Annotated in this window: 53 protein-coding genes, 1 tRNA gene and 1 other RNA gene (1 of these 55 cut by a window edge); 24 read left to right on the plus strand and 31 right to left on the minus strand. The window is 63.3% G+C overall.

The genetic code is table 11. The annotated features are described in order from the left end of the window. Positions 1-444, plus strand: partial view of a Bug family tripartite tricarboxylate transporter substrate binding protein gene (locus IC232_RS06615; protein ID WP_190844139.1) — the end only. Its footprint begins 558 nt before the window's first position; 444 of the gene's 1002 nt are visible here — the last part of the coding sequence; its start codon lies off the left edge, out of view; the stop codon is at positions 442-444. 40 nt (positions 445-484) lie between these two features. Here IC232_RS06615 and IC232_RS06620 read toward each other — a convergent pair whose 3' ends face one another. After that, complete coding sequence (locus IC232_RS06620) at positions 485-4786, minus strand: translocation/assembly module TamB domain-containing protein (RefSeq protein ID WP_190844140.1); 4302 nt, start codon at positions 4784-4786, stop codon at positions 485-487. Further along, complete coding sequence (locus IC232_RS06625) at positions 4786-6762, minus strand: autotransporter assembly complex family protein (protein WP_312895119.1); 1977 nt, start codon at positions 6760-6762, stop codon at positions 4786-4788. The genes IC232_RS06620 and IC232_RS06625 overlap by 1 nt, the downstream gene beginning before the upstream one ends. 621 nt (positions 6763-7383) lie before the next feature. On the opposite strand from IC232_RS06625, the gene IC232_RS06630 reads away from it, so the two are divergent. The 5 genes from IC232_RS06630 to IC232_RS06650 are packed head-to-tail and all read left to right on the plus strand — an operon-like array spanning position 7384 to position 11809. Next, positions 7384-8211, plus strand: a complete 828-nt coding sequence (locus IC232_RS06630; protein ID WP_190844141.1) for a cytochrome c oxidase subunit II — start codon at positions 7384-7386, stop codon at positions 8209-8211. A 38-nt stretch (positions 8212-8249) separates the two neighbouring features. Further along, the gene (ctaD, locus tag IC232_RS06635) at positions 8250-10031 is read left to right on the plus strand and encodes a cytochrome c oxidase subunit I (protein ID WP_190844142.1); all 1782 of its coding nucleotides are present in this window, start codon (positions 8250-8252) and stop codon (positions 10029-10031) included. Next, positions 10024-10728 (plus strand): cytochrome c oxidase subunit 3, encoded by a 705-nt coding sequence (locus IC232_RS06640; protein WP_190844143.1) that lies wholly within the window; start codon positions 10024-10026, stop codon positions 10726-10728. Before ctaD ends, IC232_RS06640 begins: the two co-directional genes overlap by 8 nt. 14 nt (positions 10729-10742) lie before the next feature. Beyond that, positions 10743-11465, plus strand: a complete 723-nt coding sequence (locus IC232_RS06645) for a heme-copper oxidase subunit III family protein (RefSeq protein WP_190844144.1) — start codon at positions 10743-10745, stop codon at positions 11463-11465. A gap of 8 nt (positions 11466-11473) precedes the next feature. Next, on the plus strand, positions 11474-11809 hold the full coding sequence (locus tag IC232_RS06650) for a cytochrome C oxidase subunit IV family protein (protein WP_190844145.1): 336 nt from the start codon (positions 11474-11476) through the stop codon (positions 11807-11809). Positions 11810-11865: 56 nt separating this feature from the next. Here the strand turns inward: IC232_RS06650 and IC232_RS06655 are convergent, their stop codons facing one another. Next, a complete protein-coding gene (locus IC232_RS06655; protein WP_190844146.1) occupies positions 11866-12690 on the minus strand; it encodes a DUF2189 domain-containing protein in 825 nt (274 codons plus the stop codon). Positions 12691-13011: 321 nt separating this feature from the next. Between IC232_RS06655 and tam the strand changes: the two genes are divergently transcribed. From tam to IC232_RS06670, 3 genes are all read left to right on the plus strand, one after another. Beyond that, on the plus strand, positions 13012-13785 hold the full coding sequence (tam, locus tag IC232_RS06660) for a trans-aconitate 2-methyltransferase (protein WP_190844147.1): 774 nt from the start codon (positions 13012-13014) through the stop codon (positions 13783-13785). Positions 13786-13960: 175 nt separating this feature from the next. Then, entirely contained in the window at positions 13961-14473 is a 513-nt protein-coding gene (locus IC232_RS06665) for a FecR family protein (protein WP_190844343.1), read from the plus strand. Positions 14474-14479: 6 nt separating this feature from the next. Next, positions 14480-16384, plus strand: coding sequence for a CHASE2 domain-containing protein (locus tag IC232_RS06670; RefSeq protein WP_190844148.1), 1905 nt, complete (start codon positions 14480-14482; stop codon positions 16382-16384). A 19-nt stretch (positions 16385-16403) separates the two neighbouring features. On the opposite strand, the gene IC232_RS06675 is transcribed toward IC232_RS06670, so the two are convergent. The 3 genes from IC232_RS06675 to hmgA all read right to left on the minus strand — a co-directional run bounded on the left by IC232_RS06675 (position 16404) and on the right by hmgA (position 20238). Next, positions 16404-18284 (minus strand): tetratricopeptide repeat protein, encoded by a 1881-nt coding sequence (locus IC232_RS06675; protein WP_246812067.1) that lies wholly within the window; start codon positions 18282-18284, stop codon positions 16404-16406. Between the two features lie 215 nt (positions 18285-18499). Continuing rightward, positions 18500-18664, minus strand: a complete 165-nt coding sequence (locus tag IC232_RS06680; protein WP_190844149.1) for a hypothetical protein — start codon at positions 18662-18664, stop codon at positions 18500-18502. Between the two features lie 218 nt (positions 18665-18882). Next, on the minus strand, positions 18883-20238 hold the full coding sequence (hmgA, locus tag IC232_RS06685; protein ID WP_190844150.1) for a homogentisate 1,2-dioxygenase: 1356 nt from the start codon (positions 20236-20238) through the stop codon (positions 18883-18885). A 59-nt stretch (positions 20239-20297) separates the two neighbouring features. On the opposite strand from hmgA, the gene IC232_RS06690 reads away from it, so the two are divergent. Continuing rightward, entirely contained in the window at positions 20298-20756 is a 459-nt protein-coding gene (locus IC232_RS06690) for a MarR family winged helix-turn-helix transcriptional regulator (protein ID WP_190844151.1), read from the plus strand. A gap of 12 nt (positions 20757-20768) precedes the next feature. On the opposite strand, the gene hemN is transcribed toward IC232_RS06690, so the two are convergent. Next, entirely contained in the window at positions 20769-22121 is a 1353-nt protein-coding gene (gene hemN / locus IC232_RS06695) for an oxygen-independent coproporphyrinogen III oxidase (protein ID WP_190844152.1), read from the minus strand. A 343-nt stretch (positions 22122-22464) separates the two neighbouring features. Here hemN and IC232_RS06700 point away from each other — a divergent pair, with 343 nt between their 5' ends. Next, on the plus strand, positions 22465-22848 hold the full coding sequence (locus IC232_RS06700; protein ID WP_190844153.1) for a hypothetical protein: 384 nt from the start codon (positions 22465-22467) through the stop codon (positions 22846-22848). A gap of 123 nt (positions 22849-22971) precedes the next feature. On the opposite strand, the gene IC232_RS06705 is transcribed toward IC232_RS06700, so the two are convergent. Further along, positions 22972-23047 (minus strand) — tRNA-Lys (locus tag IC232_RS06705). A gap of 246 nt (positions 23048-23293) precedes the next feature. Further along, a complete protein-coding gene (locus IC232_RS06710; RefSeq protein ID WP_190844154.1) occupies positions 23294-24856 on the minus strand; it encodes a 2-isopropylmalate synthase in 1563 nt (520 codons plus the stop codon). A gap of 424 nt (positions 24857-25280) precedes the next feature. Between IC232_RS06710 and IC232_RS06715 the strand changes: the two genes are divergently transcribed. Beyond that, positions 25281-25586, plus strand: a complete 306-nt coding sequence (locus IC232_RS06715; RefSeq protein ID WP_190844155.1) for a hypothetical protein — start codon at positions 25281-25283, stop codon at positions 25584-25586. Here the strand turns inward: IC232_RS06715 and IC232_RS06720 are convergent. From IC232_RS06720 to pdxY, 3 genes are read right to left on the minus strand one after another with little or no spacing between them, the layout of a single operon-like run. Beyond that, complete coding sequence (locus tag IC232_RS06720; protein ID WP_190844156.1) at positions 25577-26290, minus strand: NUDIX hydrolase; 714 nt, start codon at positions 26288-26290, stop codon at positions 25577-25579. The two genes, IC232_RS06715 and IC232_RS06720, sit on opposite strands and share 10 nt — an antisense overlap. Next, entirely contained in the window at positions 26287-27192 is a 906-nt protein-coding gene (locus IC232_RS06725; protein ID WP_190844157.1) for a PhzF family phenazine biosynthesis protein, read from the minus strand. The genes IC232_RS06720 and IC232_RS06725 overlap by 4 nt, the downstream gene beginning before the upstream one ends. Before the next feature lie 5 nt (positions 27193-27197). Continuing rightward, positions 27198-28046, minus strand: coding sequence for a pyridoxal kinase PdxY (gene pdxY, locus IC232_RS06730; RefSeq protein ID WP_190844158.1), 849 nt, complete (start codon positions 28044-28046; stop codon positions 27198-27200). 151 nt (positions 28047-28197) lie between these two features. Here pdxY and IC232_RS06735 point away from each other — a divergent pair, with 151 nt between their 5' ends. From IC232_RS06735 to IC232_RS06745, 3 genes are all read left to right on the plus strand, one after another. Continuing rightward, positions 28198-28719 carry a DedA family protein gene (locus IC232_RS06735; protein WP_190844159.1) on the plus strand — a complete coding sequence of 174 codons (522 nt, stop codon included), beginning with the start codon at positions 28198-28200 and terminating at the stop codon, positions 28717-28719. 64 nt (positions 28720-28783) lie between these two features. After that, on the plus strand, positions 28784-28939 hold the full coding sequence (locus IC232_RS06740) for a hypothetical protein (RefSeq protein ID WP_190844160.1): 156 nt from the start codon (positions 28784-28786) through the stop codon (positions 28937-28939). A 231-nt stretch (positions 28940-29170) separates the two neighbouring features. Beyond that, entirely contained in the window at positions 29171-29392 is a 222-nt protein-coding gene (locus tag IC232_RS06745) for a hypothetical protein (protein ID WP_190844161.1), read from the plus strand. Between the two features lie 21 nt (positions 29393-29413). Here the strand turns inward: IC232_RS06745 and IC232_RS06750 are convergent, their stop codons facing one another. Together IC232_RS06750 and ilvC are read right to left on the minus strand one after the other, a co-directional pair. Then, entirely contained in the window at positions 29414-31165 is a 1752-nt protein-coding gene (locus IC232_RS06750; protein ID WP_246812068.1) for a patatin-like phospholipase family protein, read from the minus strand. Between the two features lie 157 nt (positions 31166-31322). Next, complete coding sequence (gene ilvC / locus IC232_RS06755) at positions 31323-32423, minus strand: ketol-acid reductoisomerase (RefSeq protein WP_281413357.1); 1101 nt, start codon at positions 32421-32423, stop codon at positions 31323-31325. A 195-nt stretch (positions 32424-32618) separates the two neighbouring features. On the opposite strand from ilvC, the gene IC232_RS06760 reads away from it, so the two are divergent. Beyond that, positions 32619-33167, plus strand: coding sequence for a DUF924 family protein (locus IC232_RS06760; protein WP_190844163.1), 549 nt, complete (start codon positions 32619-32621; stop codon positions 33165-33167). A 62-nt stretch (positions 33168-33229) separates the two neighbouring features. Here the strand turns inward: IC232_RS06760 and ilvN are convergent, their stop codons facing one another. The 4 genes from ilvN to IC232_RS06780 are packed head-to-tail and all read right to left on the minus strand — an operon-like array spanning position 33230 to position 36710. Then, entirely contained in the window at positions 33230-33772 is a 543-nt protein-coding gene (gene ilvN / locus IC232_RS06765; RefSeq protein WP_036350902.1) for an acetolactate synthase small subunit, read from the minus strand. Between the two features lie 29 nt (positions 33773-33801). Next, positions 33802-34482, minus strand: a complete 681-nt coding sequence (locus IC232_RS06770) for a glutathione S-transferase family protein (RefSeq protein ID WP_190844164.1) — start codon at positions 34480-34482, stop codon at positions 33802-33804. Then, complete coding sequence (locus IC232_RS06775) at positions 34482-34883, minus strand: endonuclease domain-containing protein (protein WP_190844165.1); 402 nt, start codon at positions 34881-34883, stop codon at positions 34482-34484. Before IC232_RS06775 ends, IC232_RS06770 begins: the two co-directional genes overlap by 1 nt. A gap of 54 nt (positions 34884-34937) precedes the next feature. Beyond that, positions 34938-36710, minus strand: a complete 1773-nt coding sequence (locus tag IC232_RS06780; protein ID WP_190844166.1) for an acetolactate synthase 3 large subunit — start codon at positions 36708-36710, stop codon at positions 34938-34940. Between the two features lie 276 nt (positions 36711-36986). Here IC232_RS06780 and IC232_RS06785 point away from each other — a divergent pair, with 276 nt between their 5' ends. Beyond that, positions 36987-37817, plus strand: coding sequence for an RMD1 family protein (locus IC232_RS06785; protein ID WP_190844167.1), 831 nt, complete (start codon positions 36987-36989; stop codon positions 37815-37817). On the opposite strand, the gene miaA is transcribed toward IC232_RS06785, so the two are convergent. Then, positions 37774-38727 (minus strand): tRNA (adenosine(37)-N6)-dimethylallyltransferase MiaA, encoded by a 954-nt coding sequence (miaA, locus tag IC232_RS06790; protein ID WP_190844168.1) that lies wholly within the window; start codon positions 38725-38727, stop codon positions 37774-37776. The two genes, IC232_RS06785 and miaA, sit on opposite strands and share 44 nt — an antisense overlap. A gap of 15 nt (positions 38728-38742) precedes the next feature. Here miaA and serB point away from each other — a divergent pair, with 15 nt between their 5' ends. After that, complete coding sequence (gene serB / locus IC232_RS06795; protein ID WP_190844169.1) at positions 38743-39651, plus strand: phosphoserine phosphatase SerB; 909 nt, start codon at positions 38743-38745, stop codon at positions 39649-39651. Positions 39652-39732: 81 nt separating this feature from the next. Here serB and IC232_RS06800 read toward each other — a convergent pair whose 3' ends face one another. The 8 genes from IC232_RS06800 to IC232_RS06835 all read right to left on the minus strand — a co-directional run bounded on the left by IC232_RS06800 (position 39733) and on the right by IC232_RS06835 (position 45916). Continuing rightward, positions 39733-41259, minus strand: coding sequence for a DegQ family serine endoprotease (locus IC232_RS06800; RefSeq protein ID WP_190844170.1), 1527 nt, complete (start codon positions 41257-41259; stop codon positions 39733-39735). 87 nt (positions 41260-41346) lie between these two features. Further along, the gene (locus tag IC232_RS06805; RefSeq protein WP_036350916.1) at positions 41347-41538 is read right to left on the minus strand and encodes a DUF2065 domain-containing protein; all 192 of its coding nucleotides are present in this window, start codon (positions 41536-41538) and stop codon (positions 41347-41349) included. Positions 41539-41547: 9 nt separating this feature from the next. Continuing rightward, positions 41548-42498, minus strand: a complete 951-nt coding sequence (hflC, locus tag IC232_RS06810; protein ID WP_190844171.1) for a protease modulator HflC — start codon at positions 42496-42498, stop codon at positions 41548-41550. Continuing rightward, on the minus strand, positions 42495-43646 hold the full coding sequence (hflK, locus tag IC232_RS06815) for an FtsH protease activity modulator HflK (RefSeq protein ID WP_190844172.1): 1152 nt from the start codon (positions 43644-43646) through the stop codon (positions 42495-42497). The genes hflC and hflK overlap by 4 nt, the downstream gene beginning before the upstream one ends. 136 nt (positions 43647-43782) lie before the next feature. Beyond that, positions 43783-44295 carry a dihydrofolate reductase gene (locus tag IC232_RS06820; RefSeq protein ID WP_190844173.1) on the minus strand — a complete coding sequence of 171 codons (513 nt, stop codon included), beginning with the start codon at positions 44293-44295 and terminating at the stop codon, positions 43783-43785. Next, complete coding sequence (locus IC232_RS06825; RefSeq protein ID WP_190844174.1) at positions 44292-44774, minus strand: GNAT family N-acetyltransferase; 483 nt, start codon at positions 44772-44774, stop codon at positions 44292-44294. The genes IC232_RS06820 and IC232_RS06825 overlap by 4 nt, the downstream gene beginning before the upstream one ends. A 36-nt stretch (positions 44775-44810) precedes the next feature. After that, on the minus strand, positions 44811-45116 hold the full coding sequence (locus IC232_RS06830) for a DUF2293 domain-containing protein (protein ID WP_190844175.1): 306 nt from the start codon (positions 45114-45116) through the stop codon (positions 44811-44813). Between the two features lie 5 nt (positions 45117-45121). Beyond that, on the minus strand, positions 45122-45916 hold the full coding sequence (locus IC232_RS06835; protein WP_190844176.1) for a thymidylate synthase: 795 nt from the start codon (positions 45914-45916) through the stop codon (positions 45122-45124). A gap of 68 nt (positions 45917-45984) precedes the next feature. Between IC232_RS06835 and ssrA the strand changes: the two genes are divergently transcribed. Both ssrA and IC232_RS06845 read left to right on the plus strand, forming a co-directional pair. Then, positions 45985-46341, plus strand: a transfer-messenger RNA (tmRNA) gene (gene ssrA / locus IC232_RS06840). Between the two features lie 23 nt (positions 46342-46364). Beyond that, positions 46365-46949 (plus strand): SspB family protein, encoded by a 585-nt coding sequence (locus IC232_RS06845; protein ID WP_190844177.1) that lies wholly within the window; start codon positions 46365-46367, stop codon positions 46947-46949. Between the two features lie 6 nt (positions 46950-46955). Here IC232_RS06845 and IC232_RS06850 read toward each other — a convergent pair whose 3' ends face one another. Continuing rightward, positions 46956-48371, minus strand: a complete 1416-nt coding sequence (locus IC232_RS06850) for a cytochrome P450 (RefSeq protein ID WP_190844178.1) — start codon at positions 48369-48371, stop codon at positions 46956-46958. Positions 48372-48460: 89 nt separating this feature from the next. Between IC232_RS06850 and fumC the strand changes: the two genes are divergently transcribed. From fumC to IC232_RS06865, 3 genes are read left to right on the plus strand one after another with little or no spacing between them, the layout of a single operon-like run. Continuing rightward, a complete protein-coding gene (fumC, locus tag IC232_RS06855) occupies positions 48461-49855 on the plus strand; it encodes a class II fumarate hydratase (RefSeq protein ID WP_190844179.1) in 1395 nt (464 codons plus the stop codon). A 15-nt stretch (positions 49856-49870) separates the two neighbouring features. Continuing rightward, the gene (locus IC232_RS06860) at positions 49871-50059 is read left to right on the plus strand and encodes a DUF4169 family protein (RefSeq protein WP_190844180.1); all 189 of its coding nucleotides are present in this window, start codon (positions 49871-49873) and stop codon (positions 50057-50059) included. After that, on the plus strand, positions 50060-50311 hold the full coding sequence (locus tag IC232_RS06865) for a ribbon-helix-helix domain-containing protein (protein WP_190844181.1): 252 nt from the start codon (positions 50060-50062) through the stop codon (positions 50309-50311). On the opposite strand, the gene IC232_RS06870 is transcribed toward IC232_RS06865, so the two are convergent. Both IC232_RS06870 and IC232_RS06875 read right to left on the minus strand, forming a co-directional pair. Then, positions 50287-53856, minus strand: a complete 3570-nt coding sequence (locus tag IC232_RS06870) for an AsmA family protein (RefSeq protein ID WP_190844182.1) — start codon at positions 53854-53856, stop codon at positions 50287-50289. The genes IC232_RS06865 and IC232_RS06870 overlap by 25 nt on opposite strands. Before the next feature lie 83 nt (positions 53857-53939). Next, the gene (locus IC232_RS06875) at positions 53940-55355 is read right to left on the minus strand and encodes an FAD-binding oxidoreductase (RefSeq protein ID WP_190844183.1); all 1416 of its coding nucleotides are present in this window, start codon (positions 55353-55355) and stop codon (positions 53940-53942) included. Between the two features lie 181 nt (positions 55356-55536). On the opposite strand from IC232_RS06875, the gene IC232_RS06880 reads away from it, so the two are divergent. Then, positions 55537-56079 carry a thioesterase family protein gene (locus tag IC232_RS06880; RefSeq protein ID WP_190844184.1) on the plus strand — a complete coding sequence of 181 codons (543 nt, stop codon included), beginning with the start codon at positions 55537-55539 and terminating at the stop codon, positions 56077-56079. Positions 56080-56139: 60 nt separating this feature from the next. Here IC232_RS06880 and IC232_RS06885 read toward each other — a convergent pair whose 3' ends face one another. Next, positions 56140-56424, minus strand: coding sequence for a hypothetical protein (locus IC232_RS06885; protein WP_190844185.1), 285 nt, complete (start codon positions 56422-56424; stop codon positions 56140-56142). Between the last annotated feature and the right edge of the window lie 16 nt (positions 56425-56440).

Raw genomic sequence — 56440 nt, forward strand, 5'->3', positions numbered from 1 at the left:
GTCGAGATGCCTCACGTGCCCTATCGCGGCAGCGGACCGGCGGTGAACGACCTGATTGGCGGACAGGTGGACGTGATGTTCGACAACCTGCCCTCTTCGATCGAGCATGTGCGCGGCGGGAATCTGCGAGCCCTGGCTGTCACGTCCTCGAAGCGCTCCCCGGCCCTTCCCGACAAGCCGACCCTTGCCGAAGCAGGCCTGCCCCAATTCGAGGCGACGAGCTGGTTCGCGCTGTTTGCCCCTAAAGGCACGCCTGCGGACATCACGAATAAGCTGAATCAGGAAGTCCGCAAGGCCCTGGAAACGCCGGAGCTGCAGAAGCGCTTTGCTGATCTCGGCGGTGAAATCCAGCCCATGAGCCCTGATGAACTTATGGCCTATATCAGGGCCGAGCATGAGAAGTGGGCGAAGGTCGTCAAGGCCTCAGGCGCCAAGGTCGACTGATGCCTGAAGAAGCGGGGCTGCCCTCTGGCAGCCCCGGCACTTAATACTCCAACTCGAACCCAAGCCCGACGGACGTTCCGCCTTCGGCATTCACCTCGCCTTGGGCCTTGAGGCGCCGCGTCAGGTCGATATCGACCGTGACGCCGCTTTCCTCAGGCCGCGCGCCGGCTCGCACACCTACACGCACGTTATCGCTGATGTAGCGGGAGACACCGACACCCGGCCCGCCGCCAGCACCAACCGTAATGTCGAGGCTGTCGACGCCGAGCGACCGGCGCAGGCGCTCGAATGCATCGTTGCCGGAGCCGCCGGAAAGCTGCGCCACGGCCTGCGCGAGTTGCAGCGCTTGGCCTGCCGAGAGTCCGCCCGACGGTCTCTGAAACAGGATGCGGGAGAGCACCTCGTCCTGCGGCAGATCGGGACTGGAGCTGAACGAGAACTCAGGGCTCGACGCCGGCCCTGTTACCCCGATGCGCGCAGTCACGTCCCCCGCCTGGGTCTCGGCCAAAAAGTCGAGGGACGGCGTGAGGTCACCGGTGAAATCCAGGCGGCCGCGCACGAGGTCGATTCTTTGCCCAAGGAGATCGAAGCGCCCGCGGCGCAGCTCGAAGGCTCCGATGGCGACAGGATCCTGGGTCGTGCCCTGAAGCCGGAGATCGCCACCGAGTTCCGCATTCAATCCCCTGCCCCGCACGAAGATGCGGTTCTGCGCGGTCAGCACCAGGTCGAGCTCGGCTCGGAAGGGCGTTCCTCTGGCAGAAGCGGATTGCCGCCGCTGCTGCAGAGCCAGCCGCGCCGCGGCGGTCGGCGTTGGTCGCACGTGCTTCGTTCCGGGCAGCGGCCGCAATGTGGTCGGCAGGCGGTCGGGCACGGAGACATTCATGGTGATGATGTCGATGCGGCCCGCCGCGCGTGGCCGGCTGGCCAGGGGGCCTGAGAGGATCAGGTCCAGATCGGCGCTTGCCTCGACGGTTTCGTTGGACACGAGCTGCGCCCGGTTGCCCGTGATCCTGATTTCGCCGGGGAAGCCTGCCGCCGGATCGATGGTCACCTGCCCCCGGGCGGCCAGGGAGCCGCCGTTCGGCGTCTGCGCCGTCAGGCTCTCGATGGCGAGCACCTGTCCGCGCGCGGCCAACCGCCCGGCGATGCCGTTCAGCTGGATGCCCTGCAGCGCATCGGAGAAGCTGCCATTGGCAATGCTGACGCTCCCCTGGATCCGAGGATCCGAAAGCATTCCGGCGATGGCGAGATCCAGGTTAGCCGCGCCGGTAAGGCGCTGACCGGACGCCGACAGGATCGTGTTGGCAATGGCAAGATCGGTACGGCCCGAAATCCTGAGCGCAAGCTCATCGGCTGCCTCGATCGGAACGCTGCCGGACACCTGGAAGGTGCCGGTGCGTCCGGCAGAGACCCGCGCGTCGATCCCGACCCGCTGATCGGCCAGTCGGCCCTGGGCTTCGATGCCGAGCGGCGGCAGCCCGGCCTGACGGGTCTGCGCAGTCGCAAGGCCAGATACGGTGAGCCGATAGGTCCCGCTCGGATTGCTCGTGGTTCCTGCCACTGCGGCGCTACCATTGACCGTACCGGCTAGACCCAGATTCGGCACAACGATCTCAGCTGTCTGGAGCGGCAGGTTGCGGATGTCGACATTGAGGGCGAGCCTGTCGCCGATGGTGCCGGACAGGGCAACCCGTCCCTGATCAGCCGCTATCACAACATTGGACAGGACAGCGCCGCCGTCCTGCAGCGCAATGGTGGCCGGCTGAGCCAAGGCCAGGCGCCGGCCGCCGCGGCGCGCGCTGAACGAGGCCAGCTCGATCCGTGTCGCGTCGCCCGGCACGACGCGACCCTGCGCATCGAGATCGAAGCCCTGCCCCGCCGCAGATGCGGTGAAGCGCGACGCCTCTGGCGTGCCTTCGGCTATGAACCGCACATCGCGGTAGGTCTGGCCGCCGGCCGTCACCGAGGCTGCGGTGACTGAGCCGTCGATCATCGGGCGACGGTAGAGATCCTGAACCGTAAGCCGGGTGTCGAAATCCCGCACGGCTATATCGGCAGCCGAGAAGCGTGCCCCACGGGCGGTGACCTGCACATCCTGCCCGCCCCCGCGTGCGCTAAGCGACACGACGGCGTCGAGCGCCCCATTGAGCTTTGTGAGCACGAGTGGAGAGAGATCGTCAAAATTGCTGCCGGTCAGGGAAATTTCACCTTGCGCCAGCTGATCGGCGCCCAGGCGAAGATTTCCGTTGAGGGCCACCGAGCCGATGTCGATGTCGAGCCTGTCGAGCAGCCAGCCGCCTTCCGGTGGCTTCGCCAGATGCAGGGAGCCCGTAGCCGGCTTGTCGTCAACACGTCCGTCCAGGGTGAGAGCCGCATCGAGTGCGCCTGTCACATCGCGGGCGTTCAGATCGACAGCAAGGCGCGGGACGGAGCGGCCGAGGGCGCGGACATCGGTGAGCGTCGCGGTGCCGATCACATCCGGCCGTTCGAGGGAACCCGTCAGACGCGCTGCAAGAGTGGCCCGCCCTGCGGTGATGCGCTCGTCCACATGCCTCAACTCGTCGATGGTGACATCAAAACCCAGGTTCGCGGTCGATTGCGTGGCCTGCCCATCCACGCGCGCATCGAGATGTGCGCCGTCGATGCGGAGGTTGTCAAAGCCAAAGCCGTTTGGAATACGTCGCAAGGTACCTGCGGCGGTGACCGTACGTCCCAGAAGACCGTCAACAGCCGGCGTTCCGGTTGAAAGCTCGCGGAGCCGTGCATCGACAGCTGCCGCCATATCGTAGCGCCGCGGATTGCCGGTCAGCCGTGCATTCAGGTCCGCCGAGCCTCGCAGGGTCCGCCCGGCGACACCGGAGAACGGTGCGAGCGCTGGGATGCTCGCATCCAGCGTACCGTCGAGGATGGTCGATCCGATGCGTCCGGTGAAGCTCGCCCGTGCGGTCGATGTCTCGATGCGTGCGGTCTCGACGCTGGCAATCCCTTCAAGATCGAAGGAGCCGCGGGAGGTTACCGCGAGGGTCGGCCCGATTGCACGCGCCAGCGCCTGATCGGCAGGGCGGATCCCGCTGGCATTGGCATCGATGGCGAAGGAGAACCGGTCCGGCGGAGAGACCCCCTCCACCGGGTTCATGGTCACGCGGGCGGTCAGCGCATCAAGGGCGCCTTCCGGCAGCCGGACCTCCGCAGCATCCAGGGTGCCGTTGACCCTGGGCGCAGTCAGCGGGCCTTGCACGGTGCCGTCGAAGTTGAGGCGGGCGATCTCAGCCACTCCTGCCCGTGTCTTGCTGCCATCGGTCGGAAGGGCGCGCGCATTGAGCCGGATATCGAGGACCTGACCGGCACTGATCGTTCCGGTCATATCGAAGCGGGCCACATTTGATGTGATCTGAACCGGCTGGAAGCGGACAGCGCCGCTGTCAGCGACGTTGACATTGCCGACGAGTTGCGTGGTGCCGCTGAAGACCGGGGCGACAGGTGCCGGCAACAACCCTTCGATGCGGGCTGCGAGGTCCACGTTCAGGTCATAGGCCGCGTTCGTGCGCCGCACCGTCGTCGTGCCTGCCGCGCCGATCGTCGGACCGGCGGCGAAATCGAGCCGCGCCGCAAAGTCGCTCAAAGGTCCTTGTCCTGCGAGCTTCAGGTCGACCGGCGGGAGGCCGGGAAGCTCCAGAAGCCGGGCCGCGATGCCGCCTGCGGGCTCCTGGTGCGTGAGGTTGAGCGAGAGGCGGTTGGTCTGCGGCACATAATTGAGATCGATCGACAGCTGACCGGGGGCGTCTAGGCGCTGCGCCGCGAAGGTGAGGTCGAGCCCTTCCGAGGGATTTCCGATCTGGGCGGAGCCTGCCGCCGAGAGCCGTGCTTGTGTGCCCAGGACAGGCTCGCCGAGCACAAGTTCCTGCAAGGCGAAGCGATCGACGATGACCCGGACCGGCAACTCGGGCAGGATCGGCTCGTCGGAAACCGCCGCGTCCTCCTCGGCAGGCAGCGGCCGGCGTTGGATCTGGAGGCGGCCAACAGTGAGTTCATTGACCTGCAGACGTCCGCGCAGGAGCGCGGTTCGGCTCCAGACCAGGTTGGCACGGTCTAGACTGAGCCACACGCCATCCCGGTCCGCAATACGCACGTCACGGATGACGGCATTCGAGGAGAGCGCACCCTCAACGCTGCCGATGCTGACCCGCGTGGTCGGTGTGGAGAGAAGGCGCGAAATCAGGCTGGCCAACACGCCCTGATCGCTTTGGGCCTGACTCGGGCGCGAGACGAGGAACCACGAGGCGACCAGCGCTACAGCGAGGACGACCGTCAGAAGGGCAAGGGAGCGGATTGGCTTGTTCATCAGAAGGCCTGCCCGATTCCGACATAGATGGCATAAGAGGGATCGCCGCGTTCCGGATTGACCGGAATGGCGACGTCGAGGCGGATGGGACCAATTCCCGTGTAGTAGCGAAGGCCCAAGCCGGCACCGATGCGGATTCGCTCGTCGAAATCCGGATAGCTCGACTCGAAGGCGGTGCCCGCATCGACGAAAGGCACGATGCCGATGGTGTCGGTGACCTTGATCCGCGCTTCGAGCGATGCTTCCAGCAAGCTCCGCCCGCCGATCGGTTCGCCCAGGAAGGTCGGTCCCAGGGTCCTGTAGGTATAGCCGCGCACGGAGCCGCCGCCACCTGCGAAGAACCGCCGGTTGGCGGGAATCTCATCGAGATCTGCCCCGACAATGGAGCCGAGGCCGATGCGCCCGGCCAGCACATAACGGGACTCCTCGTCCAGCGAGTAGTAGGCCGACGCACTCCCACGGGCGACCGTGATCGGAACCGACGAGCCGAGAAACTCCGGGTAAGGCGTCACTGACGCAATTAGCCTGATGCCTTCGGTGGGATTGAGGGCGTTGTCGGTGGAATCGTAGCTGAGGGAGACGGGCAATCCCACGAGGGTGTAGTCGATCTGTCCGAGAACGTCCGAGGTCTGCCCCCGCTCGTATTCGATTCCGCCCTGGATCGAGAACGTCTCGCTGAAGCGGTGGCGGATGGCCGCGGTCGCGTTGACGAGGCGGCTGGTATAACCCTCCGTGCGGTCGCGCTCGACAAGAGCATCAACGAGCAGGTCGTTGCGGGTTCCCCACAGGGCGGGTTTCAGGAAGCTCGCGCGGAACCGGCCGCCGAGGTCGCTCCAATCGAAATCATCGTCCTCGTTCAGCTGGCCGCCATCCTCGGTCAGGTAGAAGAGATTGCCCTCAAACCTCAGCCGCTCGGCGCCGCCGAACAGGTTGCGATGCGCCCAGTAGGCTCTGAGCGCCGGTCCGTCCGTGGTCGAATACTGCGCCGACGCTCCGATGATGCGCGGCGGACGCTCGGTGAGTTCCACGAATAGCGGCAGGTTGCCATAAGCGTCGAGGGTCTCCGCTTCACGGATCCGCACCGAAGACAGCGCTTCGATCTGAGAGATCGATTTGCGCATCGAGGCCAGTTCCGCCGGCGAATAGGGATCGCCCGGCTCGGTGTAGATGAAGGAGCGCACCACAGCCGGATCGACGCCCTCGGCGCCCTGGATCGTAATAGGGCCGATGCCCGCGCGAGGGCCGGGATTGACCGCGAGGCTCACATCCATCGCTTGTGCGGGGTGGATGACTACCGGCTCACGCCGCTCCACCTTGGCGAACGGGCGGGACTCGGCGCGGAAGTAATCGACGATGCGCGCTTCGGCGGCCAGGATATCGGCAGAGCGCGCCGGATCGCCCGGCTTGATCTGCACGATCCGCGGCGGCAACTCCCCCGGTGGAAAAGGCTGTCTGGTGCGAGCATCCAATATGGCAACATCCCGCAGGGCAAATTGGGGCCCGGGATCTGCGATGATCTGAACCGGCACGAGAGCCCGCGCACGATATCCTGCCACCGCGCGCGCTGCGGCCTCAGTGCGTGAAGACTGAAGCACCAAGGGAACACCTGCGACGTTGATTTCAATGCGGGCATTGTAATAGCCAGCCCCCCAGAGCGCATCGATCAGGCGCGGCAGATCGGCCTGTGCACGGGCCACCAGGGCTGCGGCATCGGGCGGAGGATCCGACTGGAGGCTCTGCAGCGTCGACGCATCCTTCAGCGTCTGCTCGAGATTTTTCGTGTCGCCGCCGACGGCGTAGTCGAGGGAATAAGGCAGGGCATCCGCGCTGGGAGGAGGCGGATCATCGCTCCCGCCGAACCACCCGAACAAATCGAATGCGACAGCATGGGTCGAGGGCAGTCCACTGAACAGAACGCCTACCAGGAAGAGAAACGCTGTCCTTCGAATGGTGCTCAGCCACAGCACTTGGGGCACTCTCTCCCTGATGCAACATCAATTCTTGTTCTTACAACACGTGCCCAGTGACTTCAGGGGCTGTGCTCTGACCTGTCGAGGTTCGTCAGGCGCGTACCTAACCATAGTTTCCCTAGCGGCAAAACCCCAGCCAGGCAATTTCAGGTTAATTGTTGATGAAACACATCAGCATCGGGAAAGAATGAGGAAAACATACATATTATTCACACAGTGGCATGCGTAGGCCGTGAGAATTCGCAGCAGAGCGAACTCATAATTGCGACGTGATGTTGCCACTATTTCGACATGTTATGAGACTGCTTGCGAGCCAATGATCTTCGATGCTTGCCATGCGGTATTGTTTCACATGAAACAAGAGCACTTTGCTTAACATGCTCATACCTCTGATGGCCAAGCTGATTGACCGCCTTATCCAACGGGTGTAATTTTCAAGGCAGCTGCAGGCAGATTTTAAGTTGCTGCGATGTATAAAGCAGCCGCCTCACAGCCGATGCTGATTGTTGAATGCGTTTTGGTTGCGGCTTCTTTGGTAGTGTCTCAATCAAAACATAGCTACGACGCAAAATTGAGTTGCGCCTTCTGCTTCAAATCCAAAGCCTGACAAGGCAAGGATGGTGAGGAATGGCTGTAGCACTCATACTCGTTCTTGTCGCTGTCGGCTCAGTGGTCTTCCACCTCGTCAGCCCCTGGTGGTGGACGCCGATTGCATCGAACTGGCGCTATATCGACAATACGATCATCATCACCTTCTGGATCACCGGCGCGGTTTTCGTCGCAGTCATCCTCTTCATGGCGTATTGCGTCTACCGCTTTCGCCATCAGGCCGGACGGCAAGCCCATTACGAGCCCGAGAACAAGCGTCTGGAATGGTGGCTGACCATCGTCACGGGGGTTGGCGTCGCGGCCATGCTGGCGCCTGGCCTCTTCGTATGGCAGCAGTTCATCACCGTACCCGACGATGCAACCGATATCGAGGTCTTCGGCCAGCAATGGCAATGGAGCTTCCGACTGCCCGGACCGGACGGCCAACTCGCCACATCCGATACACGCCTGATCAGTCCCGACAATCCGCTTGGACTGAACCGCGACGATCCGAAGTCCCATGATGATGTCGTCATCGAAGGCGGTGAGCTGCATCTACCGGTCAACAGGCCGATCAAGGCCCTCCTGCGCTCTCCCGACGTCCTCCATAATTTCTACGTTCCGGAGATGCGAGCCAAGATGGATCTCGTGCCAGGTCAGATCTCCTACATCTGGTTCACCCCGACGAGAACCGGAACTTTCGAGATCCTCTGCGCCGAATTGTGTGGCGTCGGGCATCCGCAGATGCGGGGCAAGGTCATCGTTCAGGAGGAGAGCGAATACCAGGCATGGCTGCAGGAGAAGGTGGCGACAAGCTTCGCGCGCTTGACGCCGGACACCCGGAACGGGGCTGTCGTGCCTGATTGAGCGAAGTGAAAGAACGGAGAATTGGGGAGAGCATCCTGATGGTCGACGTCCCACTTGGATCGGCAGGAGTGGTCGCAGCGCCCGATGTCGAGGACGTCGAGCTCTACCATCCGCACAGCTGGGTGACGAAATACGTCTTCAGCCAGGACGCAAAGGTCATCGCCATCCAGTACTCCTTCGTGGCTCTTTCAGTCGGCCTCATCGCCCTCGTCCTGTCATGGCTGATGCGCCTGCAACTAGGGTTCCCGGGCGTCTTCTCCTTCATCGACGCCAATGCCTATTACCAGTTCATCACCATGCACGGCATGATGATGGTGGTTTACGTGCTCACCGCGCTCTTTCTCGGCGGCTTCGGCAACTATCTCATCCCGCTGATGGTCGGCGCGCGCGACATGGTCTTCCCCTATGTCAACATGCTCAGCTTCTGGGTCTATTTCCTGGCGGTGCTCATCCTCGTAGCGAGCTTTTTCATACCAGGCGGGCCCACCGGCGCCGGCTGGACGCTCTACCCGCCCCAGGCCATCACGACGGGAACGCCGGGCGGGCAGGACTGGGGCATCATCCTGATGCTCATGTCGCTCATGGTGTTCATCATCGGCTTCACCATGGGTGGCCTGAACTACGTGGTGACGGTTCTGCAGGCGCGCGCACGCGGCATGACGCTGATGCGCATGCCGCTCACCGTCTGGGGCATCTTCACCGCAAGCTTTATGGCGCTGCTCGCTTTTCCGGCCTTGTTCGTCGGCGCCGTGATGATGCTATTCGACCGGGTCCTCGGCACCAGCTTCTTCATGCCGGCTATGGTCGAGATGGGACAGCCCCTTGACCGCAACGGCGGCAGCCCCCTGCTCTTTCAGCACCTCTTCTGGTTCTTCGGACACCCGGAGGTCTACATTGTCGCCCTGCCGGCCTTCGGCATTGTGTCTGACCTCATCAGCACCCACGCACGGCGCAACATCTTCGGCTATCGCATGATGGTCTGGGCGCTGCTCGCCATCGGGGCGCTGAGCTTCATTGTTTGGGCGCACCACATGTATGTGAGTGGCATGAACCCCTATTTCGGGTTCTTCTTCGCCACCACCACGCTGATCATCGCAGTGCCGACGGCGATCAAGGTCTATAACTGGATCCTTACGCTTTGGCGGGGCGACATTCATCTTAACGTTCCCATGCTGTTTGCGCTCGCCTTCATCGTCACCTTCGTGAACGGCGGCCTCACCGGGCTTTTCCTCGGCAACGTGGTCGTGGACGTTCCCCTCTCGGACACGATGTTCGTCGTTGCGCATTTCCACATGGTTATGGGCGTAGCGCCGATCCTGGTGATCTTCGGCGCGATCTATCACTGGTATCCGAAGGTGACCGGGCGGATGCTGAACGATGCCCTTGGCAAGCTGCACTTCTGGGTCACGTTCCTTGGCGCGTATGCGATCTTTTTCCCCATGCATTATCTCGGTCTGATGGGGATCCCGCGCCGCTACCACGACATCGCCGACATGGCCTTCGTGCCTCCCTCAGCGCACACGCTCAATGCATTCATCACCATCGTGGCCCTGATCGTCGGCGCAGCCCAGCTGGCCTTCGTGTTCAACCTCTTCTGGAGCCTGCGCCACGGCAGGAACTCTGGCGGCAACCCCTGGCGCGCCACTACTCTGGAATGGCAGACGCCCGAAACTCCACCGCCTCATGGCAATTGGGGTAATGATCTGCCCGTCGTCTACCGCTGGGCCTACGACTACAGCGTGCCGGGAGCCGATCAGGATTTCCTCCCACAGAACCAACCGGGACCTTCACGCGCTGCACCGGGAGCAGGCCATGGGTAGCATCCTGTTCTTCCTGAGCATTCTGGCGATCATCGCGACTTGGTGGCTCTCGCGGCAGGGCCTCGCATCAAAGCCGTGGCTGGAGCAAGGCGAAGCAGCCGCTCTGCCGAACCTGTCTGTTCGCTCGGCGGCTCCGGCGACAATCGGTCTGCGCGTCTTCCTGGCTGTCGTCGGCTCCTTCTTCGCACTGTTCATCAGCGCCTATTCGATGCGGATGCAGCTCCCCGACTGGCGCACTCTGCCGCTCCCGCCAATCCTCTGGCTCAACACGATCATGCTCGTCCTGAGCAGCATTGCACTCCATGGCGCGATGGTCGCCGTGCGTCGAGGCGAGAGGAACGAGCTCAAGATCAGCCTGATTGCGGCCGGCGTCGCAGCCCTGGCCTTCCTGTCGGGGCAGCTCGTCGCTTGGCAGCAACTGGCGGGCGAAGGCTATCGCCTCACCGCCAACCCGGCCAATGACTTCTTCTACGTTCTGACCGGAGCGCACGGTCTTCATCTTCTGGGCGGGCTGGTGGCACTGGCCCGTACCACCGAGAAAGCATGGCGTGTGCCAGCAACGGAGCACCTGCGCCTGCCGGTCGAGCTCTGCGCCACCTACTGGCACTTCCTTCTTCTTCTCTGGCTTGTTCTTCTGAGCATCTGGACAGGCTGGGCAGGCGAAATCATCGACATATGCCGGCAGTTACTGACTTGAGAGAGTTTATGCCCATGGCGGAACAGGCTGTGACGGACACGACCCACACCTATCCCGAGGCTTCGGACCTGCGAAGCATAGCGGCCGACTTCTCCTCAGACCGGCAGGCCTTCAGGAACGTTTCCTGGGGAAAGGCCATGATGTGGATCTTTCTCCTCAGCGACACCTTCGTGTTCAGCTGTTTTCTGATCTCCTACATGACCGCACGCATGTCCACGACGGTACCATGGCCGAATGCAAGCGAGGTGTTTGCGCTGACCATCGGCGGCGTCACCCTGCCCCTCATCCTGATCGCGATCATGACCTTCGTGCTGATCAGCAGCAGCGGCACCATGGCCATGGCAGTGAATTTCGCCTATCGCCGCGACCGTCGAAAGACTGCGATCCTGATGCTGGCGACGGCCCTGCTCGGAGCCACCTTCGTTGGCATGCAGGCCTTTGAATGGTCCAAGCTGATCCATGAGGGTGTTCGCCCATGGTCCAATCCCTGGGGCGCTGCCCAGTTCGGCTCCAGCTTCTTCATGATCACGGGCTTTCATGGCACCCATGTGAGCTTCGGCGTGCTGTTCCTCCTGATCGTCGCCAGAAAGGTCTGGCGGGGCGACTATGAGCATCAAAGACGAGGCTTCTTCACGAGTCGCAGAGGAGATTACGAGGCGGTCGAGATCATGGGCCTCTATTGGCACTTTGTCGACCTGGTCTGGGTCTTCATCTTCGCCTTCTTCTATCTCTGGTGAGCACGGTCATGGCACAGGCATCCGCCCATGGGCAGGGACAGCAGCATCCGATCAGACTTTATCTTGTGGTTTGGGTTTGGCTTTTCGTCCTGAGTGCCTGCTCGTACTTCGTCGATTATTTCCAGGTTCAGGGGCTCCTGAGATATTCACTCATTCTGCTGTTCATGATGCTGAAAGCCGGGCTAATCATGGCCATCTTCATGCATATGGCTTGGGAGCGCCTCTCGCTGGTCTATGCCATCCTGGTACCAATCAGCGCCGTGCTGGTTTTCGTGGCGATCATGGTGTTGGAGTCGGATTACACGCTTCTGTCCCGAGTCTCGTTCTTCGTTTCAGGCACCTGATCAGCATAAAGGCGGCCCTTGAAGCGGACCGCCTTCAGCCTTCGCCAGCACTCAAGTCATACGGCAGGATGAGCCTCATCAGGATGGGGAGGCTCCACCACCCGGCGATACAGATGCCAGGTTGCATGTCCGAGCACCGGCATGACGATGGCGAGCCCCACGAAGAGCGGGAGGGATCCGACGAGGAGACCTGCTGCCACGACCAGGCCCCACAGGGCCATCGTGAGCGGGTTCATCACCACGGCCTTGATGGACGTATAGATCGCTACGGCCACTCCCACATCCCGGTCGAGAAGCAGCGGGAACGAGATGACGCTGATGCTCAGAACCGCGACGGCGAAGCAGAATCCGAGAATGTTGCCGATGACGATCAGTCTCATGCCCTCGGAGGTTGCGAGCACCTGATTGATAAACCCGGAGTACGAAGCGGGCACCTCATAGCCGAAGATGGACTGGTACAACATGCGCGCCGATGTCAGCCATACGAGGAAGATCACGAGCAACACAACGCCGAGTGCGGCGATCGCAGGAATCGATGGCGATTTCAGAACATCGAAGGCATCCTGCCAGGAGGTGCTGAGACCGAGCTCCCGCCGCCTGCTGATCTCATAAAGGCCGATCGCCGCAAACGGCCCCACCAGGGCGAAGCCCGAAGCCAACGGGTAGAGCAGCGGCACCGCATTGTTGCTGAATGTCAGCGCTGCGAGGCACACGCCGAGAATAGGATAGATCAGCCCGAGAAATACGAGGTGGGACGGCATGGCCCAGAAATCGTCGAACCCTCTTGCCAATGCCTCTTTCAGATCGGCCGGTGTGATCTTCCTGACGACCGGATGGGCCGGGGTTTCGGTTGCACCGGCGACAATGTGAAAATGGGCCATAAGCGCTCCTCCAGGGCTGAACCTTGGCAGTTGAGACACGGCCATGCGCGGCAATGCAACGGTCACGCTTAGCCGTAACCTATGCAATGACTATACGCTCGAAAGAGGGCGATGTCGCCCTTGAATGGATTCACAGGCAGGAGGAATGACCATTCCATTCTTCCCTATGGATTGGCGCAGTGCAGCATCGCCTGCTGTTGGCGATTTCGAATCTTTCTCTTGCAGGTCCGATCAACCCCATGCTTGGCTTTATGGATCGAGCCTATGGCAGGGAATGCATTCCCCGCCGGCTTTGGAATCATAGGATCAAGGAGGCCCGCATTGGCAGATTGGAATGCTGGACAATACCTCAAATTCGAAGACGAGCGGACACGGCCTGCGATCGACTTGATCGGCCGTGTTCCCTTGAGGGAGATCCGCAGTGCCGTCGATATCGGGTGCGGCCCCGGAAACAGCACGGAATTGATCGTCAGGCGCTACCCCGATGCGCGCGTGCTCGGCGTCGACAACTCGCCCGATATGCTCGCCAAGGCGCGACTTCGTGTGCCGGAGGTCAGTTTCCAGGAGGCGGATATTGCGACTTGGAGTCCGGACGAGCGCTACGATCTGGTCTTCGCCAACGCCGTCCTGCAATGGCTGCCCGACCATCGGCGCCTGCTTGCACGCCTCGCCTCTTCTCTGGAAGCAGGAGGCTGCCTTGCCGTTCAGATGCCCAACAACCTGCATGAGCCCTCGCACAGGCTCATGCGGAAGGTCGCGCAGGAGGGGCCCTGGGCGGGGAAGCTCAAAGATGCGTCCGTTTCCCGGGAGGAGATCGGATCGTTTGAGGATTACTATTCCTGGCTGCTTGAGGCGGGATGCTCGGCGGATCTGTGGCAGACGACCTATGTTCATCCCCTGGCGGATGCGGCGGCCATCGTCGAGTGGCTCAAAGGTACGGGGCTGAGGCCCTATCTCGATCCTCTCTCGCCAGAGGAGCAATCCGGGTTTCTGGATCAATATCACGCAGAGATCGAGAAGGCCTATCCGGCTCAACGGGACGGCAGGGTTCTTCTGCGCTTTCCACGCCTGTTTATGGTTGCTCAAAAACAGTGAGGTCTGACACGCCCTCCGAAGGGTGACATCCGGCACATCGCTCGCTATCCCGAATCCTCCATATTACAGACGAAAGGCGTCCTTGAGTCCTCCAGGACGACAGCCAGTTCTTTGGCAGCGGAGAAACATCATGACATGGAGATGGACAAGTGACCGGGCAGTCTCCCCTGCTGCCATGCGGCTCGTCCTTCTGTGCACTCTGATGCATCTGTCATGGAGTGAAACTGCGCTGGCTCAGGGGATCGGCTGCGTGCTTCAAACAGCAGCAGGTTCGCAGCGGCAGATTCTGCGCTGCCGTGACGGCCTCACCATCGAGGCTGAAGCGGGAGCGGCCTACAACCTCGTGGACCGGAACCACGACAGCCAGCCCGACGCGGTGAACCTGCAGGGCCGCGCCATCTTCATCGATGCCCCGGCGCAATCCGCGCGGCAGGGATTCCAGATCATGACCCCGCAGGCCATCGCCGCCGTGCGCGGCACGCAATGGGTCGTCGACGTGAGCGGCACCCGGACATCCGTCTTCGTGGTGACGGGGCAGGTTGCGGTGCGGCGAGTCGCAGGCAACACCCGGGGCGTCAGTCTCGGGCCTGGACAGGGTGTCGATGTGGAGGCCGGCGCGACACCCCTGGTCGTGCGGCGCTGGCCCGCCGCCCGCGCGGCCGCCCTCCTCGCCCGCCTCGGACGTTGAGCCTTCATGAGAAGGCGATATGCCATTCCGCTGGTCGCCGCTGCCCTGGCAGGTCTCTGGGGTGCGGGGCTGGCCTTCTTCCATTGGCAGGGCGGCTCCGCTCTTCTCGATCGGCTGGAGGCTCCCCTCACCGACCTGCGATTTGTAGTTCAAGGCCCGCGCCCGGCACCGGACGGCATCACGATCCTGGCCATCGATGACCAGACAGCGCAGCAGGTCGGCGCCTATCCCCTGCCCCGCACCACGATGGCGAAGCTCGTCTCGAATGTGGGACGCATGCATCCGAAGGCCGTCGCGCTCGACATCCTTTTCGTCGACCCGGGTCCGGCGGAGGGTGATCTTGCGCTTGCCAAGGCTCTGGGAGAGACGCGGGGCGTCTTGGCGGCCGCTGGCCTGTTCGAGCGCAGCACGCAACATGCTCCTGCCCCTGCAAGAACAGCGCCCGACGACCTTCCCACGGTCCAGAGACTCCTCCTGCCGATCGGCTCTCTGGCCAGCGCCTCGGCAATCGGCGTCGTGAACATCGCCACCGATCCGTCCGGGGTGCCGCGGCACATTCCGCTTCTGGTGCGCTCAGACTCTCAGATCATCCCGTCTTTCCCGCTGCGCACCGTGTCTGTTGCCATGGGGCGTGACCCTGTTCTCCGAGCAGGCGAAGTTGCTATCGGCGGCGTGGCAACAAGCACTGACGCCGGATACGCGCTTGCCCTCCGCTTTTATGGCCCGTCCGGCACCATTCGCACCATCAGTGCCAGCGACGTCCTGAACGGACAGGCGGATGAAGATGCGTTTCGGGACCGACTTGTGGTGATCGGCGCGACGGTGACGGGAGGCGGCGACGCCTTTCCGACACCCTTTGATCCGGTGTTGCCGGGCGTCGAAGTTCTGGCAACCGCGATGGCGCATCTCTTGGAGGGTGATGGATTGGTGCGCGACGGTCGCGTGCGGCTCATCGATGGGTGTGTGGCTATTCTGATGCCGATCCTGTTCGTTCTGCTCCTCGCCTGGCATCGCGGCATCTGGGGCTTTGCGATCATCGGCGGCGTCACAGCCGCATGGATCGGATTGACCTTCGCGGCTTTCACGCAAGGCATCTGGCTCAGCGCCACCCTTCCGCTGTTGGCGGCTTTGCCTCCGGCCATCGTCTTTGGTGCGACGGAGCTATGGCTCGACAGGCGCCGCGCCGACAGGCTCAGCGTGCAGAGCAGGACTTTGCGCCGTTTCCAGGCCCCGAGTCTCACCAAGAGGCTCGCCGAAGACCCTGCTTTCCTCATGAAGCCGGTGCGCCAGAAGGCAGCCATGATCTTCATCGATCTGTCGGGATTCACGGGTTTGAGCGAGCTTCTGCCTCTCGACGAAACCCGCGAGATGCTGCGTGGCTTTCACGCTCTCGTGGATCAGGAAGCGTTGCGCCACCAAGGCATTGTTGCCAGCTTCATGGGCGATGGCGCAATGATCCTGTTCGGGTTGCCGGATGCCTCGCCTGAAGACGCCTGCCATGCCGTGGAGGCCTGCGTCGGCCTCTGTCAGCGAATGGAAGAATGGATGGCGGAATTGCCTGATCCGATCACCTCCGAGATCGGTTTCAAGATTGGCGCCCATTTCGGGGAAATCATCGCATCCCGCCTCGGCGGAGACAGCCATCAGCACATCACGGCCATCGGCGACACGGTTAATGTGGCGAGCCGGTTGATGGAAGTCGCCGCATCGCACCATGCCGATGTGGCCCTGAGCGACGATCTTCACCGCGCGGCTGGCGATGCCTGTTCAATTCTCGAATCCGGTTTCCTGGAAGGAACCTTTGCGACGGCGATCCGAGGCCGGTCCGGTTCCATTCCGATCTGGCTCTGGCGCAGGAAGCACCTAAACGTGCATTCGGGCTCCGGTGAACGTCACCGGAGCCCATCCTGATCGTCATTGAGCTTCTGGTTCAGAGCTGTTCGGGAGCCGGCATGCCCGTTCCAAACCAGTTCTTCTGCATGAGTGACTTGGCTTCCTCAACGGTTGCCTGATCGCCCTGCGCCTCGGCTGCACGAAGCAGCCCCGCGGCCGCCCAGCCGTTGTTCGGTGAGCGATGCAGCGCCTCGCGGAACGCCGTCGCCGCTTCAGCGGGCTTACCCTGTGCCATCAAGGCCGCTCCAAGGGATTGGTGCACGGGGTAGTACCAGTAGGGCGGCTCCATGTAGGGCAGCCTGTCCTGGATCGTCGCAGCTTCCGCGAACAGCGCCGCAGCCTGGGCCTGCTCGCCGGCATGCTGCGCAATTCTGGCCTCGATCTCGTGCACCGCAATCGAGAGCACGTCCGGCCCCGGCACGCCGGCATCGGGCAGAGCCATGATCTCAGGCCGCTTTGCCAATGTATCTATGGCGCCGGCCTCCACACGAGCCTCATCGGCTCTCCCGAGACGGGCCAGGGCAACACCGCGTGCATAGTGCCATGCGGCTTTGACATACGGGAAATCACCATCAGGTGTAGGCAGGGCCAACACGTCCTCAGGCTTCGAGAATACTGCATGGACATTGTAGGGCGCTGCCGTGATCGGCTGGGTCCAAGGCACCTCACGCTGCGCACGCTCGGACACGATCCCTGAAAGTTTCTTTGCCGCGTCCACTGCTGTTGCGCCATCGCCGCCGGTCAGGGCCGAGACCATCAGGAAGTGAACGTTATGCGCATAATATGCCTCGGAATAGAGCAGGCTGGCGCCGCCCTCATTGACAATCGCCTCATCGGCTGCCGCCGCACGCACATTGGCATCGAGACTGTCCCGCCAGCGTCCGACGCGGTACCAGATGTGGCTCGGCATATGCACCAGATGACCTGCTCCTGGCATCAAGCTTTCCAGACGGGCTGCATGAGGAGCGGCTCGCTCCGGACGGTCCGATGCTTCCACCGTGTGGATGTAGAGATGAACGGCGCCAGGATGATCCGGATTGGCTTCGATCGAGCTGGATGGCGCCGTTCCGAGCACGCCTTCCAGCAAAGTGACGATCTTTTCGGTCTTGCCTTTGGGCGTCCTGCCGCCATCAGCCCAATAATCCCACGGAGTCAGATTCATGAGGGCATCGGCCGTGAGAACCGCCACATTCGGATCGCCAGGGAAGCGCGCCTGAATTGCCTCCATGGCATCGGCATAAGCCTGATCCAGAGCCTTGCGGTCAGCCTTAGGATCGGGCGAGTGCCGTTTTGAGAGCGCCTCTACCAGAGCAGCCTGCATGTCTCCTTGAGCGGGGGCTAAACCCCGCGCCTTCTCAAGCACCGCGAGAGCACGCGTATTGGCATCTGCATCCATTGGATAGTTGATGTGCGGGCCGAGCACCCAGGCCTCACCCCAAAGGCACATGGCGCAGTTCGGGTCGAGTTCCTGCGCAGCCCTGAAGGCGCGCGCCGCTTCCGCATGATTGAAGCCCCAGCCCAGACGGTAGCCCTGATTGAAATAGGCCTGAGCCTCTCCGTCGGGACTCTTCGTCGCCGGCCAGGAGAGCGTACCGAGATTGTCGCGCAGCGGAGGCTTGATGTCAGACGTGGGGGCAGCGGCACCGCGCGGCAGATCGCGACTGTAAGTGCCGAGCTCCGTGCGCTTCGGTTGAACGTCCTTCATCTGCGGCTGCAGCTGTGCAACCGACATATGATGCCCGGAGCCGTGATGGTTAGGCTTCTGCAGGGCATGCAGCATGCGAACCCGCGGAGAGTCATGGTTGCCGAGCGGACATGCGAAGGCCGCACTTCCTGCCAGCAGGGCCAGAGCGGCCGTTGCTGCGAGAAAAGCGGATCGCGAGGAGCGGACACGATGGTGAGCGTTGAAGGTCGTCATGAACAGATCCTCCCTATAGCGATCAGGAGAATAGTCACGACGGTTCATCGCGTCGGTGCTCAGTGGCACACTTGTGTCGGAGAAATTCGTGTCGAAATTTACCGTTCTCGAAAGAATTATTGTTGCAAATTAAGGATCGGGTGCGTGCCAGTAGCACAATAGCTCTGCAGGGGATCTAGTCCCCTGCCCGCAGGGCCGCAACTGAATGGCTTTGCTCAGACGCTGCGCTGCTCAGCTGACTGCGTCATGCGATCGGAGCGCCTTCTCTGGCGCCTCAGGCGCTTCATCAACGCAATGGACGCAACGAGTGTGCGTTCGAGTTCGGCCAGAACGTTGTTCGTGTCCGGCGAGAGCGAGTGGTTCTTTCGTTCCAATTTCATCAGCAGCTTGTTCCGCATTTCCTTTGTGCTGCAGACACGCGTTGCCGGTGCCTGTAGGGGAAGCAAAGCGTTGCAGTGCGGCTGCAATGTGGCAGGCCCGCATAATCAAACGACCGCAACGATATAGCTGCCACGTGACGCAATGGACAACCTGCGGCTCAAAAAGCGAAGCCGTCAGGATCCAGGATCCTGACGGCTCTCATAGAGTATTGCTTTGATCAGCGTTGGTTCGGATTGAAGTGCTTCTTCAGCTTGTGGCCGTAGGAAGCATACTCCTTCTGCAGCGACTCCGTCTCGGCCGCGAATGCCGTCACCTTCTGCGGGAAGCGCGTCTCGAACATGAACGCCAATGTACCTTCGAGCTTGTGGGGTTTCAGCTCCACATTGCTCGCTTTCTCGAACGCATCCATATCCGGCCCGTGCGGCAGCATGGTGTTGTGCAGCGACATGCCACCCGGCACGAAGCCGCCGCCGGTCTTGGCATCGTAGACGCCATAGATCAGGCCCATGAATTCGCTCATCACGTTCATGTGGTACCACGGCGGCCGGAAGGTGTTCTCCGCCACCAGCCAGCGCTCGGGAAAGATCACGAAGTCGATGTTGGCCGTGCCGGGCGTCTCGGACGGCGAGGTGAGCACCGTGAAGATCGACGGATCCGCATGATCGTAAAGAACCGGCCCCACCGGCGAGTAGCGGCGCAGGTCATACTTGTAGGGCGCGTAGTTGCCGTGCCAGGCGACCACATCGAGAGGCGAGTGGTCCATGTCGGCCACCCACAGGGTGCCGCCCCATTTCACGTACATCTTAGACGGCGCATCCCGGTCCTCGTAGGCCGCAACCGGCGTGAGGAAATCGCGCGGATTGGCCAGGCAGTTGGCGCCGATCGGCCCACGCTCCGGCAGGGTGAAGGCGCCACCGTAGTTCTCGCACAGATAGCCGCGGGCCGGGCCATCGCTGAGCTCCACGCGGATCTTCACGCCACGCGGAACGACGGCGATCTCGCCCGGCTCAATGTCGATGATGCCGAACTCGGTCCACAGCCGGAGCGAGCCCTGCTGCGGCACGAACAGCAGTTCGCCATCGGCGTTGTAGAAATACTCATCCACCATCGAGCGGGTGATGAGATAGACATGCGCGCCCATCCCGGCCTGGGAGCCGGCATCGCCTGCGGTGGTAATGGTGTGGATGCCTTCCAGGAAGGAGACGGGCTCGTCCGGGATCGGGATCGGGTCCCAGCGCATGGGCGCGATCGGCATCTCCACCTCGGTGGCCGGTGCCGTGCGCCACAGGCCACTATCGGCCTTCCGGAACTGGCCCCAATGGGACACGGTTGGGCGAATGCGGTAGAGCCAGGTGCGCTCGTTGGTGGTGCGCGGCGCCGTGAAGGGCGAGCCGGAGAGCTGCTCGGCATAGAGCCCGTAGGCGCATTTCTGGGGCGAGTTGCGCCCGATAGGCAAGGCGCCGGGGAGCGCTTCCGTCTCGAAGCCATTGCCGAAGCCGGACATGTAGCCGGGCTGGATGGCGCTCTCGATCCTCTCGGAAGTCTGGTTAAGAGGCGGGTTCTGGACATTCATGGGCATGACCTCCACAGTTGGTCACAAATTTAACTGTCCATTTTGTAACCAACAATCCGATGGCCAAACTCCAGCTCGAAGCCTTCCTGCCCTACCGGCTGAACCGAATCGCGGCCGCCGTCTCCCAGGATTTCCGATCCGTCTATGGCCCGCACCACGACCTGACGATCCCGGAATGGCGGGTGCTGGCCACACTGGGGCAATTCGAACAGATGAGCGCCAAGGCCATCGGCCGGCACTCGGCCATGCACAAGACCAAGGTGAGCCGGGCGGTGCGGGCGCTGGAGGAGCGGCGCTGGCTCAGGCGACGCGCGAGCGAGGCGGACAGGCGTGAGGAGATCCTGACGCTCACCGCCCAGGGCGAGAGCGCCTACCGGCAGATCGTGCCCAAGGCGCTCGCCTTCGAGCGCCGCCTTCTTCAACAGCTCGGGTCCGATGCCGGACCTCTTCTCACCGCCTTGCGACGCCTTGAAGCTGTCGTAGAGGTCGCTGGAGAACCCGAGGACGACCGGGCCTGACGCCCCGCGCGGTCAAACCGCACGGCTATGGGTGCGTCCGGAGGCGCCGAGATAGGCGTCGAAAGCCGAAGCCACGCTCCTGACCAGGAAGCGGGCGTTGTCGTTGACCGACAGCACCTCGCCCTCCAGACGGATCACTCCATCGTCCTGCAACGCGCGCAACTTCGGGATTGCCCGCAGGATGGCTGCGGGAGAGGTCTCGTGCCGGCGGCAGATCTGGCCCACATCAACCTGGAAGTCGCACATGACACGCTCGATCAGATCGGCCCGCAGGCGATCGTCGGCCGTCAGGGCATAGCCTTTCACCGTCGCGAGTTCCCCACGCACGATGCGCTCGGCATAGCGCCCGAGCACGACCTCATTTTGGGCATAGCCCTGGGTCAGCCGGCCAATGGCGGAAGCGCCGAAGCCGATCAGCACGTCGCTCGTGTCCGTCGTGTAGCCCTGGAAGTTCCGATGCAGCACGCCGTGGACCTGAGCCTGCACCATGGAATCGTCCGGCAAGGCATAATGATCGAGGCCGATCCGGCGGTATCCGGCGCTCATCAACGCCTCGGCAATGGCCTCAGCCTGGGCATAGCGCGCTTCGCCATCAGGCAGCGCCGCCTCGTCGATCTTGCGCTGGTGCTTCTTGAACGACGGCACATGCGCATAGCCGAAGACGGAGAACCGGTCCGGACGAAGCGCGGTGCTCTGCCGGACCGTCTCGATGCAGGACTCCACCGTCTGGTGCGGCAGGCCGTAGATAAGATCGAAGTTGATGCCGTGGATGCCCGCTTCCCGCAGGCCGTCCGTCGCACGCGCCGTCTGCTCGAAGCTCTGAATGCGGTTGATCGCCCGCTGCACGACCGGGTCGAAGCTCTGGACGCCCAGGCTTGCACGCGTGACGCCCGCCTCTCCGAGAGCTTTCGACATAGCCCTCGTCAAGGTGCGCGGATCAATCTCGATTGCGACTTCGGCGGAGCTGTCGAGAGCAAATCTCTGCCTCATGAGGGCCACAAGGGCGAGAAGCTCGGACGGCTCCATGATGGTCGGGGTTCCGCCGCCGAAATGCACATGCCGCACGGCCAGAGGACGGCTCAGCCGATCCGCCACAAGCTCGATTTCACGCCGTAGAACGGCGACATAGTCGATGATCGGCGCATCGCGTTGGGTGATGGTGGTGTGGCAGCCGCAATACCAGCACATGGAGCGGCAGAACGGGACATGAAGGTAGAGGGACGCTGTGACATCCTCCGGGAGAGAGGTCAGCCATTGCCCATAGGCTTCCTGACCGATGGCATCCGAAAATTGCGGCGCCGTGGGATAGCTCGTGTAGCGGGGAAGCCGCTCCTCGCCATATTGCGCTCTCAGGTCGTCTCTCATCGAGGCTCTCGCAGGATAAACGTGCCGCGATATCGCATTGCATCGCAGGTCTGATCCACGGTTGTAGCGGGCTCGGCGCCTGGGTTCTTTGACCTCGGTCAAGTCCGGGTACAAGGCGCGGCTACTCAGGCTCGGCCATGCCATTCCCGCAGAATGTTTCAGGAAGCTCAGCCTTATGAGGATGTTTTCCTACGCCTATCGATGAGACAGCTTGCCGCTTGCTCGAGAAGCAGCGCGGGCGGAGCTCCACCACTTTAGCGGTACGGAGAGCCCATTCGGGCTGTGCCCGGTTGAATTCACTGCCGTGGACCACATGACCCGAATGAGGATGGAGGCGTGTGTCATGGCCGAAGCAAGGGTGGGCGTGAAGGTCTCCGACGACCGTCAAACGGTGACGATCGAGGTCGGCTCCGCAGCAGGGCCATCTCACCCGGTTGGGCTTGACCTCAAGCAGCTCACCAAGCTGATCCAACTGCTGGGCCAGGCGAGATCCCGCATGGTGGAGGGCTCCCAGAAGGTTCCGCTGGACGGAAAGACGGTGGAAACCGTGACCGAGCCGCCCTGGTATGTGCAGGTCGCAAGCATCGACGGCTCGCTGCTCGCGTTCGATCACCCGTCCTACGGCCCCGTCGCTTTCGCAATCCCGAGAAATGACATCGTCAGGATCGTGCGGATCCTGAACGAACATCTCGCATTGCCAGACGGGCATACGGACAAGCCGAGCTAGGCTCCTCGAAGGCTTACTTCGCAGGACGTGCAGGGATTCCTCTATTGACGGAAACTCTCAGCCTCGAAGACGCGAAACAGCCGATCACATAAAGTGAAACTTCATGGAGCTGTTTGCGGTAATTGGTGGGTGATGTAGGGCTCGAACCTACGACCCGCTGATTAAGAGTCAGCTGCTCTACCAACTGAGCTAATCACCCATCGCCGAAGCGAATTCAGCGGCGCGATGTCCGCTGAAGAGGCCGTGCGTGTAACAAACCGGGTGGGGCCTGTCTAGCCCCTGCAAGCGAGGTTTTCGGCTCGGGGGCGGATTTTTCCAAGAGCTTGGGCTGCACAGCAAATTTATTGCACTAGCCGGCCTTAAAGCGAACCCTCAAAGCTTGAGGGTTCGATAAACCTAGGCTTGCTCAAGAAAGAGGCCCGCAGAGCGGGCCTTTTCCGTTCAGTCATTCCGCCGCGTGCTGGGCGTGCAGGCGGGCGCCCCGGCTCATGAGCTTGTTGAGGGCTCCCAGATAAGCCTGGGCGGAGGCCACCAGGGTGTCCGGGTCGGCAGCCCGGGAGGTGACGCTGCGGTCGTCGGCCGAGAGGCGAACCGACACCTCGGCCTGGGCATCCGTTCCCTCGGTGACGGCATGGACCTGGTAGAGTTCCAGCACCGCCTCATGAGGTACAAGGGCCTTGATGACATTGAAGGTGGCATCCACCGGGCCGTTGCCCTCCTGCTCCTCCACAACGATCTTGTCATCGACCTGGAGCCGCATGGTAGCGCGCTGGGGCCCGCGAGTGCCGGCCACGATGTGGAGCGAGACCAGCTTGATCCGGTCATGGGCCATGGCGATGTTCTGGTCGACCAGCGCCTCGATGTCCTCATCGTAGACGTGCTTCTTGCGGTCGGCGAGTTCCTTGAACCGCTCGAAGGCATCCTGGAACTGGTTGTCCGAGAGGCTGTAGCCCAGTTCTTCGAGCTTGTTGCGGAAGGCCGCGCGACCGGAATGCTTGCCCATGACCAGAGAGGTCTTGGAAACGCCGACGCTCTCGGGCGTCATGATCTCGTAGGTCTGGGCATTCTTGAGCATGCCGTCCTGGTGGATGCCACTCTCATGCGCGAAGGCGTTCCGGCCGACGATGGCCTTGTTGTACTGCACCGGGAACGAGGTGGCGGCAGACGCCAGCTTCGACGCGCGCGTCAGCATGGTGGCTTCGATGCCGGTCTCGTAGGGCAGCACGTCGCCACGGGTCTTGATCGCCATGACGATCTCTTCCAGAGCCGCATTGCCGGCGCGTTCGCCGATGCCGTTGAGGGTGCACTCGATCTGCCGCGCTCCGCCTTCCAACGCCGCCAGGGAATTGGCGACCGCGAGGCCGAGATCGTTGTGGCAATGGGCCGAGAAGATCGCCTTGTCGGCGTTCGGCACCCGCTCGCGCACCGCCCGGAACATGGCGCGGTATTCGTCGGGCGTGGCATAGCCCACCGTGTCCGGCAGGTTGATGGTGGTGGCGCCAGCCTTGATCGCGGCTTCCACGCAGCGGCACAGATAGTCGATCGGGGTGCGGGTGGCGTCCATGGCGGACCACTCGATATCCTCGATCAGGTTGCGCGCCTGGGTCACCGTCGTGGTGATGATCTCCAGCACCTCCTCTTCCGACTTGCGCATTTGGTGCGCCAAGTGAATCGGTGACGTGGACACGAAGGTGTGGATGCGCGGGCGCGCTGCATGGCGCACGGCCTCACCGGCGCGGGCGATGTCGGCCGAGATGGCGCGGGCAAGGCCGGCGACGGTCGCGCGCTTCACCTGCTTGGCGATCAAGGCAACGGCTTCGAAGTCGCCGTTCGATGCGATGGGAAAGCCCGCCTCGATGATGTCGACGCCCATGGTGTCGAGCAGCTCGGCAACCTCGAGCTTCTCCTCCAGGGTCATGGTGGCGCCCGGGCACTGCTCGCCGTCGCGCAGGGTGGTGTCGAAGATCAGAACGCGGTCCTTAACGGCGCCGGATACGGAAGAGGTCATTCGTGTAGTCCTTCTCGGAGGAGGAGCCTCAAGGCTCAAGGTTGTTCCTGCTTGTCCAGAACCCCTGAGAGCCCAGGCGGCAACGCCCAGCCGACCCTCAGGGGCGGCTAAGGAGAAGGAGGCCAAGAAGACGCGCGCGATCGGCCGCGAAAGCGGTGCCGTTCATCCTTGCGCTGGGGAAGCCGATGATCATCGCTGCCCGAATCCTCCATGGCCGCGGGCTTTGAGCCGCGAACAACGGGGTCGTTTGTAACGGCGCTCCTCTCGAATGGCAAGCCGTTGAAACAAATGAAAAGAGAAGGCTCGACTATTGGATGGGTTATAACTCGAAGCGCAGCAACACTGGTCTCCCGGGAAAGTGCCCTAGAACAGACGAAGCTTGGCCTTTATTCCTCGCTCGCGAGCCCTTTGAGGAGATGCACTCATGAAGATCGTCACCCCTGCCCTGCTCCTGACCGGCGCCCTGGCTCTGGCCGCCTGCAATCAGACCGCCTCGGCCCCAACCGGCACCAGCGTGATGGCCGGCAGCACCGGTACCGGCTGCAATGGCGAAATCAGCCGTTACCGCGCGGTCATGAGCAACGACCTGGCTACAGGGCATGTCAACCAATCCGTCTATAACCGTGTGGACCGGGAGATCGCTCAGGCCGAGGCGGCCTGTGCCGCCGGGCGCGATGCGGAGGCGGTGCGGATGGTCAACGCCACGAAGGCGCGGCACGGCTATCTCTGATCGAAGATCCAGCCGAAGAACGATTGCAGGAAGAGCGGCATCCGCTCGGGGTCGATGTCCTCGGCCCCGCGGATGATGCGCACATCCTGCAGTTCGGGCTCGTATTGCCGGGCGATGTTGGCGCGGATCCTTGCCGCTCCCTCCTCGGCCGTCACCGGCAGGGTCACCATGCGCAAGAGGGCGATGGTCGGCCAGCGCTGGACGATGATCCATTCGTCATCAACGTGGTAGTCGCCCTCGTGAAGACCCGTCTCCTCCGCAAGCTCTCGGGTCAGACTGGTGGCAAGGTCGACGGTGCCGTCGGGGCGCAGATCGGAAGGATCCGGCGTGCCGGCCGCGAAATAGACACGGCCGGCATTCGTCGTCCCACTGCCCATCACGCCGCAGATGTAGGCGCCGTCCGATCCGCGCAGCGCCCCCATGGCGAACCCGTTGGCGATGGCAGGATCGGGATAGCCCTTGTCGATCCAGGCGACGAAGTCGGCGTAATCCACTTCGAAATAGGTGTTGCGGCACAGGTCCTGCTCGAAGACGACATCCTGCAGCAGCAGCACGCGACCGTTGAACATCTGCGGCTTGCCCGCCGTGCGCCGCTTCCAGTTCTCCTCGATGAAGTCCCGGTTCTGCTTGGGCCAAGTCCAATCGAAGGGGCGGCAGCACGCCTCGACCCGGGAGACGCGCCGGATCTCGATCTCACGGTTCACGCGAAAATCTCGCCGCGGCTCACCATCACGGCGCCGCCGCCGATCTCAGCGGACACGAGTGCTCCATCCTTGATCACCATCTGCAAGCAAATCTCGCTCGGGCGCCCCATCTCGACGCCCTGCTCGATAACGATGTTGTGCTCGCCGTTCCCTAAGGGCTCACATTGCATGAGGGCACCGGCGAAAGCCGCAGCGGCGGAGCCGGTCGCCGGATCTTCCGCAATTCCCATGCCCAGCCCGAACATGCGGGTACGGAAGCGCAAACCATCCGTCTGATGGATGCGGGCATAAACGTAAGGTGCCGGGTGATCGCTGTCGCCGAACGCCTTGTCGAAAGCCTCACCCTGTGGCTTGGCCTTGGCCAGGGCTTGGAGCGACGCAACAGGCACGAGATCATACGCGACGCCTGCCGAATGGCGGCTCGGCACATGGCGATCGAAACCGATCTCCGTCGGGTCGAGACCAAGCGCCCAAGCGCATGTCGTCGAGTCCTTGCCCTCGCCCCAGACGAAGGGCAGGCGCGGCAGGCGGAAGCGCGCTGCGCCGCTCACCTCATCCATCACCTCGACCGCGCAGGGCACGATGCCGACCTGCTCCTTGAGGCCGAAGGCCACCGCGCCCGGCTGACCATCCTGATCGAGCAGCGCCAGCAACACAGCCGTGCCCACGGTTGGATGCCCTGCGAACGGCAGCTCGCGCGCCGGGGTGAAGATGCGAATGTCGGCGCGCTGACGCGGCTCGGATGCAGGCAAGACGAAGACGGTCTCGGAGAGATTGAACTCCTTCGTGATCCTCTGCATCGCCGCCGTGTCGAGCCCCTCGGCGTCGAGCACAACCGCGAGAGGATTGCCGGCGAAGCGCTCGCCCGTGAAGACATCGAGGGTGACAAAGCGGCGTGGCATGCGGATCAAACCTCTTCAACATCAAAGCGACGGGTGGGCGAGACGAATTCATCTTGCGCGGCAATCGTCAGGATTTCGCGGGAGCCTGCCACTTCCGTGCGCTTGAGCAGGCCGTAGACAGAGGCCGAGGCTTCGGCAAGAGCCGTCGGTGCGGAGCGCGAGCGGGCATAGTGAACGAAGAAGAGCGCCGCGATGGCATCCCCTGCCCCGTTGACGGAGAGCGACAGCTTCGGCGTCCTCACGCGCCAGAAGCGCCCGCTCTCGCCCGCGATGAGATCGACGCTGTCGGACGGCGTTTCCTTCGTTTCGACGGAGGTGACGAGAATGACCTTGGGACCCATGCCCTGCACGATCGCGACCGCCTGCTTCACATCGTCGAGCGTCTGTGCCGTGAGGCCAGACAGATAATCCAGCTCGAACTGGTTCGGCGTGATGATGTCTGCTGCGGGCACAGCCTGCTCGCGCATGAATTCCGGAATGCCGGGGCGCACGAACACGCCGCGCCCCACATCGCCGATCACCGGATCGCAGCAATAGAGAGCATCGGGGTTGAGAGACCGCACCCGCGCGACGGCGGACAGGATGGCGTTGCCGATATCGGCCGAGCCCATATAGCCGGAGAGAACCCCGTCGCAGCGGCCGAGAACGCCCCGTTCGGCGATACCCTCCACCAGATCCTCGATGGCGGGTCCATCGAACACGCGGCCCTTCCAGGAGCCGTAGCCGGTGTGGTTCGAGAACTGCACCGTATGGATGGGCCACACCTCGACGCCGAGGCGCTGCATCGGAAAGACCGCCGAGGCGTTACCCACGTGTCCATAGGCGACATGGGATTGGATCGAGAGAACGTTCATGGCTCTTGCCCCCTTGGTCCCGAGTTAGCGCAACACGGGCCCTGCTTCAAATCTCGTGATGTGATCCTATCCATCAAGGATGCCATTGGGTCTGTCTGATCCGCCCCAAATGCTTATATGCCCTCAATGATAAAGGACCCGGATCGGATTCATGGATATCGAGCTTTGGAAGAACAGCGTCCTGGAATTTGTTCAGGCCAACCAAGCCTATGCCCCCTTCGTGCTCGGGCTGATGACCTTTGCCGAATCGCTTGCCTTCGTGTCCCTGCTGCTGCCCACCATGACGATCCTGATCGCCGTAGGTTTTATCCTGGCCGCGGCGGACATCCCATTCTGGCAGGCTTGGACCGGCGCCGTCTGCGGCGCCTTTTTGGGCAACTGGGTCTCCTATGCTGTCGGCCAGCGCTACAAGAAGGCCGCCTATGGAGTCTGGCCCTTGTCCCGCAACCCCAAGCTGATCGTGCGGGGAGAAGACTTCTTCCAGCGCTTCGGCCCCTGGGCCGTGTTCCTGGGGCGCTTCTTCGGCCCCATCCGGGCGGTCATCGCCCTGATCGCCGGCATCTTCCTGATGCCGGGCGTTCTGTTCCAAGCCGCCAACCTGGCCTCCGCCTCCGTCTGGGCCTTCGTGATCCTCGCGCCCGGTGCGGGGCTGGCGCAATACCTGCTGTGGTAGTGCCGCGCACCCGGGAACCTCAGGTCGGAGGGCTCATTAACCTCCATCACGAGAGGAGGCCTTCATGGGCAAAGGCAAGATGAACGGCGACAATTCCGGCGAGAGCAAGAAGCACCCCGACGATCATACCCGCGGCTCCGGCGGCACGATGAAGAACCGTAAGGACCCCGGCAAGCAGGACAACAACAAGGCGCAGAACACGAAGAGCAATCAGCAGTAAACGCTGAAGTCCGCTCCGTTCGACCCCGTTACCTACCTGTTTCCATAGGTCACAGCGGCGTTCCGCGATGTTATTGCCTTAGCTATAACATCGCGAAGCCCTGCTGTGACCATTTCTGCCTCGGACTCCTATTCAGATCTCGCACCGACGCCTCTGTCCTCAGAGGGGACAAACCCGCTCGCCGCAGGCCTGCCGGCTCTCTGGTGGCCTTGCGTCTGGAGCTTTGGGTCCTTGGTCTATTCCATATTCTGGATGGCGGAGGGCTGGAGCGCAGCGCAGCCCCTGATCGGCCCGACGAAGGTCAACCATCTGGCACAGGATGTTTGGTGCCTGATCCTGGCTCTGGGGAGCGGATATGCCGTCTACCAGTTCTGGCGCCACCGCTCGGAAAGGCTGGGTCTCGTCCTCTGCCTTCTATGGATTGCGGCTGCCATGACGTGGCACCGCCTGTAGCATCGAAACCGAGGATGATCCTCAAGCAACCTTGAACCCATCGAGAGCGCCCGCCTCGATGCTGTCCCGTGTGTGCTTGTAACCGATCTCCACCACCCTGTCGAAATGCTCCCAGCCCCGCAGCGGCACGTCGGCCAGCGGAGGATGGATGACGAGGGCAGCATGAGCCCGGGCCTTGAGCGTCTGGGCATCGCTGGAAATCGTAGCGGCCCGGTAGAGCAGGCTGACGATATCCGGCGCCTGAACCGGAAGGCCAAGGAGGCGACGCAGGAGGGGCGCTTTCTTCTCCTCCTCGCTTGCCGTGGTGAAGGCGACGTCCCGGGCCACATCGATGCCGAGCACAGGGCCTCTCTGCAGGTCGGCCATGATGTCTGCCGGCAGGTTGTTCATCATGGCACCGTCCACGAGCACACCTTCCGGCTCGATGACCGGCGGCAGCAGACCGGGGATGGCAATGCTCGCTCTCAAGGCGCGCCAAAGCGGACCCCGACGGTGCACATGAGCTGTGCCGGTCGTCAGATTCGACGAAACGCAGAAGAACGGCAGCCAGAGATCCTCGATGTTCCGGTCGCCGAACTGCTCGAACAGCCTCGCATCGACCTTGCGCCCCCGCACCAGCGACACGAGGGGGAGCGTGTAGTCGTTCAGCGGCGGATTCCGGACGAAGGCTTCCCTCATGAGGTCCTTGGCCTCCTGGAGTCCGATCTGGGCGGCGGCCGTTGCCGCCATGACGGACCCAATGCTGGTGCCGCCAACGAGATCGATTGGGAAGCCGTGTTCGCTCAGGGCCTGAATAGCCCCCAGATGGGCGAAGCCCCGGGCCCCTCCCCCGGCCAGCACCAATCCGACGGCACGCCCGCTCGATGTGCGGATGAGGCGCTGCAGATCGGCCGAGCCTTTTGCCCGCACATGAATCTGCTGGTCCACAGGAAGGCGGCCGAGTGACGGATGCGCCGGCGTCGGACGGGAGGCATCCGCCTTCTGAAGCAGCACGAGGTCATGACGCCGCCAGGACGACATGGCACAGGTCAGCGCCTCCGCCTCGGGGACCAGGGGCTCGCCCGGACAGGCCAGAAAGATGATATGATCGGCGTGGCGAATGCAGCGCCCTGTCCATGTTCCTGACGGCTCGGAGGCAACATAGATGACCCGTTCCCGGCCGGCCTCAAAACGATAGAGCCAATTCTCGTCCTCATGGACGGGCATCGCATCAAGCAACTCGACGCCTGATCCATGATTGCGGCGCATTTCCCCAAGAAAGGCATGCGCGAAATCGAGGACCGCAACCCCTTGCGTGACCGGAACGATGGCAAAGGTCGCTGGGGTGAACGTGACGGGCTGGCTTCGCGTTGTCGCCCGCAGCCGGTCGGCCAGAAGCTTCGACAGATAAAGCATGACCGAGGGCCAACGGGCGGCGAGGCGCTCGAACGCCGTGCGGGTCAGCTTGAACAGAATGGAGTCGCGAAGGGCTGTGACGGTGGCTGAGCGCGGCGTATTGGAGATGAGGGCCATCTCACCAATGGTCTCGGGCGGAGAGATGCGGGCGATCCGCCGCTGCTCACCATGGCTGCCCTGGACCGAAACGCCCAGCGCACCGGAGACGAGCATGTAGAGCGCATCCGCCGGGTCACCTTCTTCAAAGAGGACTTCGCCTCCTGGAAGCACAATGCGCTGGAGCTCGGCCTGAAGCTCCAGACGCGCAACCGGATCCAGATCTGCCCAAAGCGGCATATCGTATTCCGGCACATCTTCCATCAAGCTCGCTGCACTCATGGGCCCGTCAACTTCCGTTACGGAACCCATTATCTACAACCGGCCCGACTGACAAACTGTTACACCTGAATTCATGTAACAAATTATCAAACAGCGCGGATCTGTCACACGCTCCTTTTCAGGAGGCCGCGATGCAGATCCGCGCGCTTGCTAAGTCTTAGTTCCGGCTCTTGTCGACCAGAGCCTTTTCCTTGATCCACGGCATCATGTCGCGCAGGCGGGAGCCGACATCCTCGATGGGGTGTGCGGCGTTGCGGGCGCGGGTTGCCTTGAAAGAGGTCTGGTTGACCTTGTTCTCGAGCATCCAGTCGCGGGTGAACTTGCCCGACTGGATGTCTTCCAGAACGCGCTTCATCTCGGCCTTGGTCTCGGCCGTAATGATGCGCGGGCCGGTGACGTACTCGCCGAACTCGGCAGTGTTCGAGATCGAGTAGTTCATGTTGGCAATGCCGCCCTCGTAGATGAGGTCGACGATGAGCTTCACCTCGTGGAGGCACTCGAAATAGGCCATCTCCGGGGCGTAGCCTGCCTCGGTCAGGGTCTCGAAGCCGGCTTTGATCAGCTCCACGAGACCGCCGCAGAGCACAACCTGCTCGCCGAAGAGGTCGGTCTCGCACTCTTCCTTGAAGCTGGTCTCGATGATGCCGGCGCGGCCGCCGCCATTGGCGGAGGCGTAGGAGAGCGCGATGTCATGAGCATTGCCCGTGGCGTCCTGGTGGATCGCGATCAGGGTCGGCACGCCGCCGCCGCGCTGGTACTCGGAGCGCACCGTGTGGCCGGGGCCCTTGGGGGCGACCATGAGCACGTCGAGGTCCTTACGGGGCTCGATGAGGTTGAAGTGGACGTTGAGGCCGTGGGCGAAGAGGAGCGCGGCTCCCTGCTTCATGTTGTCCTGAAGGTCGTTGCGGTAGATGTCGGCCTGCAGCTCATCGGGGGTCAGCATCATGACCACGTCGGCCCACTTGGCGGCCTCGGCCACTTCCATGACCTTGATGCCGGCCTTCTCGGCCTTGGCCGCGGAGGGCGAGCCCTTGCGCAGCGCCACCACGATGTCCTTCACGCCGGAATCGCGCAGGTTCAGCGTATGGGCATGGCCCTGGCTGCCATAGCCGACGATGGCGACCTTCTTGCCCTTGATCAGGTTGATATCTGCGTCGCGATCGTAATAGACACGCATGGCCTTCCAAGTCCCTTGTCTTAGGAGCACTCGCCCCGGGTTCGTTGACGCTGCACCGCCTTGGTGGACTAGGCGCAACATTGAATTATCAGGCGCCGCTTTTAGCGAATAAAACTGCGCTGACAAGCTGTTGTTTGTAGCAAAACTGCGACTCTTCCCTGCGTTGGCTGCAGGGCGAAACCGTTTTGCTCAAACGATCCGAGCCCGGAGAGTTCAAACAGCTCCCCAATGCTCTAGATTGGAATCTCATCTTTCACCTGAGAAGGACGAAGCCGCATGCAGCGCCTTGCCACTCCCGACGAAGTCATCTCTTTCTGGCGCGAAGCCGGCCCGGACAAGTGGTTTTCGAAGGACGAGACCTTCGACCAAGCCTGCCGCGACCGTTTCATGCCCACCTATGAGGCCGCCGCGCGAGGCGATCTCAACGAGTGGGAGCTCACCCCGGATGGGGCTCTCGCCGTCATTCTCCTTCTCGACCAGTTTCCCCGGAACATGTTCCGGGGCCAGCGCGAGACCTATAAGACCGACCCGGTTGCCGTGATGGCCGCCGACCGCGCCATCGAGCGGGGCTTCGACCACAAGGTGGAACCGCAGTTCCGCCGGTTCTTCTACCTGCCCTTCATGCACTCCGAATCCCTGGCGGACCAGGAGCGCTCGGTGTCTCTGAACGAAGCCCTCGGCGTCGAAGATTCGATCAAGTATGCCCACCATCACCACGACATCGTCGCCCGCTTCGGCCGCTTCCCCCACCGCAACGCCATCCTGGGTCGTGAGACGACACCCGAGGAGGAGGCATTCCTGAAGGAGAGCGACTTCAGGGGCTAGAGCATCGGACCCAGAAGTGGGCACCACTTTTGGGTCCGATGCTCATCTTCTGAGCTGGCGCATCACATCCCTTCCGCGCCGCGCGCCATCGCAGCCACACCGGTGCGGGAGACTTCCACAAGACCGACCGCCGTCATCAGCTTGATGAAGCGCTCGACCTCGTCCGTCGTGCCGGTCAACTCGTACACGAAGGAAGTCAGCGTCGCATCGAGCGTGCGGGCGCCGAAGGCAGAGGCCAGCCGCATGGCCTCCACGCGATGGTCGCCCTTGCCCACCACCTTGACGAGGCAGAGTTCGCGCTCGACAGCCTCGCCCGTCAGGGTGAGGTCGACCACACGATGCACCGGCACGAGGCGCTCGAGCTGACTCTTGATCTGCTGGATGATGCTGTCTGTGCCCGTGGTCACGATGGTGATGCGCGAAATATGCGCCTCGTGCTCCGTCTCAGTGACGGTCAGGCTCTCGATGTTGTAGCCGCGGCCCGAGAACAAGCCCGCAATGCGGGCGAGAACGCCCGGCTCGTTGTCGACGATGATGGCGAGCGTGCGCCGGTGGGAGGGCTCGACGCGGGTCGCATCGGGATAGTGGGTTTTCATCTGGAGCATGGTCTGGTTTCCCGAACGTTCTTCAAGCCTCAAGCCGCCTTGCGGTAGTTTTTGATTGGATCTTCATCGACCTCGTCCACGGCGACGATCCACTCCTCATTGAGAGCAGCAGAGCGCCACTCCTGGAAGGCCGGCAGCGACAGAATCGTATTCACATAGGCGCGTGTCGTGGCATCGAGAGCGATGGAATAGGTGTCAAGGCGGGTCGCAAGCGGCGCATACATGGCATCCGCCGCCGAGAATGCGCCGAAGAGGAACGGACCGCCAGCACCGAAGCGCTCCCGCGCTTGACGCACGATCTCGCTGAAGCGGGCAACATCCCGAGCAACGGCTTCGCCTCGATCCCTCGAGGCATATTTCTTGCCGAGATTCATCGGACAGGCGGACCGCAGCCCCATGAACCCGGCATGCATCTCGGCCGCCACGGAGCGCGCCATCGCACGAGCCTTGCGGTCCTCGGGCCATACGGGCGCACCATAAACATCGCCGACATATTCCATGATAGCGATGCTCTCCCACACGGTCAGATCGCCATCGATCAGGACCGGCACCTTGCCGGCCGGCGAGTGCTTGAGCACGTTTTCCTTGGTCTCCGGCAGGTCGAGCGGAATGGTGATCTCGTCGAACGGAATCCCAAGCTGCTTCATAAGCAGCCAGGGACGCAGCGACCAGGACGAGTAGCACTTGTTGGCGATGACGAGCGTGGGCATCAAAGATCTCCTTTCCCCTCTCCCGTGTGGGAGAGGGGCCAGGGGTGAGGGTAAGAGGGTTCAGGAGAAGTCACTGCCTCTGCGATCTTCAGCAATACAAATTCAAGATCATTCAGCACATCATGGTTGGTGAACCGGAGAAGTTCGAAGCCATGGCCATTAATCTCCTCCGTTCGCCGAGCATCATACTCCGCGAACCATCCATGCTGTTTTCCATCTAATTCGACAACCAACTTTCTCTCCAAGCAGAGAAAATCGACCGTGTACTTCAGGAGCGGCACCTGCCGCCTGAACTTAAGGCCTTGGAAGCGCCTTCCACGGAGAGCCTGCCACAGCACATCCTCCGCAGAGGTCGGAACCTTGCGCAGGTTGCGTGCAAATTGCCGTGGCTCCTTGACCATGAAACGGCCTTCCCTCACCCCTGCCCCTCTCCCACTCGGGAGAGGGGTTCCTCATCAAACCAGCATCTTGCCCTTCTCGTCGATCACGGAGCCGATATCGGCCCCCGTCTCGCCGAGGTAATCATTGAGCAGCATCTCGTTATGCGCCTTGCCCGATGGGATCATCGGGAAGCAGTTCTCGGTCTTGTCGACAAGGCAGTCGAAGATCACCGGGCGGTTCACGTTGATCATCTCGAGGATCTTCGCATCAAGATCGCCGGGATTGTCGCAGCGGATGCCGACGCCGCCATAGGCCTCGGCGAGCTTCACGAAATCAGGCAGCGACTCCGAATAGCTGTGCGAGTAGCGTCCGCCATGCAGCAACTCCTGCCACTGGCGCACCATGCCCATGTATTCGTTGTTGAGGATGAAGACCTTGATCGGCAAGTTGTACTGCAGCGCGGTGGACATCTCCTGCAGCATCATCTGGATCGAGGCTTCGCCCGCGATGTCGATCACCAGCGCATCGGGATGCGCGAGCTGCGCGCCGACGGCAGCCGGCAGGCCGTAGCCCATGGTGCCGTGGCCGCCCGAGGTCATCCAGCGGTTCGGCTCCTCGAATTTGAAGTACTGGGCGGCCCACATCTGGTGCTGGCCCACTTCCGTCGTGACATAGGTCTCACGGTCCTTGGTGAGTTCGTAGAGACGCTGGATCGCATGTTGCGGCTTGATGGTTTCAGTCGAGTTGCGGAACCCAAGGCAGTTGCGCGCGCGCCAGCCCTCGATCTTGCCCCACCAATCCTTCAGCGCCACCTTGTCGGCCTGATGCGCGCCCTGCCGCCACAGGCGCACCATGTCTTCCAGCACATGGGCGCAGTCGCCGACGATCGGGATGTCCACCTTCACGGTCTTGTTGATGGACGACGGATCGATGTCCACGTGGATGCGCTTGGAGAAGGGTGAGAACGCATCGAGGCGTCCCGTAATACGGTCGTCGAAGCGCGCCCCGATGTTGATCATCACGTCGCATTCATGCATCGCGAGATTGGCCTCGTAGGTGCCGTGCATGCCGAGCATGCCGAGCCACTGCCTGTCGGAGGCCGGATAGGCACCCAGGCCCATCAGGGTCGAGGTGATGGGAAAGCCCGTGAGCCTCACGAGTTCGCGCAGCAGCGTCGCCGCATGCGGTCCGGAATTGACCACGCCGCCGCCCGTGTAGAAGACCGGGCGCTTGGCATTGGCCATCAGCTCGATGGCCGCGCGGATGTGCTCCATGTCGCCCTTCACGGTGGGGCGGTAGGTCTTGTGCTGGTTGCTCAAGGGCCGCACGTAGGAACCGGTCTTGAACTGGATGTCCTTCGGCAGATCGACCACAACCGGGCCCGGGCGGCCATTCTGGGCCACGTAGAAAGCCTCGTGCAGAACCCGAGGCAGGTCCTCGATCGATTTGACGAGGTAGTTGTGCTTCGTGCAGTGGCGCGTGATGCCCACCGTGTCGCATTCCTGGAATGCGTCCGAGCCGATGAGATGGGTCGGCACCTGACCGGTGATGCAGACCAGCGGGATCGAGTCCATCATGGCATCGGCAAGACCCGTGATCGCATTCGTGGCGCCCGGACCCGACGTCACCAGCACCACGCCGGGCTTGCCGGAGGAGCGGGCATAACCCTCGGCTGCGTGAACAGCGCCCTGCTCGTGACGGACAAGCACGTGCCGCACCGCCTCCTGATGAAACAGCGCATCATAGATGGGGAGAACCGCGCCGCCCGGATAGCCGAAGATATGCTCGACTCCCTGATCCTGCAGGGCTCGGATCACCATTTCGGCTCCGGTCATCGTCTCGCTCATGGGTCTTGCTCCGTCGGTCTCGTCTGCTGTGTCTCAAGAAATCTGGGCAATAAAAAAGGCCCCTGAGGGGGCCTGTGCGCCATCGCCGGAGATGCGGGTCAATCCCGCTCCGTCGATGGCGCTCGTACTACGAGAATAAGCTTGCGCATTGGGGCAGCTCTTAGGTTCGAAAGTTGCGCAGACGCTAAACGATCCATTTCATTCGGTCAAGCGGGGGCAACTTGGCTCCGAGCGGCTTAGCTTTTACGCTAAGCCCCCTATTTTAGTCGTATGACCATGACCGACACCACCTCTTCCACAAAGTCGCCGGTGCAGAACCTGCGCCTTACCGCTCGCGCGCTCCTCTTAGGCGACCGCCTCGATGTCGCGGGGCTCGAGCGCAGCGACGTCCTGTCCACGACACCCCTCGCCTTCCGGGCTGGCCAGGACGGCTTCGTGGCCCTGTTCCGCTACGGCGTGGCGGTTCTGGTCGGCCTCACGCCTCTGGAGGAAGACGAGGTCATCCGCAGCCTGCGCCAGCGTATCTCCGGCGAGTTCGCCCGTCATGAGGAAGAAACCGCCATCATCGAGATCTCGCCCGACCGGGACGACCAGATCCCTCCGGGCGGCCCGATCTATATCAAGCAGATGTCTACCGAGCGGCTGCTCGTCATCGCGGATGCCCTGTCGAAGAGCGCCACCCTCGCCCGGGACGAGCGGGAGGCTACCGCCGCCTTCGAGCTGGTCGAGCCCTCCGTTCAACACCTCGCCGAAAAGGGACGCCGCCCGCGCGACCGCCGCAGGATCCTCAAGCAGGTCGGTCACGCCCTGCTTGTGCGTCAGCGCATGTCGGGAGGCGTGGCCGTGGAGGAAAAGCCGGACGTGCTGTGGGACCGACCCGACCTGGAACGTCTCTATGCCCGTCTCGAAGACGAATACGAGTTGAAGGAACGCGCAGCCGCACTCCACCGCAAGCTGGAGGTGCTCGGCGACACCGCGCAGGCCCTGACCGATATCATCGACACCGAACGGTCCTTACGCCTCGAACTGATCATCGTCCTCCTGATCGTGTTCGAGATCTTCATCACCTTCTATCAGATGGCCGTGGGCTATCTGACGGGGCATTGATGCGGGCCATCACGGCCTCGAAACCCTGTTCGGGCTCGACCCACTGCCAATCCGGCAGTTGATGCCGGAACCAGGTGAACTGACGCTTGGCATAGCGCCTCGTATCTCCCTGTCCTTTGGCAATGGCCTCATCAAGCGAGGTCTCGCCGCGCAGGTAAGCCAGGAGACTGGGAACGCCATGGGCGCGCATGGCCGGCAGCATGGGGTCGAGGTTTCGCTCACCCAAGGCCCTCACCTCATCGAGCGCTCCCTGCTGCATCATGAGCTCGAAACGCCGGTCAATCCGCCAACGCAATTCGTCCCTGTCCGGGGCGAGGAAGAGCTTGACGACGGGGCGATCCGCCAGAGGTCCCGGCTCGCGAGCGCCATGGAAAGACACAAGTGGGCGACCGGTGGCAGCGAAGATTTCGAGAGCCCGCTGCACGCGCAGCCGGTCGGAGGGCCGCAAGGTCCGGGCCGTCTCGGAGTCGCGTTCAAGGAGGAGGCGGTGAAGCTCGGGCGTCTCAAGTCCCTCGCTGTCCCGGCGCACCTGCTCGCGCACCTCATCCGGAACGGGCGGCATGTCGGACAGCCCCTCCGTCAGCGCCTTGAAGTAGAGGCCCGTGCCGCCGACGAAAATCGGCAGCTTCGTGCCTTCGCTCTCCCGCAGGACCGTGACGGCATCCGCCACATAGCGCCCGACGGAGAAGTTCACGGCGGCATCCACATGGCCATAGAGGCGGTGCGGTGCCTCGGCCTCGTCCTGCGGCGCGGGACGGGCCGTGATGACGCGCAGATCCCGGTAAACCTGCATGGAATCGGCATTGATCACCACGCCATCGAGGGCTTGGGCCAGCCTGATGCCGAGAGCGGACTTGCCTGATGCGGTCGGCCCTGCGATGAGAACCGCGCCGACCCGAACGTCACTCACAGCCAGGTCTCCCCAATGGCGTCTCCTCAGAATTCCCTTATTGCGACCCTGATCGCCAACCCGACCGAACCGGCTGTCACGGACGAGATCGTGGCCCTGGCCGCGCAGGCACTCGGACAAGAGACGGAACAGTCCATTCTGGCAAGAGGAATCGCAGCGGATCTGATCGTTCCCGGCGCTACGGACGCGAAGGCCGTTGAATCGATCCTGCGCCAAACCCTTGAGAACCGGCCCATCGACGTCGTCGTTCAGCCATCAGCCCACCGGCGCAAGCGCCTGTTCCTGGCCGATATGGACTCCACCATGATCGGGCAGGAATGCATCGACGAACTTGCGGATTATGTCGGGCTGAAAGCGGAAGTGTCCGAGATCACGGAGCGCGCCATGCGCGGTGAGATCGCCTTCGAACCGGCATTGCGCGAGCGCGTGGCCCTGTTGAAGAACCTGCCTGTGAGCGTGGTCAGCGAGATCATCGAAAAGCGCATCACCCTCACGCTCGGTGGAACGGCGCTCGTCCGCACCATGCGCGCCAACGGTGCCTATACCTGCCTCGTCTCCGGCGGCTTCACGGTCTTTACCGGTCTCATCGGAGCGACGATCGGCTTCCATGAGGACCGTTCCAATCGCCTGATCCTCAATGGCGAGAAGCTTGCAGGCCTCGTCGAAGAACCGATCCTCGGACGCGAGGCGAAACTTGCGACCCTGATTGAATTGCGCACCCGCTTCGGTTTGGCCGCGCACGAGACGATGGCCGTGGGCGATGGCGCGAACGACCTCGCCATGCTCGGCGAGGCGGGGTTAGGCGTTGCCTTCCGGGCAAAGCCCGCAGTGGCCGCTGCGGCTCATGCTCGGCTCGACCATGCGGACCTGTCAGCGCTGCTCTATGCGCAGGGCTATCAGGCGGGCGATATCGTGCAGGAATAAGCCGAAGCCATTGAGACATTCCTGAAACGAAAGAGGCGGCCCAGAAGGCCGCCTTTTTGATTGTCGGTCTCAGCGATCAGCCTACTCGATGGACAGGGCCACGAAGCGCACCTCACCCTGGGCATTCGCCACGAGAAGCAGGGCCGACTTGCGGTTCTGAGCCTTGAGGTCGTCGATCTTCTTGGTCACATCGGCTGGGTTGGAGACCGGCTCCTGGTTGACCTCGACGATCACCTCACCGGCCTGGATCCGCTTGTCGGAAGCGGCCGAGTTCGGATCGACGCGGGTGATCACCACACCCTTGAGATCGTCCTTCAGGCTGAAGCGGCGGCGCAGCTCGTCCGTCATGCCGGACATGTTGAGGCCGAGAGCCTGGCGGGTTGCCGTGGGGGGCTCGGTCGAGGGCTGCTGCAGGCTCGCCTGCTTCTCGGTGTCCTCGAGACGGCCCAGGGTCACCTGCTTGGTCATCTCCTGGCCTTTGCGGACGATTGTCACGTCCACCGCCTTGCCGACGGGCGAAGAAGCCACGATCCGCGGCAGGTCGCGGGAATCCTTAACTTCCCTGCCATCGAAACGGACGATCACGTCCCCCACTTCGAGACCGGCCGGCTTGGCCGGCCCCTTGTCGTCGATGCCGGCGACGAGCGCACCGCGCGCCGTGCCGAGATTGAGGGCCTCGGCGGTGGCGTCGTCCACGTTCTGGATGCGCACGCCGAGCCAGCCGCGGCGGGTCTCGCCGAACTGGCGCAGCTGATCGATGATCGGAACCGCAGTGGAGGCGGGGACCGCGAAGCCGATGCCGACCGAACCGCCGGTGGGCGAAAGGATCGCCGTGTTGATGCCGATGACCTCGCCGTTCATGTTGAAGAGCGGGCCGCCGGAATTGCCCTTGTTGATGGAGGCATCGGTCTGAATGTAGTTGTCGTAGGGACCGGACTCGATGTTGCGGCCGCGGGCCGACACGATGCCGGCCGTCACCGAGCCGCCGAGACCGAACGGGTTGCCGATCGCCATGACCCAGTCGCCGGCGCGGATGGTCTCGGAATCACCGAACTTCACCGCCTTCAGGGGTTTGTCGGACTTCACCTTCAGGACCGCGAGATCGACCTTTGAATCTTTACCGATGATCTCGGCCTTCAGGCGCGTCCCGTCAGGGAAGATCACGCTGATGTCGTTCGCGTCGCCGATCACGTGATTGTTCGTCACCACGATGCCGGACGGATCGATCACGAATCCTGAGCCGAGCGAATTCGAGCTGCGGGGGCGCGAGGGGGAGTTTTCACCACCACCGGGGCTGCCAGGACCACCCTGGCCGCGACGGTTGAAGAACTCCTCGAAGAGATCCTCGAAGGGCGTGCCGGGCGGAAGCTGCGGCAGGGTGCGGTTGCGGGCTTCCACAGTGGTCGAGGCCGAGATGTTGACCACCGCACCCGTGACCTCATCGGCCAGGTCGGCAAAGGATTCAGGGGCCGAGCGGGCATAGGCCGGCAGCGGCATCGCCGTCGCGACCAGGGTCAGGACCGCGAAGCAGGACGCGGCAAGCCGGCGTAGGGGACGCTGAGGCAGCACCGCCTTGGAAGGTGCCAGCGCGTTCGTGGCTGTGTTCATCGACAATCCTCTTTCGGAGTTTGTGGATATAGATTGGTGCTTGGCCCTGTCATTCAAGCGGTCTGTTCGGCAGAAGCCTGGCCGCCGCTATCCGAACTGGCGCACAAGCCAGATCACCCCGAGACCGAGCACTGCCGAGATGATGCCGACGATCCGCATCTGGTCGCTCGGACTGTGAGCAGCCTCGTACATGGCCCTTCGCATCCCGTCCGGGAACGCCGCAAATAGAATGCCCTCGACCGCAAGAGCGAGGCCGAGGGCTGCAATCAAGTCCAACATCAGGCAGGCTTACTGGGCTGGAGCTGGTGGGGCCGGCGCTGGCGCCGGTTGAGCAGGGGCCGGTCGGGCTGGAGAGGCTCCGCGACCGCGCTGACCCGTGGGATCATTGAAATAGCGGAAGAAATCGGAATCGGGGCTCAACACGAGGCGGGTGTCACTCGCCTTCAAACCCGTCTCATAGGCCTGCATGGACCGGTAGAAGGAGAAGAACTCCGGATCCTGTCCGAAGGCCTCGGCGAGGATGCGGTTGCGGTCCGCATCGCCCTGACCGCGCAGCTCCTCAGCCTGCCGATTGGCATCGGCGCGGATGATCGTCGCCTCGCGTTCGGCCCTGGCCCGGATCGTCTGGGCCTGCTGCTGGCCGTTAGCCCGGATGTCGGCCGCCTCACGCTCACGTTCCGTGCGCATGCGCTGATAAACCGCCTGGCTGTTCGCTGCGGGCAGATCGACGCGGGTGAGACGCACGTCGATCATCTCGATGCCCAGGCTCCCCGCCTGCCGGTTCACGTCCTCCTGAATGCGGTTCATCAGGGTGGACCGCTCGGTGCGCACGATGGCATCGCGCGAAGCGTTCGCCAGGACGTTACGCATGGCCGAGTTGGTGAAGCTCTGCAGACGCTGATTGGCCAGAGCGATGTTGCCGACCGCCTGGTAGAACCGCAGCGGATCGACGATCCGGTAGCGCGTGAAGGCGTCGACCTCTAGGTTCTGCCTGTCAGCCGAGAGGACGGTCTGGACCGGCAGGTCGAGATCGAGCACCCGCTTCTCGAAGTAGGTGACGTTGTCGACCAGCGGCACCTTGAACTTCAGACCCGGTTCCGAGATCGCGGACTGCACGGCGCCGAAGCGCAGCACCAGGGCATACTGGGTCTGCTGCACGATGAAAATCGAGCTGTAGAGAATGATGGCAACCAGGCCCACCAGGATCAGGAGGCCTGTGCGAAGAGTCGAAGCGTTCATCGCGTGGCTCCCTGCTGCGGGTTGGCGGCATTGCCTTGTTGCGGCTGCAGGCGCTGCTGCATCTGGTTGAGCGGCAGGAAGGGCACCACGCCCTGCCCGTTCTGGTCCACGATGATCTTGTCGACGCCGCCGTAAACGCGCTCCATCGTCTCGAGGAAGATGCGCTCGCGGCTGACTTCAGGCGCCTTGCGGTACTCCTCATAGACCTGGCGGAAGCGGGCGGCCTGACCGGTCGCGTCGGCCACCGACTGCTCGCGATAAGCCTCGGCCTGTTGCACGGTGCGAGCGGCCTCGCCTCGGGCTTCGGGGACAACGCGGCTGGCGAAGGCGCCTGCCTCGTTCTGCACGCGCACGGCATCCTGCTGGGCGGCGTTCACGTCGAAGAAGGCCTGCTGGACCTCCGACGGCGGCCTGACCGCCTGGAGCTGGACCACGTTGATCAGCACACCGGCCCCGTAGGCATCCAGGGCTTCCTGCATGATCTCGCGCACTTCCTGGGCGACGCTGGCCTGCTCGGTGGTGAGAATGGCCTGGATGTTGCGGCGGCCGGTGACCTCGCGCATGGCGCTTTCGGCCACCGACTTGATGGTGCCGTCAGGGTTCTGCAGGTTGAAGACATAATCCTGCGGACGCGCCGGATTGATCTGCCAGACCGCATCGAAATCGATGTCGACGATGTTCTCGTCTGCAGTGAGCATCAGGCTCTCTTCGATAACGTCGCGCGCACGTCCCTGGCCCGTCGGGGTGGAGCGGTAGCCAACCTCGACCCGTTGCTGGGCGGTGACGTTGGGCTTCATAACCCGGCCGATCGGGTAAGGCAGGTTGTAGCGCAGGCCCTCGCCGGAGGTTCCCGTGAAGCGGCCGAAGATCATGTTGATGCCGACCTCGTTCGGTCGCACCGTGTAGAAGCCGGTGAGCAGCCAGACGGCAATGACGCCCAGCACGAGAATGATCAGACCCCGGCCTCCCATGGAGCCGCCGGGGATGAAGTCCTTCAGCCGGTCCTGGCTGCGGCGCAGGATATCTTCCAGATCCGGGGGATTACCGTTCCCCTGCGGGCCGCCCGAACCCCAAGGGCTCTTGCCGCCTCCCGATCCACCGCGCTGCCCCCAGGGGCCACCGCCGCCGCTTTGGTTACTCCAAGGCATAGGACGCCTTTCCTCACTCATGAAAGACCGGCCGAGACAGCCGATAAGAACTGGAGACGGTTGTGGGTGTTGCCTCTTCCGCCTGTCAAGCCTGCGAATTGGGGATTCCGAAGCGCTTCGTCAACCTTGAGGCGGCTCAACGACGCCTTTCGAGATCAATAAAGGTAAATGCATGCTCGTCATCCGGGCCTTTCGGGTGGTCCTCACGCTTCACCTCGCGAAACTGTGACCGGTCGAAGGACGGGAAGACCGCGTCGCCCTCAGGCGCCGTATGGACCTCGGTGAGGAAGAGCTTGTCCACGTGCGGCAGGGATAGTTTGTAGATTTCCGCTCCGCCGGCTACGGCGACCGCATCGGCTCCTGCTCTGGCAGCCAGCTCTTCCCCCTTCGCGACAGCCTCCTTCCATGTGTGGGTCACATGCACGCCTTCCGCCGAGAAGTCTCCGTCGCGGGTCAGCACGATGGTCTCACGCCCCGGCAGGGGCTTGCCGATCGATTGGAACGTCTTGCGGCCCATGATCATCGGCTTGCCCATGGTGAGGCGGCGGAACCGCCCCATGTCGGTCTTGATCCGCCAGAGCAGACGGTTGTCGCGGCCGATCACGCCGTTCTCGGCCATGGCGACCACAAGGATGAGGGGAATGGTCATGGCTCCTCCGCCAGTCGTTGCAAGGCTTCGCCTGTCACGCGCTGCACTGTCCACTCGTCCATCGGCATCGCCCCGAGGGAACGGTAGACCTTGAGCGCCGGCTCGTTCCAGTCGAGCACCCACCATTCGAGGCGCGCCAGCCCTTCCGCCAGACACCTGCGGGCCAGATGCCTAAGCAGGGCACGACCGATGCCCTTGGAGCGCAGCTCGGGCCGCACGAAAAGGTCTTCGAGATAGATCCCGTGGCGCCCGCGGAAGGTGGAGAAGTTGTAGAACCACAGGGCAAAGCCGGCAGGCTCACCCTCCCAATCGGCAATATCCGCAAAGACGCGCGGGTTGGGGCCGAAGAGCGCCTGTTCAATGTCGGCCTCGGTCGCGTCGACCTCATGCGCCAGCCGCTCAAATTCGGCGAGTTCCCGAATGAAACGGAAGATCAGGGCCGCGTCGGACGCTGTGGCAGGTCGGATCGAGAGGGTCATGATGTCTTCTGGTGTTTCCGGGTGCGACTGTCGAGGTTATTCCGCTTCGTCTTCGGCCTGAACCCGTCGCGGCGATCCCCACTCCTCCAGGACGGCGTTCATGTCGTCCAGCACGAAGAACCGGGCGCTCTCCTGGTCATAGCCATCGTCCAGAAGGCTGTCATAATCGGTCAGCCGGTGGCGGATATAGGCGGTGATGGACAGCCAGGCTGCAGCCTCTGGCGAGGCGCCGTGCAGGCCGCGGCTGCCCAGGGCGTGATCGGTCACGGCCTCGAACTCGTGCCGCGGAATGCGCGGAGCGAGGATGCGGACGGCACTCTCAATGGCTTCGCGCCTGTTCATGCCGGTCAGACTGCGACGGGAGCCTTGATGGCCGGGTGCGGGTCGTAATCCTCGATGGCAATGTCGTCATAGGTGAAGTCGAACAGCGACCGCACGGACGGGTTGAGCCGCAGCTTCGGCAGCGACCTCGGCTCCCGGGAGAGTTGCAGGCGGGCCTGCTCCAGGTGGTTGAGGTAGAGGTGCGCATCGCCGAAGGAATGGACGAAATCGCCCGGTTGCAGGCCGGTTGCCTGCGCCATCATGTGCGTGAGCAGCGCGTAGGATGCGATATTGAAGGGAACCCCTAAGAACACATCGGCCGAGCGCTGGTAGAGCTGGCAGGAGAGCCGCCCCTCCGCGACGTAGAACTGGAACAGGCAATGGCAGGGCGCCAGCGCCATCTTGTCGAGGTCGGCCGGGTTCCAGGCGGAGACGATCAGGCGCCGGCTGTCCGGATTGCGGCGGATCTCGTCGAGGACCCAGCGGATCTGATCCACCGCGCCGCCGTCCGGCTTGGCCCAGGACCGCCACTGCTTGCCGTAGACGGGGCCGAGGTCGCCGTTCTCGTCCGCCCACTCGTCCCAGATCGAAACACCGTTCTCCTTAAGATACTGGATGTTGGTGTCGCCCTTCAGGAACCAGAGCAGTTCATGGATGATGGAGCGCAGGTGCAGCTTCTTCGTGGTGACGAGCGGAAAACCCTCGCTGAGATCGAAGCGCATCTGATGGCCGAACACGGAAATCGTGCCCGTTCCGGTCCGGTCGTCCTTGCGGACGCCCTCGTCCATGATGCGGCGGATGAGATCGTGATAGGCCTGCATGCGGTACTCCTCGGCACATTATAGGTCAGCCGGTTGGGCCCTCCGAGTCGCAATTCATCTCCATCCCCACTCTTTCAAATTCCGTCCAGCCTGCCTATATTGGGGGTGCCGGTCGCGAGATCGGCTATGGCGATAAACGGCTATCGGAATAAACCCATCGGACCCGGGGGCGGTACCCGGCGCCTCCACCAAAATCCAGGCAGGATCTGGCTTTCGGCGGGGGCGAAATAGGATCGACGAGGGCGTAAAGGGTAGACTTTCGCTCGGCATGGTTCCGCCGTTATCGGGCCGAATCTATAGTTGCCAACGACAACTATGCTCCGGTTGCAGTGGCTGCGTAAGCGGTCCCTAAAGCCGAATCAAAGCCCTTGCGGTTAGCACCGTAAGGCGGGGTCCGGAGGCACCTGGCAACAGAAGCCTCTACTTTTGTTTCTGCAAGGGCTCACGCATGGCCGGTGGTAAAGACCTGATCCGCTACGATCTTCTGGTGCAGGAGGCCCTCAAGGGTGTCGTGCGCAAGGTGCTGATCGATGCCAAGGACGGGCTTCCGGGCGAGCACCATTTCTACATCTCCTTCCAGACGGATTTTCCCGGCGTTCGCCTCTCGAACCGCCTGCGCGAAAAGTACCCGCAGGAGATGACCATCGTCCTCCAGCATCAGTACTGGGATCTCAACGTTACCGAGCACACCTTCGAGGTGGGCCTGTCCTTCTCCGGCATCCCGGAGCGGCTGCTCATCCCGTTCGATGCGCTCACGGGCTTCTTCGATCCGTCCGTGCAGTTCGGCCTGAAGTTCGACAGCCAGGATGACGACGAGGAGGAAGCGCCCGAGGCCGCACCCGCGCCCCAGCCTGCGCGCGGTTCATCCGAGCCTGTGGAACTGAAGCAGCCCCGCAAGGCCCTGCCCGCCACGGAGAAGGCAGCCGCCCCCAAGGCCGAGCAGGCCGAGGCTCCCGTGGAGCAGGCTCCTGAGCCCGACGCATCCGGCACCGCCGAGGTCGTCAGCCTCGACGCGTTCCGCAAGAAGAACTAACCCCCTTCAAGCTTCGACCAGAGCCTCTCTGCGCACGCGCTGCGTCACGCGCATGGGCAGGCCGCCGCGCGGCCGCAAGGTGATGCGCTGCACGGGCTCGACCGTGTGTCCCTCAGCGAGATCGAGCCGCATGGAACGGGCGATGGTCGCCAGCACGATCACGGCCTCCTGCAGCGAGAAGCTCGCGCCGATGCACACTCGTGGGCCCGCTCCGAAGGGCAGATAGGCGAAGCGGTCGATCTGCTTGCGGTTCTCCGGCAGGAAGCGCTCGGGCCTAAAGGCATCGGGCTCGTCCCACAGCCTCCGATGGCGATGCAGCACGTAAGGCGCAATCGCCACCATCGATCCCGCCGGTATATCCACATTCCCGACCCGGTCGTCCGCGATGGCCGTGCGGCTCATATAGGGGGCGGGCGGATAAAGCCGCACCGCCTCGTCGATCACCGCGCGGGTGTAGACGAGCCGCTCAAGGTGGTAAGGCTCGATCGGGCTTTCTCCCAGCACCTCATCCACCTCCTGCTCGACTCGGGCGCGGGCGTGCTCGTCCTGCGAGAGCAGATAAAGCGACCAGGACAGGGCATTGGCCGTGGTCTCATGCCCGGCGCCGATGAAGGTAACGATATTCGTCCGCACCTCGATGTCGCTCAGGCCCTTGCCGGTCTCAGGGTCCGCTGCTTCCAGCAGCAGGGTCAGCAGGTCCCGGGGAGCCGGTTCGCCGCTGGCGAGCAGCGCCTTACGGGCATCGATCAGCTCGTTGACGGTCTCCTCGAAGAACTGGATCGACGGCCGTGCCCGCAGGCGCCCGATCCTGGGCACCCAGTCCGGGAAGCCGAAGATGTCGAGGGGGTCGACCCGGCCGATGGAGTTGAAGTAGCGGGTGATCGCCCTCCCTAAGGCATCCGGGTCCTTGGGCACCCCTTGCGTGAAGATTGTCCTCTCCAGCACATCGAGGGTCACTCGGGTCATGTCGAGGGCCGCATCGACCACGCGCCCGTCGGGCCGTCTCTGCCAGCGTCTCACCAGGCGATCAGCCGCCTCGACCATTTCCGGGAAGAAGCCCGTGACGGTGCGGGGCGTGAAGAGCGGCGCGAGGGTGCGGCGCTGGAGACGCCACTCGTCGCCCTCGGCCGTTACGAGACCACGGCCTAAGCCCGGGGCCAGGATCCGGATCTGGAGATCGTCCTTGCGGTAATTGGCAGCGTTGTCCACCAGGATGTGGCGAATGCCGGCAGGATCGCTCACGACCGTCATGCGGCCGAGAGCCCCCTCGCCCGTGACGACCGGCTCCTCGAAATGAGCCTCCATCCACATGTTCAGAGGGTTTTCGCGAACGGCGCGCAGGAAGGCCATCATGCCGAGAAGCTCAGTGCGCGGCTTGGGGTGAGGCGGGCGGAAAAGGGGCGTTTCCAGGGTGTCGCTCATGCGAATTTCCAAGGCCTCCGATGCGCGTTCGCGGTTGCGAGCGCCACCATTTGAGATAAGAACACGCAACTCCATCGAAAGAGGTCAGGATGTCGCCCTCCACCCGCATCGAAACAGATACCTTCGGCCCCATCGACGTTCCCGCCGATAAGTTCTGGGGTGCCCAGACGCAGCGCTCCCTCCAGAACTTCCGCATCGGGACGGACCGGATGCCGCTTCCCCTGGTCCATGCGCTGGCCATCGTGAAGCAGGCGGCCGCTCTCGTGAACAAGGATCTGGGCAAGCTGGAGCCGCGCCTGGCTGACGCGATCGCGGCGGCCGCTGCCGATGTGGTGCAGGGCAAGTACGACGACGAGTTTCCGCTCGTGGTCTACCAGACGGGCTCGGGCACCCAGTCCAACATGAACATGAACGAGGTTCTCTCGAACCTCGCCATCGAGCGCCTCGGCGGCGAACGCGGCAGCAAGAAGCCGGTTCATCCGAACGATCACGTAAACATGGGACAGTCGTCCAACGACTCTTTCCCGACCGCCATGCACATTGCGGTCGCCCGCGAGATCCATGACCGCCTGATCCCCGGCCTCAAGCACCTTCTGAAGGCGCTGGAAGCCAAGCAGGAAGCCTTCAAGGACATCGTCAAGATCGGCCGCACGCACCTGCAGGACGCGACCCCGGTCACCCTCGGCCAGGAGTTCTCCGGCTACGCCGCGCAGGTGCGCCTCGGCATCGCCCGTATCGAGGCGACCCTTCCCGGCATCTATGCCCTGGCCCAGGGCGGCACCGCCGTCGGCACCGGCCTGAATGCGCATCCGGAATTTGCGGACCGCTTCGCCGCGAAGGTCATGGAGCTGACGGCACTCCCCTTCACCTCGGCCACCAACAAGTTCGAGGCGTTGGCGTCGAAGGATGCGCTCGTGTTCACCCATGGTGCCCTGGCGAGCTTGGCTGCCGGCCTGTTCAAGATTGCCAACGACATTCGCCTGATGGGCTCGGGCCCGCGCTCCGGCATCGGCGAGATCTCCCTGCCCGAGAACGAGCCCGGCTCGTCGATCATGCCCGGCAAGGTCAACCCGACCCAGGCCGAGGCCATGACGATGCTGTGCTGTCAGGTGGCCGGCAACCAGACCACGGTCACCTTCGCGGGCTCCCAAGGCCATTTCGAGCTCAACGTGTTCAAGCCGGTGATCGTGAATGCGGTGCTGCAGTCGATCCGCCTGCTGGCGGACGGCGCCGTCAGCTTCACGGACAACTGCGTCGTCGGCATCGAGCCGAACAAGGACCGTCTCAAGGAGCTGATGGAGCGTTCGCTCATGCTCGTGACGGCGCTTGCCCCAACCATCGGCTACGACAAGGCGGCCGCCATAGCGAAGTCGGCGCACAAGAACGGCACGACGCTCAAGGAAGAGGCACTCAAGGCCGGCGTATCGTCCGAGGACTTCGACGCTGTCGTGCGTCCCGAGACGATGCTGCAGCCGGGCGAGTAAGGTAAAACAGGCGCCATGGCTGAGATCATCAATCTGCGCCAGGCGCGCAAGAACAAGGCGCGGGCCGACAAGGAGGCCCGCGCCGAACAAAACCGTGTCAGCTTCGGCCGCACGAAGGCCGAGAAGACGCTGAGCAAGGCCGAGCAGGATCTGGCCAAAAGCCGCCTGGAAGGCCACAAGCGCGACCCAGACGAGACGCCGTGAATGGGCTTTGCCGTTCTCAAGCGCTCCGTCTCCATCGCCGGCCACCGGACGAGCATCTCCCTTGAAGAGCCGTTCTGGGAAGGCTTGAGAGCAATTGCGGAGCGGGAGACAATCTCCGTTCAGGCCCTGATCGGGCGCATCGACGCGGAGCGCGGCGGGCAGAACCTGTCCTCCGCCATCCGTGTCTTCGTGCACAACGACTTGCGGAGCCAGTTGGAAGCCGCCGATCAGCGTACCGGCGGAACCCCGTAGACCGACGGCGGCGGAGCGACCTCTACGGGCGGATTCAACGGCGGCAGCGAGGTTTGCGACGGGGTCGGCTCAGGCTCTTCCGTCTGTCTCCGCTGCTCCGATTGCAGCCGTTCCGCCTCCCGGCGCACTCGCTCGGCCTCGGCCCGGGCCCTGGCTTGGCGAAGCGCCTCCTCTTCGGCTGCCTTCACCCTCTGGCGCTCGGCCTCGCGCTGCGCGTCGATCTGGCGCTGGCGCTCTGCGGCTGCCCGCTCGAAAGCCTCGATCTTCTCCAGTTCCCGCTTGAGCACGATGGCTGCCAACCCGTTGCGGAACGGTCCCGCGTCGATCTGGCGAACGGGAGCCGTCAGGGAGCCTTGCCAGTTCAAACCGATGGACGGCGGGGCGCCGACCCATTCGGCAGGGGCAGCCTTCGCCGTGAGCGCGCCCCGGGCATCGAGCTGGAGGTTTTTCAGGTCGTAGGTGATGCCGCCCTGCCAGACGGCCGGCCCGCTCTCGGCCAGGAAGGGCGAGAGCCGCAGAACACCGCTCACGAGGGCCGCCGAGGTTCGAACCAAGCTCGTGTTGAGAGGCGCCCGTCCAAGCTCCATGCCGAGGATCGCTTCCGCCTTGCCCTCCACCAGGGGATCGGTCTCCGCGAGCGCGCGCTTGAGGGCTCGGTCGAAGACGTTCGGGTCGGCTGCGGGGATGCGGAGATTGGCAACCTGCCAGTCGCCGGCGCCGCCGAGATTGGCCACGAGTTCCGAGAGGCTTGCGCCTACTGCTCCGAACCGCAGCGGCCCGGACAGGATGGCCTCGAAAGGGGTGGAGCCCGTCAGGGCCCACAGGGGCACCCGGTCTAAGGCTCCCTCGCCCACGATGGTGGCAACCGCTCCCTGCCGGGTGATCGTCGTCGTGCCTGTGATCCTGCCGGAGCCGATCGTCGCCTCGAGGTTGCGGATGGAGATCCCGTCCGGTTGCGCGCCGACGACGAACGCCGCCCGCGTGGCCTGGAGGCCGCGGCCCAGTTCGAGCGTCCCGACCCGGAAGGTGACCTGCCCGCCGGTGACGAGGCGCCCGCTCTGGCCGAACTGGGCCGTGGACCAGATCGTATTTGTGGTTTGATCGCCCGGAACATTGAGCGCCAGCGCCGCCGCGAGCCACGGCATGGAGAGGCGGCCCAAGGAGACCTCGCCGCCGATCTCGGACCGCGAGGCGGCTACGAGGCGCGCCTGCACGGGTTCGTTGGAAACCTTGGCGGTGATATCGAGCAGGGTCGCGCCGCGCTCCCGGCCGAGAGTCACCCGCCCGCTCACCGGCACCGGCGGGGCGACGCCGGCCCCATCGCCGAGCAGGCGCAGGAAGGGGGTGATGTCGGGCGTTGCGATCTCGGCCTCACCACTGTCCACCACATCGTCGCCTTCACTCAGGGCAAACGGCTTCGTCGTGGCTACCTTCACGCCGGCGACGTCCCCGGTGAGAGCCACGCTGAACCGGCCGGATCCGGCGCGGGAGCCGCGGAGATCCATTCTGGAAGGCTGGTTGAGGCCGGTCATGTTCGGCCGGTTGACCCAGCGCCCGGTATTGTCGGTGGAGAGGGCGAGGGTCAGGCTCTCGGTGCGTCCATCGATGGACTCGACCTGCCCCTCGAATGGCCCCCCGGCCATGCGGCCTGTGGCCGTCGTGCGCAGCCGCAGCTCGGTCGACCCGGCAGGCGGCGCCACCCGCTCGGATGCCACGTCGAGATCGAGTGCCCCTTCGCGGACGAAGGGGGGCACGAGTTTGGAGATCCCGCCGATCCAGACGCTTCCCAGGAGATCGACAAGGGGATCGGCACGCTGGGCCGTGACCTTGCCGGAAATCCGGCCCGAACCATCGGGCGCGATCCGCCCGCGCACCCGGGCGTTGGCTCCGGCAAGATCCACGATGTCGAGCGTTTCGACCAGCAGCGCAGGTCCATCGGAGAGGATGCGGGCCGTGATCCGCCCTGTCGCCGGGCTCTTCCCGGCGCTGACCCCACGGGCGTCCAGGATGAACCCGATGTCGAGATTTTCTGTCGCCTGGAACACGCTCGAGACCTGGGGCAGATCGTCAAGGTTCAGGCCCTGAAGGCCAACCTGTGCCTCAAGCCTTCCGCGCTCATTCGCTTCGGGCGCCGTGTAGCGGACGTTGCCGGTGAGCGTGGACTCGCCCATCTTCAGCCGAAGCCGGTTGAAGGACAGAACGGGGTTCGAGAACGCGACCTCGGAGGATAGCTCCACGGGACGACCGTCCAAAGCCGTCAGCAGCGGCGAGTTCAGGTTGATCTTGGCAAGATAGCGCGCGAGACGGTCGGACTGGTTGGACGCCAACGCCACCTTGCCGTTGATGCCGCCCCTCGTGGTCAGGCCGAGCTGGCCCTCGAGAGCCACCTTGGTGTTGCCAGGAGCCGTGAACTCGATCCGGTCCAGCCGTGCCCGTCCGGTATCGAGAGACAGGCGCAGATTGGCATTGGTCAGATCCTCCTGGCCCAGGCCGATGCTGTCGATCTTGAGATCCAGATCGATGGGCACCCGGATCAGCGGCAGGGACCATTGCTGCATCCTGCTTTTGAAATCCTGCCCGTTTCCGGAGAGGATGAAGCTGTCCGCATCGAGCCTGCGCCCTTCGAGACGCAACGATATGCGCGGATCGTTGAGCCCGACCCTGCCCTCTCCGGTCATCCGAAGGCTCGCCCCGCCCTCGCCCGCCTCCAGGCTGACAGGGTTGAGCTCGACGGCGCCCGGCACTGTCTTGAACTCGGTCTCGACTGTGACCGGGATCGGGATACCGGCCGCGGCAACCTGCGCCGGAGGGCCGAACAGGATTTTGGCCTTGCCGGAAACGTTCGGGGTCGCAGCCTCGCCGGTGCCTTCGCTCAATCCCAGCCGGGCATCGAGATCGAAGCGCGGATAGATGTCGCCGCCGCCGGACAGCTTGACCTGGATGGTCTTGTCCTCGGCCAGTTCCCCGGTCACGAGCCGGAAGGGAACCCCGGACGTCGTGCCCTCGACGCGCCAGGGGCCGATGAGCTTCTGACCCTCGATGACGACGTTCTCGGCGAAGGCCTGGTTGGTGCGGCCGGTGCTCGCGCTCTGCGTGGTGACGAGGAGCTGGCCGACCGCAAGGTTCTCGATGGCCCATTCCCGCGCCCGGCCGCTGCCTGAGACCAGCTCCGGCGGCAGGCGCCACTCGCCGTCTCCGGAGACCGGAACGCGGATATCCGCGCGCCCGACCCGCGTTTCCGTGAAGCGCACCTCGCCCCGCAGCAGGGGCGTAAGGGCGACCTCCGCCCAGACGTTGTCGGCGGTCAGGACCGGCGAGTCCGGCGTCTTCCCGCCGAGCCTCAGCCGGTCGAGGATGATCCTCGGTTCGGGCAGCAGGCGAATGCCTATTTCGCCTTCAGTCTGGGCCTCCGTTCCCGACGCGCGCGCGATCATATGGTCGATCGTGTCGCGGTGGGCCTCCCAGGAAATGAATGGAGGCACTGCCACGGCAATCGCCAGGATCAGGATCACGATGGATGCGATGATCGTCAGGATATCGCGCAAGAAGCCGCCTTTTCTCCGTTACTCTGACACGTCCTTACCCCATGAAGGCAAGGACCGGGAGCGCTGTTCACCGTGTTCCACCGTCAAAGCGCAATGATCTTGCCCGGATTCATGATGTTGTGGGGGTCGATGGCCTGTTTCAAGACACGCATGAGGCCGAGCGCCGCCGGCCCGTGCTCGATCTCCAGGTACTTCATCTTCTTTTGACCGACGCCATGCTCGCCCGTGCAGGTGCCTTCCATGGCCACCGCCCGCCGTACCAACCGGTCGACAAAAGCCTCGCAGGCCTCGATTTCCGCCGGATCGTCCGTGTTCACGAGGGGCTGGACGTGGAAATTGCCGTCGCCCACGTGACCCACGATGGGAGCGATGAGCCCGCTCTCCAGAATGTCCTGCTTCGTGGCATCGACGCATTCGGCCAGGCGCGAGATCGGCACGCAGACATCGGTTGCCACCGATTGAGCCCCCGGCCGGAGGCCCTTGGCGGCCCAATAGGCGTCATGCCGGGCCTGCCAGAGGCGCGAGCGCTCCTCAGGCTTCGTGGCCCACTCGAAGGGCCCACCGCTGAACTCGGCCGCGATCTCGCCGAAGCGCTCGGCCTGTTCCTGCACCCCGGCCTCGGAGCCATGGAATTCCAGGAGGAGCAAAGGGCTCTCCGGCAGGGACAGCTTGGAGTGGAGGTTCACCGCCCTCACCTGCACCTCGTCGAGCAGTTCGATGCGGGCCATCGGAATGCCGGACTGGATCGTCATGATCACGGCGTCACAGGCCGCCTTCACCGAAGGGAACGGGCAAATGCCTGCCGAGATGGCCTCGGGGATGCCGTGGAGCTTGAGGGTAATCTCGGTGACGATGCCCAAAGTCCCTTCAGAGCCGATCAGGAGCCGGGTGAGATCGTAGCCCGCCGAACTCTTCTTGGCGCGGCTTGCCGTTTTCACGATCTCACCATTGGGCAGCACGACAGTGAGTGCCAGCACCACGTCTTTCATGGTTCCGTAGCGCACCGCGTTGGTGCCGGATGCTCGCGTCGCGACCATGCCGCCGATGGAGGCGTCTGCACCAGGATCGATGGGGAAGAACAGGCCCTTGTCGCGCAGGTGCTCGTTAAGTTCCTTGCGGGTCACGCCGGCCTCGACCACGCAGTCCAGATCCTCGTCATGAACGGCGATGATGCGCTTCATCAGGCTCAGGTCGATGGTAACGCCGCCGTAAGGAGCGTTGACGTGCCCCTCGAGCGACGTGCCGGTGCCGTAGGGGATGATCGGGATCTCGTGCGCGGCGCAGAGCCTGACGATCTCCGACACCTCCTCGGTGGTGCGAGGATAGACCACCATGTCCGGCGGCTGGTTCTTCACCCAGGTGAGCGAATGCCCATGCTGCTCGCGCACGGCGGCCGAGGTGGCGACCCGGTCGCCGAAACGCCCGGACAGCTCGGCCTGGAGGGAGGCAAGGGCGGCATCGGTGGCTTTCTGGCGGACGGCAGCTTGGGGCGCATTCATGGAGGCTTCAGATCCGGTTGTGATGCTCATGCGACCCATAGCTACCAGAACCGTTGCAAAGGCAACACTGCGATGAGAAAGATGCCGCACCCCTCATGCATAGGCTGCCGGATTGTGCTAACATTGTTTCCTTCAGTGCGAAGGGATGGGCATCTGAGACGGATCGAGGGACGAGACTGACATGGAAAAGCGGACCGCCGTCTTTTTCTTCGCGCCCTTCGTGTCCTCCACGATGCGGGTCGAGCCCGCCTGGATCGACTACAACGGCCACATGAACATGGCCTATCACCATGTGCTCTTCGACCGGGCCGTGGAAGAGGGCTTCAGCCTCGTCGGCCTGGGCCATGACTACCTGGAAAAGCGCAAGGCTTCCTTCTTCGCAGCCGAGATCCACACCACCTACAAGCGTGAGCTGAAAACGCACGACCGGGTGCGCGTCACGCTCCAGCTGGTGGATTTCGACGAGAAGCGCATCCATTACTACATGGAAATCCGCCATGCGGGCGAAGGCTGGGTGGCCGCCACCATGGAGGGCCTGTCCCTTCACGTGGACATGGAAACCAAGAAGGTCAGCCCCTTCCCGGACGACATCATGGCCAATCTTGCCGTGATGAAGACCACCCATGCCCGGCTGCCGAGTCCATCAGCCCTGGGCCGCGTCATCGGTATCCCGCATCGGGCCGAGATCCAGGAGGCTCTGTCAGCCGCGGGCACCCGCCACTAGCGCAGCTAATGAGCATCGGATGAGTCCCAAAAGTGCACATCCACTTTTGGGTCCGAGGCTCTAGCAGCTGATCGAGCCCCGCGGGCAGGCTCCGCTTCGGATCGAGGGCAGCGGACGGGGCGCAAAGAGACGCTCCCGCTGGATGTCCTGCCGGATCTGGTTGTTGTCCATCCGGATACGCTCCTCCAGATTCAGCAGTTGCTGATCCTGCCGGATCCGCCGGTTGATGTCCTTCGAGGCCCGCTCGGACGGGCTCACGCGGGGCAGGCGCGTCTGAGCGTCGGCCGGAGCGGCCAGGGGCAGGATGAGGCTGGAGGCGATGGCAAAGGCCACCATGAAACGCATGGGACATTCCTCTTCA

It is taken from the genome of Microvirga sp. (assembly GCF_014699075.1).
Classification (GTDB): Bacteria; Pseudomonadota; Alphaproteobacteria; order Rhizobiales; family Beijerinckiaceae; genus Microvirga.

Excerpts from the sequence above, each read along its gene's own strand:
- IC232_RS06620 (WP_190844140.1), bottom strand. The coding sequence starts at position 4,786 with ATGAACAAGCCAATCCGCTCCCTTGCCCTTCTGACGGTCGTCCTCGCT.
- IC232_RS06630 (WP_190844141.1), top strand. The coding sequence starts at position 7,384 with ATGGCTGTAGCACTCATACTCGTTCTTGTCGCTGTCGGCTCAGTGGTC.
- ctaD (WP_190844142.1), top strand. The coding sequence starts at position 8,250 with ATGGTCGACGTCCCACTTGGATCGGCAGGAGTGGTCGCAGCGCCCGAT.
- IC232_RS06640 (WP_190844143.1), top strand. The coding sequence starts at position 10,024 with ATGGGTAGCATCCTGTTCTTCCTGAGCATTCTGGCGATCATCGCGACT.
- IC232_RS06645 (WP_190844144.1), top strand. The coding sequence starts at position 10,743 with ATGGCGGAACAGGCTGTGACGGACACGACCCACACCTATCCCGAGGCT.
- IC232_RS06650 (WP_190844145.1), top strand. The coding sequence starts at position 11,474 with ATGGCACAGGCATCCGCCCATGGGCAGGGACAGCAGCATCCGATCAGA.
- IC232_RS06655 (WP_190844146.1), bottom strand. The coding sequence starts at position 12,690 with ATGGCCCATTTTCACATTGTCGCCGGTGCAACCGAAACCCCGGCCCAT.
- IC232_RS06665 (WP_190844343.1), top strand. The coding sequence starts at position 13,961 with ATGCGGCTCGTCCTTCTGTGCACTCTGATGCATCTGTCATGGAGTGAA.
- IC232_RS06670 (WP_190844148.1), top strand. The coding sequence starts at position 14,480 with ATGAGAAGGCGATATGCCATTCCGCTGGTCGCCGCTGCCCTGGCAGGT.
- IC232_RS06675 (WP_246812067.1), bottom strand. The coding sequence starts at position 18,284 with ATGACGACCTTCAACGCTCACCATCGTGTCCGCTCCTCGCGATCCGCT.
- IC232_RS06680 (WP_190844149.1), bottom strand. The coding sequence starts at position 18,664 with ATGAAATTGGAACGAAAGAACCACTCGCTCTCGCCGGACACGAACAAC.
- hmgA (WP_190844150.1), bottom strand. The coding sequence starts at position 20,238 with ATGAATGTCCAGAACCCGCCTCTTAACCAGACTTCCGAGAGGATCGAG.
- IC232_RS06690 (WP_190844151.1), top strand. The coding sequence starts at position 20,298 with ATGGCCAAACTCCAGCTCGAAGCCTTCCTGCCCTACCGGCTGAACCGA.
- hemN (WP_190844152.1), bottom strand. The coding sequence starts at position 22,121 with ATGAGAGACGACCTGAGAGCGCAATATGGCGAGGAGCGGCTTCCCCGC.
- IC232_RS06700 (WP_190844153.1), top strand. The coding sequence starts at position 22,465 with ATGGCCGAAGCAAGGGTGGGCGTGAAGGTCTCCGACGACCGTCAAACG.
- IC232_RS06710 (WP_190844154.1), bottom strand. The coding sequence starts at position 24,856 with ATGACCTCTTCCGTATCCGGCGCCGTTAAGGACCGCGTTCTGATCTTC.
- IC232_RS06715 (WP_190844155.1), top strand. The coding sequence starts at position 25,281 with ATGAAGATCGTCACCCCTGCCCTGCTCCTGACCGGCGCCCTGGCTCTG.
- IC232_RS06725 (WP_190844157.1), bottom strand. The coding sequence starts at position 27,192 with ATGCCACGCCGCTTTGTCACCCTCGATGTCTTCACGGGCGAGCGCTTC.
- pdxY (WP_190844158.1), bottom strand. The coding sequence starts at position 28,046 with ATGAACGTTCTCTCGATCCAATCCCATGTCGCCTATGGACACGTGGGT.
- IC232_RS06735 (WP_190844159.1), top strand. The coding sequence starts at position 28,198 with ATGGATATCGAGCTTTGGAAGAACAGCGTCCTGGAATTTGTTCAGGCC.
- IC232_RS06740 (WP_190844160.1), top strand. The coding sequence starts at position 28,784 with ATGGGCAAAGGCAAGATGAACGGCGACAATTCCGGCGAGAGCAAGAAG.
- IC232_RS06750 (WP_246812068.1), bottom strand. The coding sequence starts at position 31,165 with ATGAGTGCAGCGAGCTTGATGGAAGATGTGCCGGAATACGATATGCCG.
- ilvC (WP_281413357.1), bottom strand. The coding sequence starts at position 32,423 with ATGTTGCGCCTAGTCCACCAAGGCGGTGCAGCGTCAACGAACCCGGGG.
- IC232_RS06760 (WP_190844163.1), top strand. The coding sequence starts at position 32,619 with ATGCAGCGCCTTGCCACTCCCGACGAAGTCATCTCTTTCTGGCGCGAA.
- ilvN (WP_036350902.1), bottom strand. The coding sequence starts at position 33,772 with ATGCTCCAGATGAAAACCCACTATCCCGATGCGACCCGCGTCGAGCCC.
- IC232_RS06770 (WP_190844164.1), bottom strand. The coding sequence starts at position 34,482 with ATGCCCACGCTCGTCATCGCCAACAAGTGCTACTCGTCCTGGTCGCTG.
- IC232_RS06775 (WP_190844165.1), bottom strand. The coding sequence starts at position 34,883 with ATGGTCAAGGAGCCACGGCAATTTGCACGCAACCTGCGCAAGGTTCCG.
- IC232_RS06780 (WP_190844166.1), bottom strand. The coding sequence starts at position 36,710 with ATGAGCGAGACGATGACCGGAGCCGAAATGGTGATCCGAGCCCTGCAG.
- IC232_RS06785 (WP_190844167.1), top strand. The coding sequence starts at position 36,987 with ATGACCGACACCACCTCTTCCACAAAGTCGCCGGTGCAGAACCTGCGC.
- serB (WP_190844169.1), top strand. The coding sequence starts at position 38,743 with ATGGCGTCTCCTCAGAATTCCCTTATTGCGACCCTGATCGCCAACCCG.
- IC232_RS06800 (WP_190844170.1), bottom strand. The coding sequence starts at position 41,259 with ATGAACACAGCCACGAACGCGCTGGCACCTTCCAAGGCGGTGCTGCCT.
- IC232_RS06805 (WP_036350916.1), bottom strand. The coding sequence starts at position 41,538 with ATGTTGGACTTGATTGCAGCCCTCGGCCTCGCTCTTGCGGTCGAGGGC.
- hflC (WP_190844171.1), bottom strand. The coding sequence starts at position 42,498 with ATGAACGCTTCGACTCTTCGCACAGGCCTCCTGATCCTGGTGGGCCTG.
- hflK (WP_190844172.1), bottom strand. The coding sequence starts at position 43,646 with ATGCCTTGGAGTAACCAAAGCGGCGGCGGTGGCCCCTGGGGGCAGCGC.
- IC232_RS06820 (WP_190844173.1), bottom strand. The coding sequence starts at position 44,295 with ATGACCATTCCCCTCATCCTTGTGGTCGCCATGGCCGAGAACGGCGTG.
- IC232_RS06825 (WP_190844174.1), bottom strand. The coding sequence starts at position 44,774 with ATGACCCTCTCGATCCGACCTGCCACAGCGTCCGACGCGGCCCTGATC.
- IC232_RS06830 (WP_190844175.1), bottom strand. The coding sequence starts at position 45,116 with ATGAACAGGCGCGAAGCCATTGAGAGTGCCGTCCGCATCCTCGCTCCG.
- IC232_RS06835 (WP_190844176.1), bottom strand. The coding sequence starts at position 45,916 with ATGCAGGCCTATCACGATCTCATCCGCCGCATCATGGACGAGGGCGTC.
- IC232_RS06845 (WP_190844177.1), top strand. The coding sequence starts at position 46,365 with ATGGCCGGTGGTAAAGACCTGATCCGCTACGATCTTCTGGTGCAGGAG.
- IC232_RS06850 (WP_190844178.1), bottom strand. The coding sequence starts at position 48,371 with ATGAGCGACACCCTGGAAACGCCCCTTTTCCGCCCGCCTCACCCCAAG.
- fumC (WP_190844179.1), top strand. The coding sequence starts at position 48,461 with ATGTCGCCCTCCACCCGCATCGAAACAGATACCTTCGGCCCCATCGAC.
- IC232_RS06860 (WP_190844180.1), top strand. The coding sequence starts at position 49,871 with ATGGCTGAGATCATCAATCTGCGCCAGGCGCGCAAGAACAAGGCGCGG.
- IC232_RS06865 (WP_190844181.1), top strand. The coding sequence starts at position 50,060 with ATGGGCTTTGCCGTTCTCAAGCGCTCCGTCTCCATCGCCGGCCACCGG.
- IC232_RS06875 (WP_190844183.1), bottom strand. The coding sequence starts at position 55,355 with ATGAATGCGCCCCAAGCTGCCGTCCGCCAGAAAGCCACCGATGCCGCC.
- IC232_RS06880 (WP_190844184.1), top strand. The coding sequence starts at position 55,537 with ATGGAAAAGCGGACCGCCGTCTTTTTCTTCGCGCCCTTCGTGTCCTCC.
- IC232_RS06885 (WP_190844185.1), bottom strand. The coding sequence starts at position 56,424 with ATGCGTTTCATGGTGGCCTTTGCCATCGCCTCCAGCCTCATCCTGCCC.